Below are 57,671 nucleotides of genomic sequence, written 5' to 3'. Positions count from 1 at the left end.
GAAAGTCGGACCCTTCGGAGAATTGTTAATCAAACGTCGCATCTCGCGGATAAAAACTTCTCCTTTAGCGTTCGTTCTTTTGAACTGAAGAATGATTTTTTCCAACGATTGTCCGTCCGTTCCGGGATAAATATAAATTCTAGATTGATAGAGATAGGTTTTCGGATAATCCGCAAACGATTGACCCAAACCCAAATCGAGTTCGAGATATTGTTTATTCTCTTTATCTTGAAATAGGAACTTGCCGGCTTCGCGGGGTTCGTCCTCGATGTAACGAAGCGCTTTTTTATACGTCTCGTTACCCAGAAGATTATTGATTCTTAAAATGTTTCCTGCGATCGACGCGTGCAGGTTATCGACTTCGATATCCGTAAAACCGCCTTTACGCACGGCTTCAATCTGTTTCAATTCTTCCTTTTCTTCCAAAGTCAATACCTTGTTCGGTGCGGCATTCAAACCGACTAAGGAAAGAATTGTCAGAAATGATAAAATACGGATGTTCATAGATTTACCCTTATTCAGATTATCGAAATTCTGATCCCCTGTTCTTGATTTTACAAACTAAAATTTTTTAGGAGATTATGACTCGTTATTGCAGATTCAACGGATTTTTTGAGGAAGAACTCAAATCGTCTTCGATCGCTCCTCCGAGATTGGATTTAAAAAACAGATCTCTGGAGAATCTATTCTTTTTATTTCAATCCATCGCCAATCCGGAAACGACGATGCTTTTGAGCGAACGACCCGATCCAGGTTGGACGGCATTTTGGAAAACGAGAGGAACGGATTTTTGCAGCTTCGAACTCGTCGGGAGAAACTCCTCTCGAAATCTTCAGATAAATTCGAAAAATCCGGATCACTCTGCGGTCGATTCAAAATGCGTTTGGGAAGAATGGGGTTCGGTTTCCGATCTGAGCAATGCGGGAGAAATTCTCTTTTCAACGGCCAAAGCGGATCTTTCCAAAAGATTGAATTCAAAACTTCTTTTAACGCATTGGAAATCGGAATTCGACTTTCAGGATCTTCCGGCGCGGGTTTTGGAGAAGCCATCCCATCTTTCGTCGTTAGTCCAAGAATGGTCGGAATTCCGTGCGGATCGAATCGTCCTCAAACCGGAATTCAGTTTTTCAGGAAGACATAAAATTCTTAAGTTCTCTTCACTTTCAACGGAAAATGATCCGGATGGTCGGAATTCCGAAAAAGAATCCACTTGGTTTCCATGCGTCGCCGAACCCTGGGTGAAACGGACACAGGACTTTTCGTGCTTGTACGATTTTTCCGCCGGGGTTCCGACCTTTTTCGGAAGTACGATCCAAATCTGTGATGAAACCGGAAAATACTCCGGTGCCTATCTTCCTTCCGAAAAAGAATCCGAATTCTATTCTTCTCAACTCGATCCGATCGCAGAATCATTAGGAAAGACGTTTGCATCCGATTACATCGGTCCCGTTGCGATCGACGGTTTTGAGTTCTATTCTCAAAATTTAAAAAAAATCCGAAGATTGAGCGAAGCGAACTTTCGTTGGTCAATGGGAAGAATTCTACTCGAACTTTCCCGATCCGATCTCTTTCACAGATCGAAACAAAACGCCGATTTCGAACTTTGCATTCTCCCCTTGCCTTTACAAAAACCGATCGAAAACTATTGTGAATGGATTTTCAACTGGGGAAACACTCAAGGACTGGAAATTCTTCCGTTGACCCCGGACCGATTTTTTTCCGGAAAATCCTATGGAACTTCTTGGGTTCTTTTGCGTTTTCTAAGGAATTCTTCCGAGCCGATACGGGAAAGAATCCAGATGTTCTATTCCGAATGGCGGAAACGGATTCTCCATTGAAATGTACTTGAGGCTTTTTTAGACCTTGCCAGGATGTCCTACAGGTTGCGGTTTACCCGCCCGGAATACCATCCGCAGACACCTGCGGTCCAAATTCAGGATATAAAATGGAACTGTTTTTAAACTACGCTCTTTATGTAATCGTTAGCATCGGGTTCTTGATTCCCTTTACCGGGTTTGTAGTCGGAGCCGGAGCGATCGTCAATGCAACTCTCGCAGGATTTACCGTTAACTTTCTTTCGCAAGTTTTAGAAGAAAACAAACTGCAAGATTTTATCGCAAGAAACAAAGACAATAAACTCGGTAAAGCTCTTCAAGACGCTGTTTTAAGAGGGCAAGAAAAATTAAAAGGCGCTCCTGCAACTGCTCCGGCGCACGTCGAAGAAAGTCACGGTTCACACCATATTATTTCCGTTCAAACATACGCGATCATCTTTGCTACTTTGATTTTCTTCACATTTGTAACGGTTTGGGTTGCGGGAATCGACTTCGGCGCAATGAACGTAATTATCGCGATGGCGGTTGCAACCGCGAAAGCTTCCTTGGTTCTAGGATACTTTATGCACTTAAAGTATGACACCGTAATGAACCGAGTGATCTTCGGTTCCGGTTTCTTCTTCCTTCTTCTCCTCTTCGGATTTTCCGCAGCGGATATCTTTACAAGATTCAAGGTTTTGATCTCTTTCGCGTTCTAAGTTAGAAACGAATTCGCTCCTTGATCTGCAAAAGCCGGTTTTTCAACCGGCTTTTTATTTTTACGGCGGACAAAAAGCCGTTCCGATCGTATTAAGCTTTTCTCAATTCACGCACTTTTTCATTCCGAAATAAAACGGATTCAAACCGATTCCGCTTCAATTTCGATTTCCTGGTATAAATTGAGTCGCTTTTTTTATCGAAGAAGTTAATCTTTCCAATTCTTAGGAGCAATCGTCGTATGAAGAAAAATCCAATTCGAATTGTAACAACCCTTCTCGTATTCACTTTCGTGATCTTGAATTGTAAAAAGGAACACGCTTTGGACCCGAACGCAAAGGTGGTCCAAATTTCATCCCTAGGGCTCGGTCTTAACTATGATGGCTGGCATTTCAACGATAATCCCAATCTCATCAATCAAGCGAAAGAAGTCGCGTCTAACGCCGATAATACGGGTACGATTAAAAAGGCTTTGGATGTGGCGGGAATCAACTTCTTCCTTTTTGAATTTCCTCAGGGAAGCCCCGAAGCGGGAATGTTCAACACGAACGTCAATTATACGATGGAAGATCTTTCCAGACAACCGAGAGAAATCAGCCTGGACGACTATACTTCCGCGGTCACGGGTTTGTATCCTACCGTATTTCAAAAATACGAAATGATCAACCCTCCGCAAAAATCCAAGATCCACGGAATCGAATCCGTTCTTCTGGAAAGCAGATTCGAACAAGCGATCGCGGGTAAGAATTTCAAGGTCCACAACTATCAACGCGTTTTCATCGTGGATAAAAAGGCTCACGTATTTACGGGAACCTTTTTGGATAAGGACGCTAAAACGAAAGGACCGAAAGTTCTCGAATTGTTAGGAAAATTCGTAAAACTCTAATATTCAATCAATAGAATACGCTACTCTCTAAAAGGAATTCCCATTTTCCGGAGAATTCCTTTTGCGCGGTTCTGAAACTCGATTTCCTCTTCGGGCGTAAACGGACCGAAAATTCCTTTTTTAAATCTTTCGGAAAGAGCGATGTATTCCAAACATCCGGCGACGCTGAAAACCGGTTTAGCCTTCCCTTCGAAGATTTTTAATTCTCCGTTTTTCTGAATGACCATCGCTCCGGGCGGGATCTTTTTTCCTCCGCGAACCGTACAACCCGCCGTCACCATCGCGCCATCTCCGACTTCCGCTTCGTTAAGAATCACGCTTCCGATTCCAATCAGACATCCTCTCCCGATCGTACACCCATGCAACATCGCATTATGACCGACTAACGTATAATCTCCGATCGTGATTCCGCGACTTGAATCCGTATGAAGCGTGGAATTATCCTGTATGTTGACGCCTTCTCCCAACACGATCCGATTCATATCGGCCCGAATTACGGCTCCCGGCCAAAGGGAAGAATGCGGACCCATTTCTACGAGTCCGATCGTCGTTGCTTGCGGATGGATAAAGGCGGTTTCGTGGATTTTCATTTAAGTGGCCGTAGCTTCTTTAAAATAATTCTGGAAGACGAATCTCTGAATTTTTAAGAACCGTATGAGTTCCTACGGTTTATGTCTTTTTGAATCGTTTTCTATCCTTTGAATCAGCTTGATATCGATACATTTTTGCAGGAGTTCCCACATTTTAAAAGTTTAAATCGTTTGAAGCATTCCCAGAAATTCGAAACTTTTATCTCAACACGAATCCGCTCTTGCCCGCAAGCGCGACCAGTTGATCGGAGATTTCCTTGATTCTTTCCTGAGTAAACGTTTTCTCGTAGTTCACCAGTCGGAAGCGATAACTGACCGAACGTTTACCTTCGGGAACGTTCCCGCCGACAAACTGGGAATACACCCAGCTTTCTTGAAGTTCGGGGATGTTCTCCTTGGAAACGAGATCGGTAAATACGTTCGTGTTTTCCTTTTCTCCGACCAAAATCGAAAGATCGATCTCGGCTTCCGGAAACTGAGAAGGCGCGACAAAACGGGAAACCTTACGATTCGCGTTCCAGAATTCCACGAGCTTTTCAAATTCGAAAGAACCGTAGATCACGCGCTTTTTCAATTCGAACGAATCCAAAACAGCCGGATGAACGTAACCGAGGTTTCCGATTCTTTGCGAATTTACGATCAAGGATAAACTGGCGCCCGGATGAAAGATCGCTTCCTGTTTGATCTCCCAGGTATATTCGAAAATCTTCATGGAATCTAAAAGGGATTCGATTTCCCTTCTTACCTTTAAGAAGTCCTCTTCCAAAAGTTTCAGATCGGACTCGGTACTTTTACGATCAAAAGAAACGGCAAAGGATAAAAATTTCTTTTCGTTATCTGGTTCGGGAAGATTGAAATACGCTCTTCCGAATTCGAAAATTGGAACGTTCGCAAAACGATCCTGATTTGTCCGGATATTCTTCAACAAGGAAGGCAAAAGAGAATTTCGAAGCACCGATTGTTCCTCGGGCATTTCGTTTTTGATTTTAACGGAAAGTTTCGCGTCCCCGTCGAGCTCGTTCTCTTTTAAGGATTGAAACGAATAGTTATAAACTTCGTGATACCCGAGAGTTCCCGCAAAAAACGTCTTACACTTTCGTTCCAATTCCCGGCTGAGATTCCGGATGGGAGTTTTGACCTCAGCCAACAAAGGAGTCACTTGAATCGTATCGTATCCTCGGGTTCTTCCGATCTCTTCCACGAGGTCTTCTGGAATCGTTACGTCGTAGTTGTGACGAAACTTGGGAACCAATACTTCGAGGTGATCCCCTTTCCAGGAAACGACAAAATGCAATCTTTCTAATATATCGGTGATGTCTCCTTGGGACAAGGTCACTCCGAGTTTGGCGTTGATAAAATGAATGTTCGTATGAATGTGAACTTCCTTGTGAGGGGTGTGTAAAAATCCTACAGGCTCGGAAGCCTTCAACGAAGGGCAACCGTTTTCCTTTAAAAGATTTAGAGCGCGACGAATCACCGGAAGAGTCGTAGTGGGTTCAAGCCCCTTCTCGTAACGCACGGAGGAATCGGAGCGAATTCCCGTGGAACGAATGGACTTACGAACTCGTTCTCGCGCGAACACGGCGGATTCCATTACGACTTCGGTGGATGCGTTTGAAACGGCGGATTCTTTTCCTCCCATAACGCCCGCGATCGCGACCGGTTTGCCTTGATTGCGGATCAGAAGAATTTCCTCTTCCAACGAGGGGGAAGTATCGTCCAACAAGGCGAAACTTTCACCCTTCTTCGCATACGAAACTTCGAGAGAAACTCCACCCTGACTTTCCAGAAATTTCCGATCGAAAAAATGAGTCGGTTGACCCATCTCGAGCATCACGTAATTGGAAACGTCCACGACGTTGTTGATCGCTCGAATTCCGCATTTCTGAAGACGCGCTTGAAATTTGCGAGTCGAAGGAAGAATCGCAATTCCTTGAATCGACGAAGCATAGTAAGAATGAGCATTTTGATTTTCGATCACTTTCGGAAGCGGGATCGAAAGATCGAAGTTCCAAAGGGATTCGAACGGATTCAACTTGATCGGCAAACGAAGCTGCGAAGCGAGTTCTCTCGCAAAGCCGTAATGATTCCAAAGATCGGGCCGGTGCGTAATTGATTTATTATCAACATCGAATATTATATCATCATAATGTAATAAAGAACGGATCGTTTTTCCCGCTTCGGCTCCTTCGAGTCCGTTTAAAATCCAAACTCCGTTGCTTTCGTCCGCAAGAGAGAGTTCCTTTTCGGAACAGAGCATTCCCGAACTTTTTACGCCTCTGAGTTCCGATTCCAGAATTTCCTTATCGCCGAGTTTTGCGCCGGGAATTGCAAGCGGAACCAGATCACCCACTTTTACGTTGGTTGCGCCGGTTACGATCTGCGCTTTGGAAGATCCGGTGGAAACCTGAGCGATCTGAAGTTTATCGGCGGAAGGATGTTTTTCGAGCGATTCGATTTTAACGATCTTTACGAAGTCCAACTCGGGACGATACGGATCGGCTCCGTCGATCTCGCAAATAGAGATCGCGATCTTCTTTAAAATCGCGTCGAGTCCCACCTCCTTCAAAGGTGCAAAATCGTTCATCCAATCTAAGGAAAGTTTCACGTCGTCGAACTCCGTTCCAAGTACTAAGGTCCAGAAACTCCGATCAAAATCGGATGTCGAGCAGGAAAACTCCCGACGGTTCAGTTCGGAAGATATACTTGGAAAAGTTGAAAACGATGTTGGATCGTCTTGCCGTTTCTTACTTTGCGGAGTTCTCGATCGAAGTCTTCTTTCACCTTTTGAATCTCGTTTCGGGTACGGTTCATCGCGGATTTTTTCTCCGGCTTTCCTTCCCATTTGAACGCGGCTTCCTGACGCATGAGTTTTTCCTCAAGCTGTCTCAAAGTATTCTGATTGCTGGTTCGAATTTTGAATTCTTCCTTTTGAAAGAGGTCCAAGGTTTGATCTCCGAGTTCCTTTTTTCTGGATTCCACAATTTCATCCAAAACGAGAAAGGTTCGGATTAAATTTTCCTCCACGTTGGCGGGAAGAACGGAACCGGAAACTTCGGGCGATCCGGCTTTGTTCGTCGTTTGCGATTCGCGAAGCTCTTCGGGAAGTTCTTCGATTCGTTTTACCGTTCCGGTGCGCGGATTCGCTTCGAAATAAAACAACTCCGTGCGTTTCAGCGAGAATTGAAATTCCACAAGAAAAACGTAATATTCTTTGTTGGAAACGGAATGAAAGGAAGTGCTCCATCCTTTTTGATTTTGGATGAGATACGAAACCGTCTTATCGATCAAAGGATGACCGAACGCCAAAAATTCCAAACTGTCGTTTTGCAGCGCGAGTTCCGAATCGAAGGTTCCGAGTTTACCCTTGTATTGCGGAGAATCGATTTCATAGATCTGCGGTTTCTTTCGGACCAGTTTAAATCCCGCGGCCTCCGGAAATGTTCGAGTAAAACGAGAAACGAATTCTTCCAAGTGCGTATTGTTAAACGAACGCTCTTCCAAAGTGTGACTGTAATAATCCTGAAGATTGAAGTCGATGAGTTTCGGAGTCACGAGCGCGCCTAGTTTTTCAAACCCCTTCTTTGCGATCTTGATTCGATTGTCGATCTCGTCCTCCATTTCGGTCTTCGATTTATTACCCGTAACGAACTTCATAAACGAAGAATTAAAATCCAATTCGTCTTCGATCGCACCCAACAGTTCGTCCGAAGATCCGATCGATTCCTCGAAAAGACGAATCTTATTCGTAAGGACTTCCAGAATCCGTTCCGCAACCGTATCCTTGCTTGCAAAATTGAAGATGAACACGTTGTCCTTTTGTCCGAAACGGTGGATCCTTCCGATCCTTTGTTCGATCTTAAGCGGGCTCCAAGGAAGATCGTAATTGAAAAGAACGTTCGCGAACTGAAGATTTCGCCCTTCCCCTCCGGCTTCGGTACAGATCAAAATTTCGGTCTTCGTCTTAAATTCCACGATCGCCCTTTCTTTCGCGTCCGCGCTGAGAGAACCGTGAAACAAGGTCACTTGAAAATCGGCAAGAACGGAAGCCAAAAAATCCTGAGTCGTTCTAAACTGCGTAAATATGATGAATTTTGAATGTCCTTCTTTTTGAAGTTTCAAGATCGTTTCTTTCAGCTTGACGGACTTCTTGTCCTCTTTGATTTTTTTACCGAGCAAAATCAAACGATTCAGGGAAAGAAGCTCCCGCTTTAAACTCTGAAGATCGAGTTGGACCGATTCGTCCAAACCGGATACGAACTCTTCCACGTCTTCGGTTTCATCGAGATCCCATTCTTCCAACTTGGATTCCATTTGTTTGATATGATGGAATCGATTCTCCAAAAGGAACTTTCGTTTTGTCAGAGCGGACAAAAGAGCGAACACGGAAGAATCCAAGAGTTTCTGAAACACGATCATCACGAATCCGATCGCGCGGTTCTGCGTCCTCATCGCGAGATTGTATTCTCTTCGGACGTAGTTCGTGGTTTCTTCGTAAAATTCCCGTTCGACGGGAGAAAGTTCGATCCGAACCGTTTTGGCGAATCGTTTCGTAAAACCGCCGACTTCCACCTTTCTTCTCCGTAAAAGTACTTTCGAGATCTTATCCTTGAGGTCGGTTTTGTTCCCGAGAATATAATCGTTTACGAATGTATGATACGGACCCAGAATGTTCGGATCGATGAGATGTATAATATAATAGAGTTCTTCGAGTTTTCCGCGGAACGGAGTCGCCGTCAAAAGAAGAAGGCATTCGCACTTTTTGGAAATCTTTTCCGCAAAAAGATAGGCGCGCGTAATTTTGTGATAATCCCTTCTGAGCCTGTGAGCCTCGTCGAAAATGACAATGTCCCATTTCGTTTTGAGAATCTCTTCCGCGTATTTCGGATTTTTGATGAAGTCGACCGAAGTGATCGCGTGCTGAAAATTCTTCCAGTTCTTTTCCCCGTCGGTGTGGAAGTTCTTTCGTTTAACGATTTCAAAGTCCTCGTTGAACTTATTCTTCAGCTCCTGTTGCCATTGAACCAAAAGCGGAGAAGGCGCGACAATCAGAACTTTTTTGTAACCTCGACGAAAGATCAGCTCCTTCATCACGAGAGCGGCCTCGATGGTTTTCCCTAAGCCCACTTCGTCCGCGAGAATAAACCGCGGCCGCAAACTGTTCACGACGATATACGTGGATTCGATCTGATGCGGAAGAAGTCTCGTTCTCGAATTGGAAAGCGCCGAAAGTTTATCGAATGCGTGCGTGAGCTTGAGTTCGTACGCGGTAAGAGATAAATCCATCAAACCGGCTTGTTCGCCGACGTTTCTCAGAGGAGACGGATAACCCGGAAGAATTCTCAAGTAAGGAGAATTTTCAGACACCGTCTTTTTCGAAGCGGTGGAGGCGAATTCGATCGTAAACTTTCCTTCGTCCGAAGACGCGATCTTTCCGATTCCCGATTCGGGAGAATTGGTCAAATAACAAAAGTCCCCGCGATAACCGGAGCGCGGATTGGATTCGAAATCGAGGCTGAGCTGTAGAGTATCTTCCAACTAAACTCCCCTCTTATCGCCCCAAATGTATTTATGCGTTTGTAAAGAAAGACGAAGCCCCGAACCTAAGGAAGACTTCATCCATTCCGCGAGAAGCTCCGCGGACAATTCTCCCTGAACCGGAGAAGCTAAAAGATTTCCCGATAATTTCCGGTTTTCGATTACTTCCAAACATCTTTCAAAATCGATTCGATCCCGGATCACAAACTTAATCTCATCCAACTCATTCTTTCTTTCTTTATAGATTTCCAAATTCTTCAGATTCATCCGATCTTCCATACCGGAACCCGGAAGCTTATAATCCAAAGTAAAAACGAAGTGATCCAATCCTTCGATCGATTCTGCTCCGTTCGTTTCCACTCTCGGTCTTGGATAAGAACCGTTCGTGTTTCTTATTCTAAAAATTTCTTCGCCCAATGCGACGCTGAAATCTCTGTTTTTTCCTTCCAGCGGTTCGCCTCCGGTAAGAAGAATCTGCGTCTGCACGGGACTCAGTTCTTGAATCCGATTCAAGACTTGATTCAAACTCATCTCTTCTCCCGCGCTCGGCGACAAAGCATACGGAGTATCGCACCACAATCTTCTGCCGATCGTCATTCCGCATCGAAGAGAACAACCGGCCATACGAACGAACACGGTGGGAATGCCCGTGGAAATTCCTTCCCCGGAAAGAGAAAGATAGATTTCATGTACGGAGGTTTTCAGATTGTCCATGGGTTCTTTCGAGTACAAGATTTTTCTTTCAGCAAGCAAGGAGATCGTAAAAAAAATGGAAAGGTAAATTCCAGAATTTACGACCTGCCCTTTGCGGTCAACTCTCGGAGATTCCATTTTTAAAACAAAGAATGAAACCTTGCTTAGTTTGATTCTACAATAAAGGCGGTGAAAATCAGCCGTTCTTTTGCTTGTCAATCCGCACGGAAAACGGTCCCTTTGCATAAGAACCTGTCCTTTTCGACAGACCTTGCAGCTTGACCTTTTCGATCATAAGAGATTCGTTTTTAGAACACGCTGTAAAAACTAGTTCTTGGGGATACCTTGATTCGTTATATACCGTCTTTTATCTTTGTTTATCTTTTTTATCTTCCGTTTCGAATTTTACCGTATCGTTTGTGTCTTTTATACGGAAGATTTCTTGTCATTCTTTTGTATCCGTTTGCGAGAAAGCATAGAAAAATCGCGTATGATAATATATCACACGCATTTCCGGAATATACGGAAGCACAGAAAAAGGAACTCGTCTGGAAGAGTATTCTCCATATCGGAAATCTCGTAGCGGGAACCTTATTCGCGCCGCGCTTGAACCAAAAATGGATGGATCGTTATCTCGTATATGATCCTGAATCTTTAGCGATCGAAAAGAAAACCAACGAAGAAGGAATCGGGGTCGTTTTGATTTCGGGTCACTTTGGTACTTGGGAAATCCTCGTTCAGTTTATGGGAATCCGCATGAAAGGCGGAGGGATTTATAAAAAAGTAAGAAACCCGTTCGTAGATAAACTGATTTATAAACTCAGAACAAAGAACAACATCAGACTCGTTTCCACCGAAGAATCCAGCCAAGTCACGAAGATGTTGAAGCAGGGATATTGGGTAGGATTCGGTTCGGATCAAAACGCGGGCAAGGTGGGAATCTTCGTAAACTTTTTCAATCGTCCCGCTTCCACATATCAAGGCCCGGCATTGATGGCCTATCTCACCGGAGCCAAAATGCTTTTGTATTCGGTTCTTTGCGGTGAACACGGAAAGGTAATCGTTCGCGTAAAAGACCTAGGTTATGTGGATAAGAAGGCCTTTCCCGATCGCGAAACCGCGATCCGTCATTATACGGAAGTTTGGACAAAGGCTTTAGAAGAAGAAGTGAGATTGTATCCGGAACAATACTTTTGGGTTCACAGAAGATGGAGAACCAAACCCGGAGATTTTCCCGGACAAGTTTAAACGGAGAATTCTTCCGTTCAAAAAGCGTCCTCGTCGAACCCGGACGTTTTTTGAACGAAAAGAAAAATCATTTTTTCGGAAATGTTTTCTTATACAATTCCAAAGAATCCAAAACGATCTTTCTCGCCAATTCGGCGTTCTGAAATTCTTCAATGACGACCGTTTTGTTTTCGAGTTTTTTATAATCTTCAAAGAAATGTTTGAGTTCCAATGTGAAGTGCGGTGGAAGTTCGGAAATATCGTTGATATGATTTACGGACATATCGTTCGCCGCGACCGCGATAATCTTGTCGTCTTCTTCTCCCGAATCCAACATTCTCATCACTCCGACGACTTTCGCTTTTACTAAACACAAAGGCTCTAGTTCCACTTGCGATAAAACGAGAATGTCGAGAGGATCGTGATCCCCGCAATACGACTGAGGAATAAATCCGTAATTGGCCGGATAATAAAAAGAAGAGTATAAAACTCGGTCGAGTTTGAGAATCCCGTATTCTTTATCGACTTCGTATTTTGCACGGCTGCCGCGTTTGATTTCGATGACGCCGTTTACGATTTCCGGAACTTGATCGCCGGGGGAAATATCATGCCAAGGGTGTACCATATCTAAAACTTTTTTAGGGTAAGAAGGGAAGGCAAGTGTAAAAACTGCCGGTTTTCCGACCGGAATCGAATACGCTAAATTAAGGCGGATTTCTCGCTTTTCGGATTGGAATGCCGGCAATCCGCTTTCAACGGACCTTACCTATTCAATTAAAGCTCCCGATTTATAGAACGGAAATTATCGAATTTTTTTGATAAATTCTCGGAAACTAGTCAATAAATTTTATACCGACGGTTAAATTGAATGAGGAAATTCCTATGCGTAAACAAACCCTTTTTCTCATTCCTATTCTGATTCTTTTTCAATGCGCTCAAGCGGACAAGGTTCAGTTCGACGCTTCCAAAGGTTTAGGCGGCGTGATCCAAATTGTTGCCACGGAAGTCGTTAATACGCCCGTAAACGGCAATCAGCAAAGCGGCGGATCAAGCGGGAGCAACGGCATTTCTTACGGTGGACATATTTCCGGACTTGTGAGCGGAAGTATTACTCTTTCCAACGGAAGTTCCAATGTGATCCTCACCCCCACTTCTCCGGGGATTACGGGTGGTGCGGGGAGTTATCAATTCTCTTCTTCTCTGAGCAGCGGTTCCTCTTACGATGTTTCCATTTCTTCGTTTCCCGCAAATCTTTCCTGTAACATTTATAATTATTCCGGTACGGCCTCCGCCACAGTTACGGATATAGACGTTTATTGCTATTCGGTCGTGATTACTTCAACCCTTACAATCGTAGAAGGAACGTCCAATCCTTCGAATAATTTTTCTCTGAGTCTTTCCCATCCGCCGGGTCCGGTTGCGGGTTCGTCCGTAAGCGTGACTTATCCTAGTTTTCCTTCAAACCTAAGCGTCACTTCCGCATTACCGACAACTCTTTCCACGACGACCGTCAATCGCACGGTCAACGCTACGAACGAAACAGGCACTCCCGACTTTGCAAATGAGAGCGAGACGATCACGGCAAGAGTGGCTCAATCGATAGGAAGTGCGACTAACGTTTCCGTGACTTCGGACATTACGATCACCGATAATGATAAAAGAATGTATCTTGCTCCGATTGCGAGCGGAACCGGTAACACGGGCGGAAAGGCGGGAGCGGATACGATCTGCAACTCGAATAAACCCGGTTATATTACCGGATCCGTCGCGGCTATGATCGGAACGTCCACAAGAAAACCGTTACCGACTCCGAGCAGCGACTGGCCGTTGAAACCTCTTTATACATATTACAGAGACAACACAACCACGATTATCGCAAACTCCAATAGCGGAGCGATTCTTCCTTTTTCTTGGAGCAATAAAGTCAGCGGTAACGCGGGAGTTACCGCAGCGTTCGCTTGCCCTGCGATGGGAAGCCCTGCCTGCGGTTATATTACGGGAATGGACAATACTTGGACCGTTCTATTAGGTCAAAACTGCGGCAACTGGACGAGCAATTCTTCGTCTGCGAGTGGAATGACCGGTTGGGCCGGCAGCACAGATTCGAACGCACTATCTTACTTTGCTTCGGCCTGTGATACGATCGGTTCTTCCGCAAATATTATCTGCGTAGAACTTTAAAATTTCTGAATGTTTTTTAACGAGCGAAAAAGTTAAGAAATTTAAACTTTCCCCGAAGGCTTTTAGGCCTTCGGTTTCCAGCTCCAAGTAATCGCAAGCAGCGCAAGAGCGATCAAAGTCGAAGCAATAATCAAATACAAAGATTGTTCCCAATGAAAGCCCGGTTGTTTGCTCAGCCACCCGATCGCTTTCGAAAGCGCCGTTCTTCCCAAATATCCGAACAGACCGATAAATCCCGCAGCGGTTCCGACCGCCTTTTTGGAGGTAAAATCCAAACCGGCAACGCCTAACAACATCACAGGCGGATAAATAAAAAAGCCGACCACGCCGAACAACGTCAAATCCAACCAAAGATGACCGGGTGGGGTAAATAATAAGGCGATCAAAGCGGATAAAATGGGGAGCATACAAAGAAAACTCACCATTCCCCTTTTACCTCCGAGCTTATCCGAACCCCAACCCACCAATAACGTGGAACCGATTCCTGCGAATTCATAAATCAGGGTGCTGACCCCGCCTTTTTCCAACGTCGCTCCTTTTGCGAACTTGAGATATGTAGGACCGATATCCGTTAAACTATAGCGAACCACATAGACGAAAAAGTTTGCGAGGGCAAACGTCCAAATATAATAATTCTTTAATACGGAACCGACTATGATTTCCCGAAACGACAGTTCCCTTTCCTGTTCTTGCGCGGAAATTCTGGATTCTTTTTCCGGATCTTCTTGATATTCTTCGATCGGAGGAAGACCCACGGACTGCGGAGTATCCACTAATCGAAAAAGAAGATATACCGCGGTTACGATCGCAATCGACGCGGGAATATAGAACGCGTTTCTCCAACCCCACCAAGCCGCGCTGTAAGCGGCGACGACGCCGACTAAACCGCCGCCGACGTTGTGCGCAATATTCCAAATCGCGAATTTAGCGCCTCTTTCCGTCACTCCGAACCAATGTCCAAGAGAACGTCCGCAAGGAGGCCAGCCCATTCCTTGAACCAATCCGTTCAAAGCCCAGAGATAAAAATGAACCTCGTATGAACTGGAAGATCCGAAAATAAAATTACAAACCGCGGTTAAAATCAAACCCAAAGGCATAAAGTATTTCGGATTGCTTCGATCGGACAAAGCGCCCATCACAAATTTTCCAAGACCGTACGTGATCGCTGTAACCGCGAGAATATTCGTAATCTGCTCTTGGTTGTAATGAAGAGCCTCCCCCATTTCTTTGGAAACGACGGGGAAATTATTTCTGACAAGATAAAAAACCGCATAACCGATAAAGGTTGCCTCTAAAATTCTCCACCGAAATCGAGGATACTGCCGATCGATTTCATCTTTCGGTAAAAGAGGTTTCGGTTTTGCGGGAAGAAAGAAACGCAGAGCTGAAATCATTAGGGCACAATCTTAAGGATCTGCGCCGTCTTACAAGATCATTTTGCTCTGAAGTCGAACACGCGAAAGCGGATTTCGTTTTTTCGCGAAGTCGGATTAAAAAAATTGCAAGAGACTTTTGTCGAAAATAAAGAAACGAAAGCGAAGAACTTCCTAGTTTCCGAAAAAAAATGAAATCGACAACTAAGTACAAAGGGTTATAAAATAAATCGTTCACGAACAATCGCAAATCAGGAAAATACTTTCCCGAAATCGAAAAAATAAAATCGTCGAAATTAAATTGGAATTCTCATTCAAAATAGGAAAGTATCATTTTATAACTTACGATATATGATTCAAAATTTGCCGATTTCAGCCCCCGCTCGAATTTCTTTCTTATACTTGCTTCTTGCATCGGCTTGGATTTTTTTTTCCGATCAATTTATCAGTTTATTGTCGTTTGATCCTTTCATTCTTACAACTCTGCAAACATACAAAGGCTGGGCCTTCGTTACGACCACGACGGTCTTATTATTCTTCATATTGAATCGCTATTTTCTTCTTTTAAAAAAAGAAACCGAAGAACAGAAGGCGGCCGAAACGGCATTGATCGAATCCGAAAGACGATTCAGAGTCACTCTTGAAAATATAAATCTGATCGGATTGGGGCTTGATTCCGAGGCGAACATTACCTTTTGCAACGATTACCTTTTAAACCTAAGCGGATGGAAACGCGAAGAAATCATCGGTAAAAACTGGTTCGATTATTTTTTGCCGGAACAAGAGAAAGATCAAGTTCGCTCTATTTTTAAAGAAGCGGTCAAAACAAAAACTCTTCCCTTACATTACGATAATTATCTCCAGACGAGAAGCGGCGAGAAAAGATTGATTCAATGGGACAATACCCTTCTTCAAAACGCCGAGGGAGACGTAATCGGAACGATCAGCATCGGCACCGATATCACGGATCGAAAAAAGGCGGAATCCGATCGTCTCGAATTGGAACGAAGATTGCTGCATGCCCAAAAACTGGAAAGTCTGGGGGTACTTGCGGGGGGAATCGCTCACGACTTCAACAACCTACTCGGAGGAATTTTCGGTTATATAGATCTTGCGCGCGAAAAGGTCAGCGACGACGATCCGATCGCAAGGCATCTCGATAAGGCGATCAACGTGTTCAATCGTGCGAGAGATTTGACGCAACAACTTCTTACCTTTGCAAAAGGAGGAAAACCGATTCGTAAGACCGGTTCGTTGGCTCCTTTGTTAAACGACTGTGTTCTTTTCGCATTGAGCGGCTCGAACGTTTCCTGCCATTTCGATATCGATCCGAACCTTTGTCTTTGCGATTTCGACGAAAACCAAATCCATCAAGTCATCGAAAACATCATCATCAATTCCATTCAATCCATGCCGTTGGGAGGAACGATTCAAGTTACCGCAAAGAACGCGTATCTTCCGAAAGACAATGCGAAACACTTGCAAGAAGGTGAATATGCTCTCATCTCCGTGAAAGACAGCGGAATCGGAATTCCCAAGGATCTCCTTTCCCGAATTTTTGAACCGTTCTTTACGACGAAACAAAAAGGAACCGGACTCGGACTGGCAACTTCGTATTCCATCATTCAAAAACACGACGGAGGAATCGAAGTCATCTCCGAGCCGGGCTTAGGAAGCACGTTCAACATTTATCTCCCGATGTCCAAAAATAAAATCGAAGGCGTTCACAAACGCGATCCGAAATATCATCAAGGCCGGGGAAAAATTCTCATTATGGACGATGAAGAATTCATTCTCGAAATTTTTTCGGATATGCTGGAAAGAATGGGTTATACGACGGCACATGCAAAGAACGGAGCCGAAGCCATTCAACTTTTTACGAAAGCGAGGGATTCCCGCCGGCCGTTCGATGTTTTGATTTTCGATCTTACGATTCCAGGCGGCATGGGCGGCGAAAAAACGATTTCCGAAATCAGAAAGATCGATCCCGATGTGATTGCGATCGCTTCCAGCGGTTATTCGGAAGATCCGATCATCTCTTCCCCGAAGGAATACGGTTTTCATGCAAGTCTTAGAAAACCGTTTCGCAAAAGCGATCTCGCAGAGTTGTTGGAAAAGGTTTTCGACGGAAAACGGGTTCTTCGATCGTAAGCATAGCCGCAAATCTCGTTTCGTAAAACGGTTTCTCTTTTCTTTTTAGTACGTCGATCGACCGAATTCGTTTACCAAGGAAGAAAATCCAGAACGTCTCCGTCGTTGATTTCCGATCGGTCCGGTGGATGTAAGGCGATTCCGTCCGAAGACAATCCCGCTCGAATATCGCCGCTTCCGTTAAACGACTTTGCCGCAATACCGGTCAGTTCCTTCGTCTCGAAACAAACCGGAAAGTATTCCGGCAAAGAATTCTTCTTTTTACGCATTCCAAAAAATGAATATCTTTGGGCCGGTAGAATAGGCAAACCCAGGTAGGCTCGAATATAAGGATCCAAAAAAAGTCTCGCACAAACCTGGACGCTGAACGGATTTCCGGGCAAACCGAACACCGCGGTTTTTTCCTTGCGACCGAACCAAATCGGCTTACCGGGTTTGAGATGAACTTTGTGAAAAACTTCCTCGACTCCAAGTCGTTTTAACAAGGGCGGAACCAAATCCATACTTCCCATAGAAACACCGCCGGACAAAAGAAGAATGTCCGAATTTAATCCTTGTTCCAAGGCCCGGTCGATTTTCGATTCTTCATCCGGAACAAGAAGTGCGGCCTGAGGGATGATTTCGTATTTGCGCAACATCGCGAGCAACGAATAGGAATTGGAATCCCGAATCTGAACCGGATTCGGCTTTGCGTCGATCGGAATGACCTCGTTTCCGGTCGAGATGATCGTAACTTTCGGAAGAGAACTCACGGAAACCCGATCGATTCCTAACGAAGCCAGCAAAGAAATTTCCGGCATCAGGATCTTCGTTCCCGTTTTTAAAACGAAATCGCCCCGTTTTAAATCCTCTCCCTGAAGAGCTATATTCAAATATTGGAATACTTTTTTCGAGTTCAAACGCACTTGCGTTTCGGAAGAATTTTTGGAGACTTCTTCGCTTTCCTCGATTTTAATCACGGCGTCCAAACCCGCCGGAACGGCCGCACCGGTCATGATCTTAACGATTTCTTCTCCTGGATCGAGAACGGATTCCATTCCCGCAAAGACCTCTTTTTTACAGTGATAGACTTTGCCGGATTCATATCGATCGCTCCGAATCGCATAACCGTCCATAGTCGAACGAGGAAAAGGAGGATAATCCCGATCCGCGGAAATATCCTGCGCCAATACTCTTCCTAGGGTTTCCTTTAAGGGAAGAACTTCGATCTCCGACTTCGGAATCTGCGACAGAATTTTCGAAATCGCTTCTTCGATGGAGATCAATGCCCTTCTCCCCGCATCATTTTTTTTGCGTGAAAGATCGCCGGAAAAATCGCCTTGAGACTTTCTCTTGCACCGTTGGAGCTGCCCGGCACACATACGACCAAAGTCTTTTTGATTCTCCCCGCCAAGGAACGGGACAACATCGCATACGGAGTTCTATCTTGGCCAAAGGATCGCATCGCTTCCGCGATTCCCGGAATTTCCTGATCCAATAAAGCCCTTACCGTATCCGTCGTGTTGTCTCTCGGTCCAAGGCCCGTTCCACCCGTGGTCACGATGAGATCGATTCCGAGTTCGACCCAAGAAAGAACTTTCTTTCGGATCTCCTCCGGCTCATCGGGAACGATCCGGTAATCGGCCAATTGTACATTCGATTCTTTGAATATATCTTCGATGACTTTGCCTGAAGCATCCTCTCGTTTGCCCGCAAACGTGGAATCGGAACAAACCAGAATGGCGGCTTTTGCTCCATCCGCAAATTTGGAAATTTGCGTCTCGCTCTTACCGCCCTTCTTTTCCAAAAGACGAACGGAAGAAATCTCCAATTCCTTATCGATCGGTTTTAACAAATCGTAAATCGTCAGAGCGGCGACGCTCAAACCGGTCAACACTTCCATTTCGATTCCGGTCTTTCCGATCGATTTTCCGCTTGCGAGAATTCTTACGCCCCTCTCCACCAATTCGAACGTAAGATCGAATGAATCGATATTGACCGGATGACAATGGGGAATCAGGTCGGAAGTTTTTTTTGATGCGAGCAAACCGCTTGCCTTTGCGACTCCGAAAAGATCGCCTTTCGGCAGGGAATTCTCCTTAATTCTTTTCAGGGTTTCGGGCGTACAATATACGAACCCCTCAGCCGTCGCCGAACGAAGGCTGATTTTTTTTTCAGTAATATCGATCATTCTTTTGTCCTAACTGAAAGTATGAGGACGATGGATGAGCGTTCGAAGAGAATCCATTTTCAGATAATAATCGATGATGTCTCCGATAATCAGAAGCGCAGGTGAACTGACTTCGCTCTTTTCGGCCACAACACGAATGTTTCCCAAATTTCCCGTAACGATTCTTTGATGCGCGAGCGTCGCGTTTTCCACGATCCCGACGGGAAGACTTTCCGGATTTCCACTTTCGATCAGATCATCCACAATCTCTTTGAGTGAATTCAAACCCATATAAACGACGAGAGTTTTTCCTTCACAGGAAAGATTTTTGAAGCTCTGAGAATTTTTTCCATTCTTTCCATGACCCGAAAGATAAAGAATTTCTTTAGAATATTCGCGATGCGTAAGCGGAAAACCGAGACTCGCAACGGCGCCGGAAGCGGTCGTAATACCGGCCACGATCTCGCATTCGATTCCCAAATTCAGAAGGAATTCGTATTCCTCGCCTACTCGTCCGAAGACGGAAGGATCTCCTCCTTTGAGCCGAATCACGGTTTTATACTGCAGCGCGGCGTCGGCGATTTTTTGATTGAGGTCGATTTGCTGACAACTGTGTTGTCCCAACCGTTTCCCCACGTAGATAAGCTCCGTTTTTTTACGGCACAGTTTCAATATCTTAGAAGAGACCAAGTCGTCGTAAAGAACCACTTCCGCCATACGGAGAATCTTGACAGCCCTGCGTGTAAGAAGCTCCGGATCTCCAGGCCCCGCGCCGACCAAATAAACTTTTCCGTATTCCGCATTCATACGACGACCTCCGAAGAGATTCCGATTTCGTTCGGAGTATTATAATTGATGAATGCGTTTTCAAACGCGTCAGAAGAATCGAACTCGATCCATTTCGTTTCCGCTTCCTTTAAAATTCCGCTCGGCGAACCGATTTTAGAAGGAGAATTCCATTTTTTGAATGTGTTTTTCAATAGCTCGGACGTATAAATCGCAGGAAACGGTTCGATTTGATCTTGGCGTTTCCATGCGTACGCTGATTTTTCCGAGTCGTTCCGATATTCTTCCAAGAGCCGAACGAGAATCGTTGGATCCGGGATCGGCATATCGCAGGCGATAACCAAATAATCGGCGGTCGTATCGCCAAGGTGCGCGGCAAGAATTCCGGAAATCGGTCCTTGATCTTCAAAGATATCTTCCACTAATTCAAAGGAAGAGTTCTCTTTTTGATACGCGGCTCTTTGTTCTTTTCGGATCGAGATCAAACAACGATCGGTAAATTCTCGCAAAAGTTCGTACCGTTTGCGAACCCACGACTGACCCTCCGTGACAAGAAGTCCCTTGTCCCTTCCCATGCGCGAGGAATATCCTCCGCAAAGAATCAATCCGATGGGCGTTCGTTTTATCATCGATGCGCCCTCAAAGGCGTATAACGTTCATGTCCGGTCGTGCCCGCGGCGCAACCCGCGCAATTGAGAGTCCATTCCGAAGTTCCGTCTTCGTAAAATTCCTTTTTCCAAATCGGAACCTCGTGTTTGACTCGGTCGATAATATATCGATTCGCTTCGTACGCTTCCTTACGATGCGAAGAAGTCGTGATCACACAGACGGATGATTCTTCCGGTTGAACGGTTCCCGTTCTATGAACGCAGATCGCTTTTTTTAAATGAAAGATCGCTGTCGCTTCTTCCAAAATTTTTGCGATCATCGGTCCGGCCATCGGAGGATACGCTTCGTAAAAGAGATGAGTCACTTTCTTATGATCCGTGCCCGCGTTGTCTCTGGGTTCTCCGCTGAAAAGTACGACTGCGCCGCTGGAAGGATCGTGTCCTTGCGAAATTAAGAATGCGAGATCGATCGGTTCTTCTTGAAGATGCATATCAGCCTCCGCTCAAAGGAGGAAGTATCAATACGACTTCCCCTTCTTCCACGATTCGATCGGCTCCGACCATTTTATCCTGAACCGCCCAAAGGGATACGTCCAAAATTCCGCTCGTGGCCGGTTTCTTTTTGCGCATCTCCTCAACAACGTCCAGTACGCGAACCGGAGTTTCCAAGTTGAGAACGAAGTCGGATTGAAAATGATCCTTTAAAATTCCGAATGTTTTTACCGCTACGTTCATCTTTAACCTCCGATCGCCATCATGGTTAGGTCGCTTCCTTTAAACCGAACGTCCTGTTTTTGACGCAACGCCAACGTAAGAATCTGTTCCATCTCGATCCCCTGTTCCATCAACTTAGGAAGCGGAAACCCGGTCGAGGAACTCAAACAACCGTAAAGATTTCCCTTGCTGTCCAATCGTAGACGATCGCAATCGCGGCAGAACGGAGCCGATTCGTTTGCGATAATTCCGAAAGAACGTCCTTCCTTCGTCGTCCAATAATTTGCCGTGGAGGATTCTTTTCTGACCTGCGGAGTCAGAGTTCCGAATTCGCTTTCCACGCGGTCCAAAATCTCGTGTTGTTTAAAAATCGGAACCGTATCCGAATTCTGAAGATAACCCATTTTCATCAGTTCCAAAAACCGCGGAAGAATCCCCTTGCTCCAAGAATATTCAAGAATTGGAATAATCTGATCCTCGTTTTTTCCGCGAACCAACGTGCAGTTGATTCGTACCTTCATGCCGGTCGAAACGGCCGCGTCGATTCCGTTTAACGTCTGTTTGAACGCGGAACGGCGGCTCATCTTTTGAAACGATTCCTGCGTAACTCCGTCCAAAGAAACGTTTACCGAATCGAGCCCGGCTTCCTTCAATTCCTCGATTTGTTTGGATAAAACCGAACCGTTGGTCGTGATCGAAACTTCGGGAATATTCAGGTTTTTAATTTCTCGAACGAGAATTTTCAATCCGGGATAAAGAGTCGGTTCTCCTCCGGTGAGACGAACCTTCTTCAGATTTAAAGCGGAATGCAGACCTTTCACGACGCGAACCCATTCTTCCGTTTTTAGTAAATCCGTTTTTTTTAAACCGAACTCCGAGGTTTCGCGATCCACGCAGTAAGTGCAGGCGAAATTGCAACGATCCAAAAGGCTGATTCTAAGAGTTCGAAAACTCCTGCCGAAACCGTCGCTTATCATAACCTCACCCCGCGTTTTTCATTTCGCCACCACGGAGGAATCTACGGCAACGTACACCGTTCCACCTTCGACCTTAACGGGAAAAGTGCGGACGGAATACGATTCGCCCGAGATACATTCTCCCGATTTGAGAGAGAAGGATTTCTTATGCAGAGGACAAGCGACCTTAGGTTCGCCTTGGGAATCACCGGTAAGTCCTCTGGATAAAACCATATCTCCCGTATGAGGGCAGCGATTCTCACAAGCATACCATTCATCTTCTTGTTGGAAATGAAAAATTGCGATTTGCTCGTCCCCAATCTTTGCACAAGTCCCCCCGTTCCGGGAGAATTCCGAAATGGGAGCGACTTCAATCCAGACTTTTTCTTCGATCGTAGTTTGCATGTTAGCTCCTTAGGTCACCGATAGTTCTTTCTTTTGCCAATCCACCGGACGGATCTGGCCTCTTTCTTGGATGAATTTCACGTTCGTATCCGGTTGATCGCTGTTGACGAAGTGTTTAAACTTCTTCTGTTTTTCAGGATCGTCCACAACCGCCTTCCATTCGCAATGATAGCTGTCGACGAGCATCTGCATCTCGGCTTCAAGCTGTTCGTTGATTCCAAGACGATCGTTGACGATCACGTCCTTGAGATAATCGATTCCTCCTTCGAGCTGATTGAGCCAAGCCGCGGTTCTTGTAAGTTTATCCGCGGTTCGGATATAGAACATCAGGAATCGATCGATGTATTTCACACAAGTGTCTTCGTCGATGTCGGCCGCGAGGAGCATCGCGTGCTGCGGAGTCACTCCTCCGTTGCCTCCTACGTAAAGATTCCATCCTTTTTCGGTCGCGATTAAACCGAAGTCCTTGCTTTGCGCTTCCGCACATTCGCGGATACAACCGGAAACGGCGGCCTTCAATTTATGCGGAGAACGAATTCCACGATAACGTTCTTCGATGCGAATCGCAAACGAAGTACTATCCTGCACGCCGTATCTGCACCATGTCGAACCGACGCAGCTCTTTACGGTTCTCATCGCCTTACCGTATGCGTGACCGCTTTCAAAACCTTCGTCGACCAAATCCTTCCAAATATCCGGAAGGTCTTCCATTCTCGCGCCGAGAAGATCGATCCTTTGACCTCCGGTGATCTTGCAGTAAAGATTGTATTTCTTTGCAACGGCTCCGATCACGATGAGTTTTTCCGGAGTAATTTCACCGCCCGGAATCCTCGGCACGACAGAATACGTTCCGCCTCTTTGAATGTTTGCAAGATACTTGTCGTTCGTATCTTGAATTTCTCTGTGATGTTTATGAACGATCGTCTCGTTCCATAAACTCGCAAGAATCGAAGCGACCGCCGGTTTGCAGACTTCGCATCCTTTTCCTTTACCGCTTTCCGCGATCACATCGTCGAAAGTTTTGAGTTTTTTTACCTTGATGACTTGGAACAATTCCTGTCTGGAAAACGGAAAGTGTTCGCAAAGATGTTCCGTTACGACTTTACCGAGCAATTTTAATTCTCCCTTAAGAAGAGAATTCACCTGAGGAATACAACCGCCGCATCCCGTGCCGGCTTTCGTGCATTCCTTCAAACTGCCCATCTCGTAACAGTCTTTGTCGCGAATCGCGTTTAGGATGTCGCCTTTGGAAACGTTGTTGCACGAACAGATCTTCGCCGTGTCCGGAAGCGATCCGGCACCAAACGTCGATTCGGCAGAGACGGAACCTACGATCAGACTTTCCGGTTCGGAAGGAAGTTCGATCTTGTTTAAATACAACGCAAGAAGGTTTCCGTAAGCGCTCGCGTCTCCTACTAGAATTCCTCCGAGAAGCGTTTTACCGTCCTCGGATATTACCAATTTCTTATAAATCCCCGTAAGAGGATTTTTGAATGCGATGGGTATGTGTGGGCATTGTCCGAGAGCGTCTCCGAAAGAAGCGACGTCCACTCCGATCAATTTCAATTTCGTGGATAAGTCCGAACCCAAATACGACTTGGATTCTCTTTCCGAATAACAAAGATTATGTGCTACGGTTTCGGCCATTTCGTAACCGGGAGCCACGAGACCGTAGATCATTCCGTTATGAAGCGCACATTCACCGATGGAATAAATTCCGTCCGCGCTCGTTTCGAGAAGATCGTTTACCTGAATACCGCCCCTTTCTCCCACCGCGATTCCCGCATTCTTTGCAAGTTCGTCCCTCGGTCTGATTCCGGCGGAAACGACGAGCATTTCCGTCTCTAAAATCGAACCGTCTTGAAATTCAAGACCGGCGAATGCGGCTTCACCGATCGCTCGTTTGGTGTTCTTTTCCAAAAGAATCGAAACTCCCAGTTCTTCTATTTTCGATCTGAGAATGGAGGAACCCGCTTCGTCCAGCTGACGAGGCATCAATCGAGGAGCGAACTCCACGACGTCGGTTTTGAGATTCATATCGACGAGCGCCTTTGCGGCTTCCAATCCCAAAAGTCCTCCGCCTAACACGGCGGCGGTTTTTACGGACTTTCCGTATTCTAAAATTTCCTCTAAGTCTTCGATAGTTCTATAAACGAAAACCCCTTTCTTATCGATTCCTTCGAAGGTCGGAACGAAAGGAGCGGAACCGGTGGCAAACACGAGTTTGTCGAAGGAGTAAACCGCTCCGGAAGAAGTTTCCACTTTTTTCGAAACCGGATCCACCGAAGTCACTTTCTCCTTCAGGTGAAGATCGATCCCGTTCTGTGAATACCAGTCCTCTTTCGAAAGATACAAAGGATCCACGGAACGGTTTGCGAAATATTCGGAAAGATGAACCCGATCGTACGCTCTTCTGGGCTCCTCTCCGAATATTAGAATATCAAACTTTTCGATTCCGCCGAATTCAACCAATTTCTCGACCAATCTATGGCCGACCATCCCATTCCCGACTACGATCAACTGTTGCTTTGACATTTTTATTTTTCTCCCGATAACGTAACTGGATTAAGCCGTTTCGATCTCGAGTTGAGATTCTTCCATGCGATTCCAAACGTAAAAGTTCGTTCCGTATAAAACGGCCGCTGCGATCAAAACGATCACACCGAGAACCGTGAATCCCGCGGCATACGTTCCCCAGCCGGACTTCAAGGAACCGAGAAGATTCGGCACCATAAATCCGCCTAACCCGCCGAAGGCGCCCACGAAACCGGTGACGATTCCGATATCCTTTTTGAAACGGGAAGGAACCAACTGAAACACGGAACCGTTTCCGAGTCCCAAACACAACATCAGGAAGATAAATAAGGGAAGAACAAGACCCAAACTCGGAAGAGTGGAGATTCCGAAAAAGATCATCGACACCAAAAGAAGAACGATACAAAGAACGGTCGCTCCTCCGAATTTATCGGAGAGATAGCCGCCGAACGGACGGATCATACTTGCTCCGATGATGCAATAGGTCGTATATAAACCGGTAGTAACCTTATCCGCGCCGTATTGATCGTAAAAGAAGATCGGTAAAAAACTCGCGAGCCCTACGAACCCTCCGAACGTAATGCTGTATAAAAAGCTGAAGATCATCGCGTCTCTGGATTTAATCGGAGCGAGATATTCCAAAATCGTTTTACCGGACGAAGGAACGGCTTCTTCTTTCGCAAAAAAGTAGAAGAAGATAAACACCAAAGACATCGGAATCAAAGCGAATCCGAAAACCGCATGCCATCCGAAGCTGCGTGCAAGATCCGGCGCGAACAAGGTTGCGATCACGGAACCGCTGTTTCCGGCCCCCGCGATTCCCAATACCAAACCTTGGTATCTTGCAGGATAACTTTTACTCGCAAGAGGGAGCGCAACCGCAAAGCTGGAACCCGCAACTCCGAGAAGAAGACCGATCGCGAAGATTTCGGCCATAGAATTTCCGAACTGCCATCCTAAAAAGAGAGGAAACATCGTGAGCAACATTCCGGAAAGGGCAACCTTTCTCGATCCGAATCGATCGGATAACAAACCCATCGGAATTCTTAGAAGAGTTCCTCCGAGCAAAGGAATCGATACCATCAAACCCTTCTGAGCGGGGTTTAAGCCGAATTCTTCGGAGAGAAAAACTCCGAGAGCCGCTAAGAGCATCCATACCATGAAGCTGAAATCAAAGTATAAGAATGAACTTAAAAGCGTAGGGAAGTGACCGGCAGATAAAAATTCTTTAATCTTTTTCATTTTTAATTTTTTTCCTTATTCCTAAGGCTCCTCTGAGACTCCTTAAGAAAGAGAGCAAGAACCGTACCAGTTTCGGTTTATTTTTTGAGCGGAAAGTCGAGAAGAGCCGTTTCCAGAGAGAATTGTCGTCTTATAACTTGAAAATTTTATTCGAGGGCCTATTCCAAATTCGTACGAATCGAAATTCTCTCCGGCGTTTCGAGGGTTGATGCGGAAAAAATCAGCAATTAGTCTAAAATTCTACACAAAGTCATCAACACTTTAGATATATTATAATTTACTAATATATTTCATTTCGATTACGCATTCATAAACCGACCTTTGAGGATTGCGATACCGATCGGATTCGGGAGAAACTTAAGATTCGATTTCAGCATTCCGAACCTGGTACCATTCTTGCATAAACTTATTCTGTGAACATTAGCGAAACGTTTAAAACTACCTGCTCTTATTGCGGCGTAGGATGCGGAGTTCTTATACAAAAACATTCCGAAAAGGAACTGAAAGTGGAAGGAGATCCCACCCATCCGGCAAACAAAGGTCTTCTTTGTTCCAAAGGAATGAATCTCAACTATTCTCTGTTAAACCGTTCCGATCGTTTATTCCATCCGACGATACGAAAAGATCGAAATTCTCCCCCTATTAAAACCGATTGGGAGACGGCTCTTCAAAAAGTCGCGCAGGAGTTTAAGAGAATCATCCAAGAACACGGACCGGACTCCGTCGGATTCTACGTTTCCGGTCAGTTGTTAACGGAAGAATACTATGTGGTGAATAAAATCGCGAAAGGTTTTATCGGAACCAACAACATCGATACGAACTCAAGACTTTGTATGAGTTCCGCGGTCGTGGGTTACAAAATGGCCTTGGGGGAAGACAGTGTTCCCATCAGCTACGAGGATATAGAACTCGCGGATTGTTTTTTGGTCGCAGGCGCCAATCCCGCTTGGTGCCATCCCATTCTATTTCGAAGAATCGAAGCGAGAAAACAATCGAATCCGAACGTAAAACTGATCGTCGTCGATCCGAGAAAAACCGAAAGCTGCGAGGACGCCGATCTTCATCTGCAGATTCGTCCGGGAAGCGACATTCATCTTTTTCACGCAATTGCAAGAATTCTAATAGAACACGGTCGAATCGATTCCGAGTTTTTAAAAAATCATACCGAAGGTTTCGAGGAACTCAAAGAAAAAGTATTTCAACGATCCGTTGAGGATTGCGCAAACGCTTGCGACATTCCTTCCGAGCAAATTTATACCGCGGCGGAATGGATCGGAAATTCGAACGGATTTCTTTCTCTTTGGGCGATGGGCCTCAATCAAAGCGTGATCGGGGTCAATAAGAACCTCGCCCTTCTCAATTTATCCTTATTAACCGGAAAGATCGGCAAACCCGGATCGGGTCCGTTCTCTCTTACCGGACAACCGAACGCAATGGGAGGCCGGGAAGTCGGCGGTCTTTGCAATCTTTTACCCGCTCATAGAAACTTGGCAAATCCGGAACATAGAGCGGAAGTCGCCGAGTTTTGGGGAGTCGATTCCATTCAAGAGAAACCTGGATACAGCGCGACGGAGATGTTCGATCATCTTCGCACGGGAAAAATGAAGGCGATTTGGATCATCTGCACCAATCCTACCGTGAGTCTTCCAGACGCGCGTCTCGTCGAATCCGGTCTTCGCTCCGCGGAATTTGTGGTCGTTCAAGATATTTCCAAGGATTCTTCGGCGATTCCGTTCGCGGACGTCGTGTTACCCGCAGCCGGTTGGGCGGAAAAACAGGGGACGATGACGAACTCCGACCGACGAATTACCTATCTTCCGAAAGTGATCGACCCTCCGGGAGAAGCGAAAGCGGACACTTGGATCTTAAACGAGTTCGCCAAAAAGATGGGATGGAATTCTTCCTTTGCGTTTCAAAACGAGGGAGAAGTCTTTCAAGAACATTGTCGCTTAACAAAAGGGACGAACATCGACATTGCCGGATTGGATTATTCGATCCTGATGGAAAAGAGATCGGTTCAATGGCCGTATCCCGCGAAAGACCACGGCGGAACCGAACGCCTTTTTACCGATCGCAAGTTTTACAGACCGAACGGCAAAGCGAAGATTCACGCGGTCGAACCCGAGGACAGTTCCGAAAACGCGACCGAGCATTTTCCATTAATTCTTACCACGGGAAGAATCCGCGACCAGTGGCATACGATGACTCGTACCGGCAAAGTACGCAAACTCAACGAACACAAACGCGAACCGTATTTGGAAATTCATCCGAACGATGCAAGAGTCAGAAACATCGAGGAAGGAACGATCGTTGAAATCTTCAACGAAAGAGGAAAAACAAGAGTCAAAGCGACGATCACCCAATCGATCAAAGAAGGCGTCGTGTTCCTTCCGATGCATTGGGGAAAACGATTGGGCAGAGACGATTCGCGCGCGAACAATCTTACGAGCGGAGCTTACGATCCGTTTTCTAAACAACCCGGTTTTAAAATCTCCGCCGTTCAAGTGAAGGTTTATCAAAAACGGAAAGAAAAGATTCTCATCATAGGCGGAGGAAACGGGACTCTTGCCTTCCTGCGTTCTTACAGAGCTTTGGACTCCGAAAGCGAAATCACCGTTCTTTGCAAAGAAAAGAATCCGTTTTACAACCGCATCCTTCTTCCGGATTACATCAGCGGGGAAAAAATCTTCGGAGATTTGACGGGAGTCAGCGAAGAGGAAATTCTTTCCTGGAACTTCGATATCTTTTCGGACACGGCCGTCACTCAGGTTCATCCCGAAGGGAAAATCGTCCGAGACGACAAAGGCAACACACATTCTTACGATAAGCTCATCTTCGCAACGGGAAGTTCTCCGTTTATCCCGAATATGATTCCCAAAGAAATGGACGGGATCTTTGCGCTTCGTTCCAAAGAAGACGCGGAACGAATCAAAGGTTTTTTCGTGAGGGACACCCACGTTTTGATCGTGGGCGGAGGGCTTCTCGGCTTGGAACTTGCGGCCGCATTAAAATCTTTGCATGTTCGCGTCAGCGTTTTGATCCGAACGGACAGACTCATGTCCAAACAACTCGACGCAGTAGCCGGTGAAATTCTTAATGAAGAAATCGAAGCGAGAGGAATCGAAATCATCCGCAATGCCGAGATCGTCAAGATAAAGGGAACTTCCCGCGTTCAAAACATCAAACTCAGCGACGGAACCGTCATTCAACCCGATGGAATCGTGTTCGCGACGGGAACAAGCGCCAATCTTCAATTGGCAAAACTCGCCGGCATCGAATGCAAAAACGGAATCTTAGTCGATCCGTTCCTGCGCTCCTCCGATCCGGATATTTATGCGATCGGAGAAGTCGCCGAACATTCTTCCGGCATGTACGGGACGGTCTCCGCTACGGAGGAACAATCCAAAATCGCGGCCAATCATATATACGGATACGCATTCGATTTTTATAATGGATCGATTCATTCCAATCTGTTAAAAATTCCGGAACTCGATCTCGTTTCTTTACGACTTGCGGATACTCCTATGGATCTTTCCGAAGATAAATCCGGCGAATACGAAGAGATCGTCTTTCTCGATCGAAAGCGCAGGAAGTATAAGAAGTGCATCATCAAAGGAGATAAACTCGTCGGGGCGATTCTCATCGGTGATAAATCGAACTTTCAAGAATTCAAAGAACTGATCTCCAGCGGAATCGAACTCGGAGAAAGAAGGGAACAGCTTCTTTCGGGAGGAGGTGCGCAAAGAAAACCGGTCGTAGGCAAGTTAGTCTGTTCCTGCAACGGAGTCGGCGAAGGTAATCTCTGCGAAGAAATCAAAAACGGAATCAAGTCCGTGGAAGAACTCGGTAAGACGACCGGAGCCGGAACCGGATGCGGAAGCTGCCGTCCCGAGATTTCCAAAATCCTAAAAGCGAATGTAACTCCGGTTTAGATGCGAAACACGAATCTTAAAAAAATACAAATGAAAGGGTCCCCAATTGAAAGCTTGCAAAATGAGAGTTTCCGTACTCTCCTTTATCTTATGTACGTTCCTGAACGTAGAAATCAACGCTCAGGAAAAAAAGGAAACGGCCGCTCCGGAAAACTCACCTAACACGAGTCAGTCGATCACCGAACCGTCCTTCAAAGAACAACCGGTCGTCGCTCCCAAACAGGACGCCGCGATTCTTCCTAAGGAAACGAAAAAAGAAGTTCCCTGGTACGAAACCGTCAAGTTCGGCGGCTTGATCCGAATCCGTCCGGAAGCGAAGTACAATTACGATTTTGATCGATTCAAAAACGACAATGCTTCGTTCGTCGGGGCCAAGGCCCAAATCTGGATCGAAAAGGAACTCACCGAAAAAACGAAAGTCAGAATCACGTTGCAGGATTCCGTTCTTTGGGGCGGCGAAAAAGGTTCTTCCAGCGGACTCGATACCGCAAACGAAAACACCAGACAATCGGTGGGAATTCGGGAAGCCTGGATCGAATCCAAGGATTTGATCGGTCCGATAGCCCTTCAAGCGGGAAGACAGATTCTCAAATATGGAGATGAAAGACTTGTCGGCGCGTTGGAATGGACGAACGTCGGCCGCAGCTTCAACGGTTTTCGTTTGAAGTTGGATAAGGAATTTTTTTCCTCGCATGCGTGGGCGATGATCGTCGGTGAACAAGATTCCGATATTGCGGGCAATACGACGTACCTCGGAAAAAGAAATTCGTTTCCGGTTCAATACAATTGCCCGGCAAACTCTCCGTCGACTCCCGCCTGCGCGCTGTCAGCCGATCTCACCAAACAACAGCAAGGGGATGCGACCTTTACGGGTTTTTACAACACGTTCAAACCTTCTAAGTTCCTGCACATAGACGGCTATTACATCGGGCTTTATCGTAAATGGCTTCCTCAAAACAATTCCACGATTTTACTTTTGGCAAATCCGGAAACCGTTCCGAGAGATTCAAGATACGATCAACTTCATACGTTCGGATTCAGACTTACCAACAGAACGACCAAGGAAAAGAAATCAGAAATTCCGTTCGACTTTTCCATAGAGTACGCGATGCAAACGGGAAAAACGGGAATCAACGTAACTCCCGGTTGGGATTCGTTGAACACGAACGTTTCCACGATCGATCCGCTTACGGGAAAAACCGTATCAAAAAATCTTTATAAAGAAAGACAAGGATACGATGCGTTCGCTTTCGCGCTCGACATAGGATATACGATCGGTTCGTTTCGACTCGGTGCAGAATACGACGTCGCCAGCGGAGATCCGAATCGCAAGGACGGAAAGGTCGCGACATTCTCCAATTTATTCCACTCCAATCACGTATTTTACGGAGAAGCGGATCAAGTCAGTTGGGTCAACATGGTAGGCAAGTCCGCAAACTTGACTTGGGACGGAGGAGAATTCGGAAAATTAAGAATCGCCTATTGGATCGTGGACAAACAGAAGATGCAAGACGGTTGGTATGACATCACCGGAAATCTGAAAGACGGCGCGAGCACCGAATCCTATACAAACGATCGCTACAAAAATCCGTATCCGCAAAGCGAAAAGGGAGTTCTGGATCAAAGAGGAGTCGGAACGCTCGGAAAGAATTTATTCAGAGAAATCGATATGGTTTATTCGGTGAAATACAAGGATATTCTGTGGGCGCTCGGTGCGAGTTGGATCTATGCGGGCGACGCCGTCCGGGGAAAACTCAACGACGATTCGATTTCTCCAGAATTTCGAAAAACGAGTTTTCTTCCACAGGCTCAGTTCGCTTATCTTTCGATGACGGCTCAGTTCTGAGAGAAACGATCCGTACAACTTAATAAATTTAGAATATAGTTTATATAGGATCGCCTTATGATCTTTTAAATCGAAGCCGAAGCCGTCGAGAATCCAATCAATTCTCGACGGCGTTCGATTCTTTTATACTTGTGTAAATAGCCTCTTCTAAAATCGTAGTAAATACAAGACGTCTTATCAAACGAAGACGTAAAACATCTCCCGATTCCAACTTTCCTCTCTTTCGTCGGTTTTGTGATCTTCCGGATTCTTATCTTGAAAATTCAAAGTATTAGAGGTTCCCGGAATACGGTCGATTTATTGCTTTGAAAGGAAACTCTATGAAGAAACTCAAGTTTAGCGAACTAAACTTATCCACCGAAATCCAAAACGCGATCGCAGAAATGGGTTTTGAAGAAGCCTCTCCGATTCAATCGGAAGCCATCCCCGTCATTTTAAAAGGAAAAGACATCATCGGTCACGCGCAAACCGGAACCGGTAAAACGGCCGCATTCGCGATCCCAACGATCGAACTTCTCGAAGTCGAAAGCAAACATCTGCAAGCGCTGATTCTTTGTCCCACCCGCGAACTCGTGATCCAAGTCAGCGAACAATTCCGCAAACTCATGAAATACAAAGGGAACTTCGAAGTAGTTCCGGTTTACGGCGGCCAAGAAATCGACAGACAGCTTCGCGCTCTTCGCAAAAATCCTCAGATCGTCATCGCCACTCCCGGAAGAATGATGGATCACATGAGAAGAGGTTCGATCCGTCTCGAAGACATTAAGATCGTCGTTCTGGACGAAGCGGATGAAATGTTGGACATGGGCTTCCGCGAGGACATGGAATTTATTCTCAAAGACACTCCTGCGGATCGTCAGACGATCATGTTCTCGGCGACGATGACCGACGAAATTCTCACGCTGATGAAACGTTTTCAAAAACATCCGCAAATCATCGACGTAACGCATCAAAAACTCAGCGCTCCTAAAATCGAGCAGATCTATTATGAGATTCAGGAAAACGCGAAGGGAGAAGCCCTCGCGAGATTGATCGAATACAGAAACGTAAAACTCGCATTAGTATTCTGTAATACAAAAGCGCAAGTCGACACGGTTGTGGAACTTCTGAAATCCAGGGGTTATTTCGCGGAAGCTCTTCACGGAGATCTCAATCAAAAACAAAGAGACAAGGTGATGAACGGATTCCGGAACGGAAGCATCGAGATTCTCGTCGCGACCGACGTCGCCGGAAGAGGAATCGACGTGAACAACGTAGAAGCGGTGTTCAATTACGACCTCCCGAGAGACGGAGAGGATTACGTCCACCGTATCGGTAGAACGGGAAGAGCGGGTAAAAAGGGAATCGCATTCTCCTTTATCGTCGGGAAACAAATCTACAACCTCAAAAAGATCGAACGGATCAACGGAATCAAAATCGAATTGGGAAAAATTCCCACGTTAGACGATCTCGAAGAAACGAAAATTCATTCTTATACTTCTAAGGTAAGATCGATCGTGGATGCGGGTCATCTTGCGAAATACGTCAACCAAGTCGAAAAACTGATGGGCGATGACTATACGGCGCTCGATATCGCGGCGGCTCTTTTCAAGATGACGATCACCAAAGACAGCATTACCTTCGACGATTCCGTTCAATTCGAATCCAATTTTAAATTCGATGAAAGGGATTCTTCCAAAAAGAAATCCGGCGGTGGCGGAAGATATAGAGATCGTAACTTCGGAAGATCGGGCGGCGGCGGTTCAAAACCTAAATCCAATTCAAGCGGTGGAGGCGGCCGCTCTTATGGATCTCACGGAGGCGGCTCGGGCTCCGGTGGCGGTTCAAAATTCTCCAAAGGCGATCGAAATCCGAAATCCGGAGGCGGCTCTTCTTCTTCCTTTAAGAAAAAGAAGAAATAAGCCCGTTCGGAAAGGGAAAGAATCCCTTTAAAATTCGTTTCCAGATCGGAAATTTCTGCCGAAGATAAAACCAGACGACCGTCTCTCACCAACGAGAGGCGGATGAAACGGTATGATTTCCTACTTGCTTCCAAAATCGAAACGATTCATTGCCTTCTTTTCCATTCTTCTTTTGGGATGGACCTTTGCCGCATTATTTTCCCAAGAACAAGAAGATCCTTCTCTCAATTTAAGAACGGTTCCTTTTTGGAGAGGGGAAGTAGAAGCCGTCTATAGAGGCAAGGGCAAGGTAAAAATCCGTATTCGAAGGGGATCGGTTTTTTACGGAAAAGAAGAGGAAGAAATCAAGGCAGTTCTCGAAAGAAAACCGAGCTATTCGGTTATACAAACCGCGCCTGAAAAAGAAATCGGTTCGTTCAGCATTCGTCAAATCTCAATCTCCTATCAGACAAATCCGAAAGGAAAGAAAGCCTCCGAAATCGAACTCTTTGGAACGTTTACTGCAAATGCGGGAATTCCCGAAAGTCTATTGACTGCGGGCACGTTTATCCAAGACTACAAACAAGAAGTAGCCTACGTCGAACCCGGCGCCTTCTTCACCGAAGATAGAAGAAGAACCCGACCAGCGAAACAGATCAGACATCCGCGCGACGGAAAAGAAATGGTTTTTGTCTCCGGCGGTTATGAACAAAACGGAGAACTGTTTTACGAATCGATGGGATTTTTTCTTCACGGACAAGGCAACGAACCGGCGGAAGACAGCTACAATCCGTTTTACTTCAAACCGGAACGGGGAAATCTACAAGACATCTCCTCGTTCTACATCGATAAATACGAAGTTACCAATCAAGAATATTCAAAATTTCTAAAGGAAACGAATACGCCCGCGCCTCCCCATTGGAAAAACGGAACGATTCCGGTCGGCAAAGAACACCATCCTGTGAACGGAGTGACGTATCGCGAGGCCGAAGCCTACGCGCGTTGGTCCGGCAAACGTCTTCCCACCGAAATGGAATGGGAAAAGGCGGCGCGCGGAACGGGAATCACTTGGATGATCAACCGGGACGAATCGTATTCTTTCTTTCCGAACCCGATCGAATATCCGTTCGGCAACGATTTCGATTCTTCCCTTTGCAATACGTTGGAAAGTAAGAAGATGGATACGATTTCCGTTTACGAACTCGCTAAAAAGTCCGCGAGTCCTTACGGTGCGATCGGAATGTGCGGAAACGTTGCGGAATGGACGAGCTCGGATTATCTTCCGTATCGGGGACATTCACTCAAACGAAACGCATTCGGAAAATTGCATAAAGTCATTCGCGGCGGTTCCTTCGCCTCTACCAAAGAAGAATCCACGACGTATTTTCGGTCCTTCGGTGGAATTCCGAATTTGAAAACGGATCGCAGAGCGGGAATCCGTCTGGCCTGGGATCTGCCGGGTAAGTGATCGATTAACGGAAAGATTTTGTGGGAGTTCCGACAATCGCCCGTAAAACGAAACGGCCCCACCCTTGTTTGGGCGGAGGTGGCGGGTTTGCGGGAAGAACTCGGGAAATTTTCCTTATCACAGAACGACATTCATTTCAAGACAAATTCCTCGTCCTGAAATGTTCCGACAAACTTTCTCAAGTGACCCTTGCTCTTCTCAAAAGCCGATCCAACAGCGACGGTGAAAATCGGCTGATCCAATACGCCAACATCTCCCGAAACTGCGAAGGGTAAACGTCCCTCTTTTTCGATTCGATCGCTTTCAAAATAATCGAAGCGACTTTCTCGGTAGACATTCCGTTCTTAATTCCTTCGTCCATGATTCCGTAGGCGGAACCGTCCGAAGACAAAGCTTTTACGGAAATATCCGTCTTAACGTAACCGGGAGAAACGGTCATAACGTGCATTCCGCTATCTGACGTTTCAAGCCGAACGCTGTCCATAAAAGCCTGCACAGCGTGTTTACTCGCCGCATAACCGGATCTATATTGGGTCGCGAATCTTCCCTGCAAAGAAGAAACGGCTACAAAATGTCCCTGATTCTGTCTGAGTTCCGATTCCAAAAACCGAAACAAATGAATCAAAGGATAGAAATTTACGTTCATTAGACTTTCGTAAACTTTAAAATCGGTTTCACGCGCAAGTCCGCGCATGCTGATCCCCGCGCTGTGAATCAGTCCGTCGATACGACGCACCTTCTTACGAAATTCTTCCGTGATCTTTTTGAGTTGGGAAGAATCCGAAACGTCGCACGGAAGAGCGATGACCTTATCGGGAAAAGGCGCTTCACCTTTTACTTCTTTTAACAATTCTTTTCTCCGCGCAACCGCCCCGACTACGGCTCCGTTTCGATTGAGTTCCAATACCAAAGCTTTTCCGATTCCGGAACTCGCGCCTGTGACCAAAAACGATTTTTCCAAAAAGAACGAGGTTAACATAAAACCGAAACGACGATAACAGAAATTCCGCGAAAAGCAAATGAAAATAGCCGGAAAAATTCTTTAGCGAATCGCCTACCTTTAAAAGATGATCTTATCGAACGCCGATAAAAACGGGATACCGAGTCGGAAAACAAAATCGTTGCGTTTTCTTTTTTCCGAACAAATCCATATAAAAGCGTTTTTCAGATAAGAGGTTGTCATGAGCGCGTTGCAGGAAATCAAAGATCGGATCCGTTTTCGAAACACGGACTTTCAAAGAAATTACGAAAGCAGATATTACTGGTTTCCCGAAGAATCTCCCCCTTTCTGCATCATCGAAGTCAATCAATACGATCCGTACCACGATATGACTCTGTATCTGGAAGTGGATCTCACTACGATGAAAATCGTAAAGTCGGGAGTGGAGGAAAAACGGGTTCCGTATGAAAGTTGCCCCGCGGCGATCAAAACATACGAATATCTCGTCGGCGAGGAAATGTCCTATTCCAAACTGATGAATCGTTTTCCGGCGGATAAAACGTTAGGTTGTCTTCATATCAACGAATTGATTCAAAACGCGGCGATGAATTTCCATTCCGCCTATGCGTTTTATCTTAAAGAGAGAAATTTCCCCGCACCGCTGGACGAATACAAAATGTACGAAGGCGACCTTCCCGCAAAAGAAAGAAGGGAAATCGGAAGACATTGGTGGATGAAGGACAGAGGAGTCAAAAATTCCTGTTATTCTTTTTCCTATCGTCACGAAAAACCGGAACTCAAAGATCAAGTGAAACATCTTGACAGCATCACCGCAATGATGGTAAAAGAATTTAAGAAATCGAAAAAAGATGGATCAAAACAATCCAAAGTTCCCTGATCGTTTTGTTTGTCCGGTTTGTAACCTACCTTCGCACGTTGTGTACGTTCATGGACATGGACAATGCAGTCTTTGCAAAACGAACATAGAACCCTGTTGTTCAGGAGATTGCAGCGAAGTCTTTTTCGATTTCCGATCCGCACACGCCCGCTTAGCTCAGGGGTAGAGCATTTCCCTCGTAATGAAAAGGTCGCCGGTTCAATTCCGGCAGCGGGCTAAACCTTAAAACTCTTGCCGTTTCGCTTTCGCTTTAGACTCTGTCCATCGTGTCCCAACTCATTCTCATTCCGGTTTGTTTAATTGCCGGTTGGATACTCAAACGCGGGAGAATTTTTCCGGAAAATTCCGGAGTCGCACTCGGAAGTTTCGTCATCTATATTTCCTTACCGGCTTTGATTTTGGCCAACGTTCCCTCGATGAAACTCGAAACTTCTTTGATCTTTTTAGCCTCGATGCCCTGGCTGATCTTCGGCCTATCCGTCGCCTTCTTTTACGGCGCGACGAAATTCTTCGATTGGGATTCGGAAACGAGAATCGCACTCACGCTTTGCTGCGGACTCGGCAACACTTCCTTTTTAGGACTTCCCGTTTTGCGAATGTTTTACGGAGAGCAAATCACCAATGCGGTTTTGATCATCGATCAATTCGGAACCTTTCTTTGTCTTGCGATTCCCGGATTTATCTTAGCATTGCGCTTTCTTTCCAAAAACGAACGGGAAAAAAGCGGAAGTCCGTTGCGATCCATTTTGAAAAAGCTCTTCACTTTCCCTCCGTTTCTTGCTTTACTTTTTTCGTTTTTCCTAAGACTTTTCACCATTCCGGAATCGATCCATTCCGCATTGAAAACTTTGGGAGAAACGTTGGTGCCGATCGCCTTATTTACCGTCGGATTTCAAATGGAACTTCCGTTCATGGGTTCATCCTCAAACGAATCCAAAGACATCTCCCAACCCTTGATTGTCGGCCTGATTTATAAATTGATCTTTGCCCCAATCGTGGTATTTCTAATCTATCGTTTTTTGAATCTGAATCCGAAACACATAAAAGCGGCCGTATTGGAAGCGGGAATGGCGCCGATGATTACGGCTTCCATCGTTTCCATTCAGATGGGATTTAAACCGACGCTTTCCGCGGCTCTTCCGGGTGTCGGAATTTTATGTTCGATCCCTACTTTGGTTTCGCTCTATTTCATACTGGAGAATTTTTTCTGACTGATTTTTCCGACTCACTGATCGATCTCTTTTCCGCGGTAAAAACGGGAAAGAACGATGAAATCCAAAGACTTCTTTCTTTGATGGAAGGAGCGGTTCTCATCGATTGGCTGAAAGAATACCGGGACAATTACGGATCGGGCGTATTATCCTGGGCGGTGAAAAATTCCGACCGGGAAGCGATCGAACTTCTACTCGAGGCCGGTGCGGACCCGGACGAAACCAACGCAAGAGGAGAAACTCCGTTGCTGACCTCGCTCGATCAAGGCAACGAAGAATTGATCCGAATCTTTTTGGAAGCGGGAGCCGATTCCGGGAAAAAAGATTTTTCCGGAAATACTCCGTTGGCGAAAGCCGTAAGCACCGGAAGTCTGCAAATCGTGGAGATGATTTTCGAAAATCTTCATTCCACGCCGGATCTTGAAGAAAGAAACGGAGAAGGATATACACCTCTTCTTTTAGCCGTCGATCTAGGACATTTTACGATCGTGGAATATCTTCTCGATAAGGACGCGGACTTCTTAAAAAAGAATTCCGAAGGAAGAACGATTCTTCATCTCACGGCTCTCCACAACGATTACGAAATTCTGGACCTGTTTTTGGAAAAAGAAGAAATTAAAACGATTCTGGAAAACAGGGACGCGGACGGAAATACCGCGCTTTTACTGGCAGCATCGCACGACAGCGTCGAATGTCTAGAACGACTTCTGAAAATCGGAGCCGACTTTTTAAAGATGAACGCGTCCGGAAAGACGGGATTGGAAGAGGCGGAACGGCAAAAATATCATCACGTTTCCAAGATTCTCAAAAAGGCTCTGACCGATCGGTTATTCACTGCCGCAGAACACGGAGAAGACGATATTTGCAGAACCATTTTACATCTCGGGATTTCTCCGAACTCGATCGATCAAAATGGAAATACGCCTCTTCACATCGCAGTCATCCATGATCGAGTTTCAACGGCGACTCTTTTGCTCACCTCGAGCGCTTCACAATTCTTAAAGAACTTAGAAGGCAAATCGGCTTTGGAACTTGCTAAAGAAGGCGAAAAAGAGGAATTGATTCAACTCCTGGAACCGGAACCCGAAAAAGAGTGATCGGGTTTTAGTCCGGTTCGTCAAAGAATGTCGTATTAAACGAAACGTTTGCTAAGAAGATCAAGCAATTCCTCCGGATCTTCCGAAACGATCAGACCTTCTTTCGTTTCGCGATCTAAAAATCCGTCGTCCACCATTCTCCCCAGCTGCATCAATAGATAATCGAAGTAGCCGTTTACGTTCAAAAGACCGAGAGGTTTCGAGATCAGCTTCAATTGATTCCAAGTCGTGATTTCGACGAGTTCATCCAAGGTTCCAATTCCGCCCGGTAACGCGATAAAACCGGAAGACTTCTCGTACATCCGAAACTTTCTTTCGTGCATGGAGGAAACGATCATCAGATCCTTCACCCGATCGTGTTTGACTTCTTTGATGGAAAGAAAATCGGGAATGATACCGGAAACGGAACCGCCCTTCTCCATCACAGCGTCAGCGATCGTTCCCATGATTCCGCAGGAAGCGCCTCCGAATACTAAATCGAATTTTTTTTTCACGAGCAAATGACCCAGATCCTGAGCCGCCTTTGTATAGATAGGATTGGTTCCGGAACGCGAACCGCAAAAAACGCAAACTGCCGACTTGGTTAAATTCATAATCTCTCTAATTTCGTTATTTTCAGCGAAGAGAATTCTGTAATGTTTTTCTTTTTCAGCACTCGGGAAAAAAATGTTTGAATTTCGAATTCTTTCGTCTTATCTATTCTCTCACTCTTTAGAACCTATGAAAAAGCAAATTCAAAAAACCGTTCCCCTCCTTCTGACGATCTTTTTTCTTCTGTTTCAAACGAACGTGTCCGGACAACAGATCCGAAACGCACAATCCGATCCCGACGCTCTGGAAAGAGAAGCCAACGAACTCGAACTCAAAGCGGGCAAGGCGCAAGATCCCGTAACGAGACAACGGATGATTCTCGAAGTTCAAAGAAAAAGAGCGGAGGCTTCCGAATTAAGGGATAAACTTCACGAACAGGAACTCACGAAAGCTCCGAAAGGCGCCACGTTCGAGATCTCGGTGTTGTTCAATCAAGCGACTTGGGTTCCCGAACCTTTGGCAAGAAGACAAAACGTTTCCACGAACGAATTGAATTCCTTTCTTTATACGAGCGGCTTTTACCAAAGCGTAAATACGATTGCGCGCACCGGCGGTTTCGACGCACATCTCATCAACGATACGGGAAGTTTTTATTCCGAACCGCAAGGGAACACAAAAACGGCGTATCCGATCCGAATGCTGTTCTTAACCGAATCCAAAAAATTCGGAGTGGAAGCGACCTTCTTGGATTTTAGAATCAATCCGTCTTATACTTCTCTGAATGTCAACCCCACCGCGGGCAACTTCAACCAGACTTACAGCGTTTACGGACCTCAACTCAGAAGAACGGACATTCAACTCAACCTTCTCTATTTTTTCGAAACCGGATCGGGAACGAGACTCGGACCTTCCATCGGAGTTCGCAATTTGGACATTTATTCGAAAGAATACGGAAATCTTCCGGGCGGACTCGGATTCGGTAATTTGGAGGAAAAAGCGGGAGGAATCGGACCACAAATCGGATTCCGGATCGTAAAGAAGCTCAACAACTTCTTTCAATTCCACGTGAACGCGGATTACTTTAGAACATTAGGAAAATATCATCTAAAAACCAGCAGCACGACTTTGTACAACGGCGCTCAAAACTTTCTGGTCGCCGAAACCGCAGGTTCCGCGGGAGAAAACCTTGTCAAACGCGGCGGTTATCAAATCGATACGGGCCTTTCTTTTTCAAGAACGAGCTGGCTCAAGTTTATGGTGGGATTTCAATATACGGAGATGAGATCTTCCGTGAGCGGATACAATTACAATGCGAATCTGCTGTTTCCGGATGCAGTAAGCACAACCGCGCTCAATACGATCACTAAGCCAGTGGACTTATCGACTACAAGACCTGCCTTGGAAAAAGAAGTGATCGATACGTATTACGGATTTTATCTCGGGATAGGAATCGTACTTTAAAGGAAGAGAGGAAGACTACCCTTCGAGAACCGTTTCGGGTCATCGAAGGGATCGTTTTTAGAGAAGAGAATTACTTTACTGAAACGGGAGCCGGTTCCATCCAACCCACTCTTTCGATCAGAGCGAATCCTCCGAAAAGAACGGTCGTATAAAATAGATCTCCTAAAAGCGCATTCTTAAAAAACGGAATCGCCATCAGATAACACTGAACAAGACCGTTCATATCGTACGTGTAATAACCCATAAGCCAGACGTAAAAGTTCGTAACGATAAAGAAAAGAACCGAACCGCCTAACGTCCAAAACGCGATTTTTTTCACGGAAGCAGATTCTCTTAGCTGCCAACCGGCCACGACCAAAAGAAGGGTCATTCCGTAGACGACGAAAACCTGATCGTGAAAACCGAGAAACAGATTGCTGATCGTAAGTGCAAGGATCGGAAGAAACAACGAAAGTTTCTTAGAAGCGAAATACGCTCCTGCGAAAAGAGAGATCGCAAGAATCGGCGTAAAATTGGCCGGGTGCGGCAGTAAACGACTCGCAACCGCGATCAGAACGAGTGAAAGAACGATAAAACTTTTTGAACGTATCATTTTTGGTAGCATACTTCGATTTTACGGTCCACGTCAATCGAATCCCGATTCAAAATCGGACGAAAAGGGGTGCAGAGTCCGCTTGGTTTTAAAAAATTGGAACAAATCTCCCTTTGGAGGCCCTCCATGCAGGCAAACTCACTCACGGAAGAAATCGGTAAACTGCAAGAGGTAACGGCCACGCTGCGTGGGGAAAACGGTTGTCCTTGGGACAAGGAACAGGACCACCAGACCTTGGTTCCCTATCTCATTGAAGAATCGCAGGAAGTCATCGAAGCCATTCTCAAAAAAGACGACGAACTTCTCAAAGAAGAATTGGGAGACCTCCTCTTTCAAGTCGTGTTTCACGCAAGGCTCGCAGAAGAAAGAAACGCATTCAATTTAGGAGACATAGCCAAAGGTGTGTCCGATAAGTTGATTTTTAGACATCCGCACGTATTTCGCCCGGAAGAACTCACGTTATCCTCTTCTCAGGAAGTGATCGAAAACTGGGAAAAAATCAAAGACAAAGAAAAGAAGAAACCGAGTTACTCGTCTATTTTTTCAAACGTCCCGGAAAATTTCTCCTCCCTTTTAAAAGCGGAGAAATATCAAAAGAAAGCGGCCAAGGTCGGATTCGATTGGAAAGAAGTCGTGGACGTGCAGGGAAAAGTAAGAGAAGAGATGGAAGAATTCTTAGCGGAGTTCGGAACGACGAAATCGGACGGAACCAATCAAGTAAGAATCGAAGAAGAATTCGGAGATTTACTTTTTAGTTTAGTCAATCTTGGAAGACATCTCGGAATCTCCGCCGAGTCCGCGCTCACGAGAACCAACGCGAAATTTAAAAATCGATTTCAATACATTGAAGAATCCTTACAAAAAGAAGGAAGAACCCCGAACGATTCCAACTTGGACGAAATGGATCGTTTATGGAATCAAGCGAAAGAGCTCGAAAAATGAGCGAACCGAATTCATTTGAAACTAGAATCGAAAAAACGAACGACTTGATTTCGTTTCTTTCCGGTCTCTTTCCGATGAATTTAAAATCCGGTGAGGAAGAATGGCCTCGCACCTATGAATTCGTTCATCTCGAAAAAAAATACAAAGCGGTCTTTTCTCTGTTCGGTTCTTTTACGCTTCTGCCTATCGAGACGCAACAAGTTGCCGGAACATCCCCGATTTTTTATCTTAGTTTAGATACGAATCCATCCCAACAATTCATTTGGGCAAAACCCGATCGAGAATCGATGAACGATCCGAACCGAATCGCAGATGAATTGCAAAATCAAATTCGTATTTACGAAGCGGGGATTTCGGAAATCAATTCCGGAGAAAAATAGATTTGAAAGTGCTCGTTTTAGATTCCGGAGCCACGGTAAGAAGAATCATATCTTCTTTTTTTCCTGCGGAAGATTTTCAAATCGTAGAAGCCGGATCGGCCAAAGAAGGTTTGGATCTTGCGTTTAAGGAACATTTCGATCTGATCACGATCGGCATGATTCTCCCGGACGCGGACGGTTTTACAGTCTGTAAAATCATCCGCAATAGCCAACGGGAAAAAAAAGACAGCGCATGCAAGAATTCTAAAATATATCTGATTACATCCGGCGATATCGAAGCGAACCGCGCCAAGTCCGCGGAATTCGGTTTTGACGGAATCTTTCCGAAACCTTCCGGAATTGACGAGTTCAAGATCGTCATCAAAGAAATCATCGAGTTGGCTTACGGATCGGAAACGAACCATCACGCGGAAACGCATACGATCGGAAAAATTCTGATCATCGACGATTCGGAACTGAATCTGCTTTTATTGGGAAAAATTCTGAAAAAGAACGGATATACGTTTCAGGCGTTTTCGGAAGGTAAGAAGGCTTACGAATATCTGGAGTCGAGCAACGAGCCGGTTTCCACCATTCTAACGGATTGGATCATGCCTAATTTTTCGGGAGAAGAGCTCGTGGAAACGATTCGGAAACAGGAAAAGTTCGACAAAATTCCGATCGCGGTAATCACGGGTTTGGAAGAAAACGCGGGAACGAACATAACCGTTCTTCACAAAAACGTACATGTTCTTCAGAAACCGTACTCCGAAAGAAAAATCCTGGAATATATTCGAAAAATATAATTTAGTTCGATGCGGGGAATTGAATTTCTCGGACGACGTCGGGGTGACAGTCCGTTCTGAATTCTCCCGAAAAAGATTTTAAACCCGAATACCACTGCCCGTTTTCATATTGCAAGTCGTTCCAATATAAAAACAGGGTCGCATCTCCGAACTGATTGTTGATTTGGATTTGCTGGATTTCTCCGGTAGGGGAAGGTTCTTTGACGAACGTTTCTCCCGAAAAGGAAACTATCTGAATCTGAAACGGTTCGACCCGATAGGGAGTCCCCTCTTTCCGTTTCTGAGAGGATTTTAATTTCCAGCCGGTAATCTTGATCTTGGAAACCTCTTCGAGCTTTAAAGATTTGGAATACGTGATGTTGCTTTTTTTGTGTTGGAACTTGAATTCGAGAGGAGGATTTTTCCAATATCCTTCCACATCGCGCCCATCGCAAAGAATGGCTTTGATTTTCTTTTCTCCCTTTTCGTCCACGCCGGAACCCGTTTGTTTGCTCGGTTCTCCTCTTTGATTGCGTGAATCGGAGTTTACGGTGGGTTCCGTTGGTAGCGTAGGTTCTTTCGGTCCTTTTTGAGAGAAAAGAGAAAGATTGAAAGATAAGACTAAAAGTAAGAATGTAAATGCAAATCGTGCAAATGAGGGCTTTGCTGAAATTCGGAAATCGCGTACGCTTAAACAGAAAGAAAGAATTCGGTTTGAAATCGAAATCTTGAAGTTCATAATCGAGATATAATCGACAACTCTGAAATTCCCGACCGTCGGACGCGGAAGCCGGTTCCGATCCTTTAGTCGGGAACTTTCAGTGACGATTAAAGTTTTTTCTGAATCGCTTCCATAAACTGGAATGTGTCCAGAGACTTCGCTTTCGGATCCGTGCAGAGAAGAGTTAAGTCTTTCGTCATTTCTCCGCCTTCGATGGTATCGATGACTGCTTTTTCGAGTTTTTGACCGAACGCGACAACATCCGGAGTTCCGTCCAATTCTCCCCTTTTGATCAATGCTCCGGTCCACGCAAAGATGGATGCAACGGAGTTCGTAGAAGTGGTTTCACCTTGTTGATACTTACGATAGTGTCTGGTCACGGTTCCATGAGCCGCTTCGTATTCGTATTTTCCATCCGGAGAAACGAGCACGGAAGTCATCAATCCCAAAGATCCGAATCCGGATGCGACCATGTCGCTCATCACGTCCCCGTCGTAGTTCATGAGAGCCCAGAGCATACCGCCCTCGTTTTTCATGATCTGCGCAACAGCGTCGTCGATTAAATAATACTGATATTCGATTCCCGCTTTTTTAAGATCGTCCGCTTTCGCTTTTGCGAGTTCGTCGAAGATCGCGCGGAATCTCGCGTGATACTTTTTAGAAATGGTATCTTTCGTTGCAAACCAAATGTTGATCTTTTCGGAAAGCGCGTAATTGAAACAAGCCTGTGCAAAACTAAGAATCGATTTATCCAAGTTATGCTGACCCATGATTACGCCGGCTCCATCGAAGTCGTGGATCAAAGCTCTTTGTTTTTCTTTTCCGTCTTTTCCGGTATAAACCAGTTCCACTTTTCCGGCTTCCGGAATGTAGAGTTCGGTGTCCTTATAAAGATCTCCGTAAGCGTGACGACCGACTGTGATCGGTTTTACCCAAGAACGAACCGCAGCCGGAATATTTTTTACGATGATCGGCTTACGAAAAACGGTTCCGTCGAGAATCGAACGAATCGTTCCGTTCGGAGATTTCCATTCTTGTTTGAGATTGTATTCTTTAACTCTGTCTTGGTTCGGAGTGATGGTCGCGCATTTTACGCCCACTCCGTATTTTTGAATCGCGTGAGCGGAATCAACCGTAACCTTATCGTCGGTTTTATCGCGGTATTCCACGCCTAAATCATAGTAGTCCAGTTCGATATCGAGATACGGATGAATGAATCGATCCTTGATCTCCTTCCAGATGATCCTGGTCATTTCGTCCCCGTCAAGTTCTACGAGCGGGGTTTTTACCTTGATCTTTGCCATTGAGTTCTCCTTTAAAAATCTGCGATGATATAATAATAGAATATTATTCTGTTCTAAAGTCCTTTCGGTTATTGGGAAGGAAAATTCGGACTCTCCGTGATTTTCATAATCCCGTTTCTCAGCCAGGAGAGATTCTGCATTTCGAAATAATTGATTGCGACCGGAAGAGATACGATTCCGATCACAGAAAAATAACGGTATTTGAGAGAATCCTTCGTACCGAATCCCTGAATGGTTTTTTCAAGGCGAACAAGAATTCGTTTCCAGCGAAGAAAGAGAGGTTTCAATTCGGGATTACAATCTTCGAAAAAAAGTTCTTCAGCGCTTTGCGTAATGATCTCTTTCAAGCCGATCGGCAATGCGGGAGAGCCGAACTGATCCCGAAAACGGACCAAATCTTTTTCGATTTCTTCTTCGGATTGTCTTGCGATAGGAAGAATGGAACTGATTCCGATCGAGATCGGAAGCGAAACCCGGAGAAAAAAATCTCCGGCTACCATAGCTTGCAAAAAGGAACGGATCGATTCCCGAGGGGTTGTCGAATAATCAAGCTGCTTGGAACTAAGATTCTTAGTAGTCTGAATGATAAATTGGGTCAGCTTGATTTTCTCTGTCCAAAATATAGCCAGCAGGTCCGATTCCATGGTTCTGAATGATACTATTTAGATTTTCGCTTTTTTAGCAAGATTTATTAAAAGGAAGTATTTCAATGCGAACGGCTAAAATCCCTTGAAAAATACCCCTTCCGTTTAACCCAAAACGGGGCTTTCCGTCTTTTTCTTTTTCCGTTCGAAAAAAAATCCGCCTCGCGTCGCCGCAACGTTGAATCCTCGGAACCGCTTCCATCGAGGTGACCGATGGCGCAGACGATCGATTTGAATCAGGGAGAATGGATGAAGCTCGTTTCCAACCGGAGAGATTTCTTAAAAATCGTATCTACGCTGAACGACTTCTATATTCCGAAAGTTCCCCTTAAACAATTGAACGAGGGGCAAAAGTTACGGGTAAAACTCGTAAGGGAAGAATCCGAAAATTTCGACGTTTTCTTAAAGCGTAGAAAGGAACATGAATTCGTAATTTTTTTACGGGTCGGAAAACGATTCGAATCCTGGATTCATCAAGACGGGATTCGTGAAGCAAAGGATTATTTTTTGGAACAGGGAAAAACGGATCACCCGATCTTTCAATGTCCGTGCGTTTCCGACCTTTATGAGGAGAATTGCGTTTTTGCTGAGGAGAAGGAAACGAAAACCTTCGACCGCAAAGATTCTGCTTGATCAATTCCTTGTAAGACCGAAGGATCTTCGGAATGTTTGGAAGAATTCGCTTTCACAAAAGAATCCATTCGGCCCGGTCTTTTTGTAACGTTAGAAACTTCGGTTCCGTGTTTACGCTGTTTGCAGAATTTTGTCTTTTCTTTGCATTGAGCGGTATTGTTTCTCTTTATGCCGACGATTCGACGGTTTTAAAAAGGGCCGGAATCAAGGATTATTCGTTTCAACCCTATTTACAGGAAGGTTACTTTCAAGCCTGGAATTATTCGTATCGAGACGAAAAAACGTTTATCTACGCGACATTCTTAGTCAGCAATCTCGGACCGGGAACGAAGAACTGCGGTATCAGTTTGGTCATTCATACGCTTGGAGAAGGAACTCGGTTCATCACGAAAGAATTCTCCGCAAAAGAATTAACCGCGGAAAAAGGAAAGTTCGATCTCAAAATAGAAAACAACCGGATGGCCCTCAATGGAGAAGGCATTGAAATCCAGCAAGATGCGGAGAATATTAAATTATTCTTATCCTTCAAATCGGATTTGAAACAGGGAATTTCTCTTTCGGGCGGAAAACATCCCGTCAAAGATCCGAGTGGATTCGTGCAGGCCGATTTGGCGTATTCTTTCCAATCAGCGTGGGGATATTTGATACAAGACGGAAAAAAGAAAGAACTATTAGGAACCGGCGGGCTTGAACATCTTCTGACAAACTACGAGGTTTATAAATACAGTCGCCGTTGGGAATTGTTTCGCTCTATCAACGGAAAGGAATTCCGTTTTTATACGGGGGGGTTTTTAGGGAACGATTCTTTTCCAGGAGGTTACTTTAGAACAGCTGCGATTCTAAGTCCGGAAGGAAAGACGGTGGTTTCCGGTAAAGTTACGAAATTTGAAGTCTTAGAATCGGAAAAGGAACCGTTTTCGGGTTACGATCTTCCCCTTCGGGAGAAGTTCCATTTTGAAGACGGTTGTTCCGCCGAAATTGTTCGGAAACAATCCGTGGGAAGCATCAATGTTCTATCGAATATTTCTTCCGTCCTTCGTTTTTTTATTCGTTTGTTTTTTGCCAAACCATATCAGATTTATTCATTAGCGGATTTGAATGTATCCTGTCCCGGTAAACATTTACCCGCCGGTTCTACGGAAACGTTCAACGGGATTCTTTCTTATTATCTGATCAATCCGTGAGTGCGAATTAGTTGTAATTTGTGTTTTTGTCGTGACTTTATTTTACGCGATTTGGATTGCTTTCGGCTCATTTTGATAAAGTGCCGGAACATTTAAATTTTTGTTCGGAACCTTTTTCGAACGAGGAAAACCGATCATCCACTTTTTCAATTTTCGTGGCTTTGCGACCTTAATGGAGAAAGAGTTTGTAAATAAAGGAATACAGACATTTTCTTTTTTAAGAATCGTACCAGTCCCGATAATCTAATGTGTAGAATATTCCATTGGGTTCGGTTTGTAAGCTTCGAGTCACTCGGTTATTGAGCAAATCGAGGTGGAGGATGTATCTGTAATTTCGGTGAAATGTTGGACCTCCTTCATTCATCGTATTCACGATAGAATCCCCCACTCCGGCCTCATCCAACTCCAAGAGATAATTAAAAAGATAACACTTCGAAACTCCATGAATCTGGGCCAGCATTCCCAAAAACGTCCAGCTGCCCGTACTCAATCGAACATTCATCCGCCGCATTTTCGCTTTTCCAGGACTGGGCTGATATAACGTTTTCCTAGCGTTCTTTCCTAAACGACCGATGGAAGTTAAATACTTTCCGTATTTCTGTAAAAGAAGAGGAATTCTTTTAGGGAGATCTTTACGAGACTCCAAGCGGAAACGAAGCAAAGTCGATTCCGGAATCAAAAGCGTAACGACATCCGTATTCGGTTCTTGCAGAATCGAACTCAGTTCTCGATCCACATTCAAAAGCAATATTCCCATAACGAAAGCGGTTCCTGGAAACGCGCCAAGGGAACATACTATAAAAAAAGATCGGAAAATTTTACCGCTTATTTGCCGACACAATCACGAAACCGTTACTTAGACTTCGATATCTTTCCTTTACGAATTCCAATCAAGAGGTTCACGTAATAAAGTCCGGTTAAAAACAACATCAACCACGGAATCAAATTTCCGTACTTCGTATAGAACGTAGGCGGAGAATCGATCACGTCTACCGTTTCGGAAAGCGCTTCCGCAGTCATCAGATCCGTTTTTTTACCGCCGACAAATCTTCCCAAGTGATCGATATTCGCGGAAATACCGGAATTCGTGGAACGCACCATCCATCTTCTCAATTCGATCGAACGAAGTCTTCCCAGCTCCATGTGCTGATCGCTTTCCGTCGTCGTGCCGTACCACTTGTCGTTGGTGAGGTTCACGATAAATTCAGGATTTCCCGCGGTTCTAAATTCTCTCACGAATTCAGGCAGAATCACTTCGTAACAAATCAACGGAAGAAATTTGCCTTCTTCCTGAACTTCCGTTTTCGCGGGTTCATAGTAAGAGCGAACTGCCTCGTGATTGAGATTCTCCGTATCGATCCAACCCAAATGCAAACCTTTCGGCGCCTTCTCCTTTTCTGCCGGAGTGTAATAGCGGATTAAATTATGATTCAAACCCGGTTCGAATCTCCCGGTCTGCTGACTCAACTCATAAAGAAAATCGAACGGCATATATTCCCCGAACATCAGAAGAAATTTTTTCTGATACGAATCCCTTCTATCCCCGTTCGGATCATATAATACGTTATTATTATAATATCTTAAATTACGAGCGCCCGGCTCGCCTTTATAACCGGCGTCGATCTCGTTGAAGAAAACGTTCGCCTTATACCGATTGGCAAGAAGAAACATCAGTGAATCGAAACGATGCCAATACAGTCTTCGCGCAACGGTGGTCACAGCCGTATTGTGTGCGGAAAAGAACGGGACCCCCGCTTCAGGAAGCACGATCAGATCGGGCTTCTTTCCCATTCTCGCGACGCCCTCGTCGGTCAGCCTTTCGATGCGGGCCATCAAAGCTTCGATGGATTCTTTTACTTCTCTTCCGTCCCTAAAACTCAAAGGTGCGTCGGGTTGGATGATCAGAACGTTCAAAGACTTAACGGGTTTTACATTCTCCCATTTTTTATAAAGAATCGCACCGGAAACGACAAAGGCCAAAAGTAAAAGAGCGGGCAACGCTGCAAAACGAAGATATTGTTTTCTCTTTTCTTTAGAATGAAAAATTTCTTTCCAATACCACGGATTCGATTGAAAGAGAGTATAAGAAACGACAAAGACCAGAAAGCTGATTCCGTAAACTCCCGTAATTTCCACGTTCTGCGCGAGAATCAAATTCCCCGCGGCGAGATTCCCCCAGTACCAAGGAAACAATTGCGGCCCGATCAACTCCGATAAAAGTCCGCAGAAACCCGCCACCCAAACCGAATGACGTCCTATCTTTCCCGAAAGATAGGAAAAACTCATCATAAAAATCGGGAACTTCAAACTGAATAAAAGCCCCGCAAATAAAAGAATGAGAATCGCGACCACATACGGAAAATTTCCGAATGTAATCGACATGTGAATGATCCAGTGGAACGAGATCGCGTAGAAAACGACTCCGATAATCAATCCCTGATAAAATAATTTTTTATACTTTCCATGGTATTTCAAACTCAGCCAAAAAAGTCCGAAAGGCGCGATCCAAACGAAATGACTCAGGGAAACGGGCGCAAAAGCTAAGAAGGAAAAAAGACCCGTCCAAAGATAACAGAATAGATTGAACCAGACTGTTTTTTGGAATTCTTGAAAACGATGATGTAAATTGTCCATGGATAAAACGTTCATCTCCTGATCGGAACGGGAAGTCAACAGAATTCGTCAAGAACGGTCGTTCCGATTCGAGGCGATCGATTACAATTCGATTTGCCAGAAAGAACCGATCCTACAACCTATCATTATGAGTTCTTCGTATTTTAAGATCATTGGAAAGACCCCTCTTCATGGAACCGTGGTTCCACAGGGAAATAAAAACGAGGCCTTGCCCTTACTCGGAGCCGTTTGTATGGTTCCCGGAACGGTCCGCATCAGCAACATTCCGGTCATTGCCGACGTTTTGATGTTAATGGAAGTTCTACGTCATTTGGGCATGGAGATCACCGAAGAAGAACCGGGAACTTATATCTTTAAACACGACGGAAATCTGAAAAACCAACTTCCCGAAGAACTCTGCTCCCGAATCCGCGGAGCCGTTACGTTGGCCGGTCCGATTCTCGCGATGACGGGAAGAGTGTTTCTTCCCAAACCCGGAGGGGATAAAATCGGAAGAAGAAGATTGGATACCCACCTTCTCGCATTACAAGCGTTAGGCGCAACGATAGAAGTTTTCCCGGACGGTTACGAAATCAAAGCGGATCGCTTGCGTGGAACGGACATTCTCATGGATGAAGCTTCCGTTACCGGAACCGAAAACGCGGTAATGGCCGCCGTATTCGCCGAAGGTACGACCATTCTCCGTCATGCGGCGAGCGAACCGCACGTTCAAAGACTTTGTCATTTTTTAAATGCCGCGGGAGCTAAGATCTCCGGAATCGGTTCCAACATTCTTACGATTGAAGGCGTTTCTTCTTTAAAACCTCCCGCCAAAGATCATAAGATCGGATCGGATTATCTAGAAGTGGGTTCGTTTATCAGTTTGGCCGCCGTAACCGGCGGAGAACTCATGATCCGCGACGTGGAGCTCGAAGATATACGTATGATTCGCATGGTCTATTCCCGTTTAGGAATCGAAGTGCGTCCTCATGAAAACGGAATTCTCGTTCCATCGGATCAGAAGATGGAGATCATCCCCGATTATCACGGAGCCACTCCGAAGATAGACGATTCTCCGTGGCCGGGTTTTCCTGCGGACATGACTTCCGTCGCGCTTGTGACCGCGACCCAATGCAAAGGAACCGTTTTGATCCACGAGAAAATGTTTGAGTCGAGACTCTTCTTCGTGGATAATATCATAGCGATGGGAGCGCAGATCATTCTTTGCGATCCGCATCGAGCGATCGTCATCGGACATTCCCGTTTGTATGGACAAAAGGTCGCAAGTCCCGATATACGCGCGGGTATGGCGATGATCATCGCCGCACTTTGCGCGGAAGGGACGAGTTATATTCATAACATCGGACAGATCGATCGAGGATTCGAAAACATCGATACGCGTTTAAGAGCCTTAGGCGCGAGAATCGAAAGAGTTAGGGAAGATTGAATCGGAAGGATTTTTTTAAAAAGGGCCTCGCGAGAATGTTCGACCTCGCTCAAGAAAGCGCGGCGGATCTCGCTTCCGGTTTTAAAGAAATCATTTCCGAAGAACAAGTTTCCGCCTCGAAATCGGCGCGGCCAGGATCCAATCCAACCGAAACGACTTCTAAAAAAACAAAAACGAAGAAGTCGTCCCAAGAAACCGAGTTTCTTCTTCCGCAACAAGTCAAACCGAATCGAAAACGTAAAATCCGAAACATTCAATCTCCGCCCGGTGCGTTAGCCGAAACCGAATTCTTAAAAAAATGCACCGGATGCGGTGATTGTATTTATGCCTGTCCTTACAGCGTTTTGTTTCCGGTCTTTGACGAGAAATCGGAAAAACATATTCCGAGAATGGACGTCAACCTCAACGCTTGTATGCTTTGTAAGGATTGGCCTTGTATCAACGCTTGCAAAGACGAAGTGCTTTTACCTTTGGACGCTCCGCCTAAGTTCGGTCAGGCGAAAGGAATTTTCGAATTTTGCATCAATTCCAAAACGGGAGAATCGACTTGTTCGAACTGCAAAGCCGCTTGTCCCGTGGATGGAGTCGTGAGTTTTAAAGGGAACAAACCTTCTTTTTCAAAGGCTTGTACGGGCTGCGGTCAATGTGTTACCGCTTGTCCAACGTTTCCAAGGGCGATTCGAGTTCAGTGAATCCGACGAACGGGTCGATTTCTCATCCATCAATAACCTAAATTCTTTCGGATCTTTTCGGGGATGTCTTCGAAATGTTTGTATTTATGTTTTTTGCCGTCCGGAAAGATCACGTAGTAGACTCCGTTTAAAATCTCCATGTAATATTTTCCCGCTTTCTTTTCGCCGGTGGCTCGGTGATCCATTTCTTTCACCATTCTTTGATAACGCGAAGGAAGAGTTTGCCAAGAACCGTAGACTTCGATTTCACCGCCGGTATTCACGGTGTAAATTCCGTTCTCATGCATGATCTTGATTCCGTTGTAATCGAACACTTCGAGGACGTTCGTCTTTTGAGTTTTGTTTTCTTTCGGTTCGATTCGATTGAGAGAAGAATTTAAATCGTCTTTCGGCAAAGAATATTTAACGATCGAGTTGTGAGCCGTTTTTTCTTTTCTTCGTACCAGAAGCAGAAACAGATAAATCAAACCCGCAAGCAAAAGACTGATGACAAAAAACCATTCCGCGGGTTTCATTTTCTTTCCTCACATCCTCAATAACGAAACTCGATCGCCTTACAAGTCGCGGGCGTTGAATCCGTGTTTGTGGAAGCCCAGGATTGACAGCTGACAGCGAGAACCGCGTTTACGCAAAGATCGATGTCCTTTTTACGAGAACGCCCAGGCACAAAGGCGGTGATTCTACGGTTCGTGTTGCAGGTCACGTCCTTGGATTCGTATGCAAAGATGAGTTTCGTGTTGGCTTCTTCGAACGTATAAAAATCCGCGTCCGTATTCTTTTGATAACATCCGATGAAAAAAATGAAACCGAAAAGAAAAAATCCGAACCGGCAATTTTTTAAAAACCGGTTTTGTATCGATGGGAAACGGGTCATAATTGCCATTCTTAGCAAAGGGAGAATCAAATCAAACCTCAAAGAATTCCTCAGATTCCCAACCCGCCTTTCTTACCCGTCTTCAAGGGAATTCTTTCGTTCACGGGGATTTGAACCGGTCCGAACATCGTCTCGTATTCGAAACTACCGCGGATCGAAATGTCGAGTTCCTTTCCGGAAAGACCGGCCCGCAGAATTCCTAAGGCGATTTGTAAAAGATCCCGATCCATCTTTTTTTCAAACAACGTTTCGACTTGAAGATCGACCGTCTTTTTCTGAAGCGCGGGAATCACGAATTTTTCGTTGGAAAGAACCCGAGCCAGCTCGGATTCTTTTCCGGTTTGATCGGGAACGTAAAAGGAAAGATCAAATTTGTGAAGCGTCACATCCGTTTCGTTCGGATTTTCGATTTCAACCTTCGCCAAAAAAATGATTTTCGGAACGGGTGGAAACGAAATCAGTTCGGCCCTTAGGATTTCCATCGACAAAACTTGGAACCTGCATTTCTGCAGGGCTTTGTAATTGTCTTTTAAAGCAGAACAGGAATGGAACCAAATCGTAAACCCGAATAGAAGTACGAATCCGATCCGAAGTCCGGAGAAGCGCAGCATCTTCAAAGGATCACTTGCCTTCCGCATACGGAGTTTGGATCAAAACTTTTCCCTTGGTCATATTGACCGCGTAGTGATCGATCGCCTCCGCCGCTTTTTCCAACGGAAATCTGGCAGCGATATCGGTCTTCAATTCCTTCTTTGCAAGCGCACGAAGTTCTCTCGAAAGTTTCCAGATCTTAAACGGACTTTGTTGCGGAACCCAAGTGGATAGCCAAAAACCTTCCAACTTCTTATCCTGAAATATCATCAATCCTGCATGTAACGGAATTTCTTTTTCGGACAAAGCTCCGTATACGATTACTCTGCTTCCGTAAGGCATCGCTCCTAAAACCCGGGCAGTCAATTCTCCCGCAACTGCATCCAGACAAACCGTGGCCTTGAGTTCGTTGGAAAGAACTCTGAGTTGTCTTTCGAAGTTGGAAGTTTCCGAATTGAGAATGTGTTCGGCTCCGACAGCCTTCAACGCAGCTTCCTGTTCCGGTTTGCGGACGACGTTGATCACTTTCATTCCTTTACGAGCGGCGATTCCGACGACCATCTTTCCCAGCGCGCTCGCGGCCGCCGTTTGAACCAACGCTTTCGCTCCCGCTCTTTGCGCCTGCTCCACCATTGCGATCGCGGTGATCGGATTCACATACAGACAGGCTCCTTGTTCCAAGGAAAGGTCGTTGCCGATCGCAAGACAACTGAACGCGTCCGTGATCATATATTCCGCGTAGACGCCGTCCCCTCTTCCCGGCGCGGTGCATGCGACATTCTTCCCTTTCAGATACGAGCCGTACCAACCTCCTCCCGAAGCGACGACCGTTCCGCTTCCTTCGAAACCGGGAACGACGGGAAGTTTCTTTTTGATTCCGTAAAGACCTCTTAAAAACATCAAGTCGGAAGGATTGATCGAAGCGGAATGCATTCGAATCAGCACTTCTCCTTTTTTCAAAGGGCGGATCGTTTTTTCCACGATCACCGCTCTGCTCTTGTTCTCGCTGTATTCTTTTAACTCTAACGCCTTGTATGTTTTTGGGAGGTTCATTGGTTTTCCTTTAAGATTAAATGTTGGATCTTTTCGAGTTCTTCGGATTGAATATAATACTTTAAGAATATATCAATGTCTTCTTCGGTTCTTAAGGAGAACCATCTTCCTTCGGGATAACTCACTTGAACGGGACCGAGTTCGCATCGATCCAAACATCCCGCCCTTTGAATTCTGATTTTGCCTTCCACGGACAGGTCTTTCATCTTTTTTTTGAGAGAAGCTAACAGCTGAATCGAACCCGAGCGGCCGCAGGAAACCCGTTCCCCTTCCGCTCTTACGTTCTCGCATACAAAAACGTGTTTCGTGTAAAAGTTCGACATGGATGAGAAACCTCGATTTTCTTTTTCAGTAGAATCCAACGCCCGGTCGATTGTGCAACCGTTAATACGGATCGCTTTAACCAAAAAGGGGTATGATATCTTGTCATTCTGGTCGGTTTCGAAACGAATTGTTCGCTTTCAAAGCTTGGAGCTAACGTTGAATACGAGCATTTTTTAAATTTTAAACGATTCCTTACTTTACACCAAGGTTTTTTCTTAAATCATAGACTTAAACTTTGTACACATTTTTCGGAGATTCGTAAAATGCGGAAAATTCTAATCTTATCCGTCGGTATCCTCGTTTTTTTATCCGTTTGTAAAAAACCGCAACCTGTTATTACCGAACCGGAAAAAGACGCACTACAACAAATCCTCGTAGAAAACGAAACCGTTCACGGTTTTCTAATGAAGGAAGAAAATAAAATTCCGAACACGGAAAAGTTAGTCGCTCGTATACTCGACTTAATCGCGTTAAACGGAGGTCTAAAAGATTCCGCGGAAAAGATGGCAAATTCTTTGAAGAACAAGGACTCGAAAGACGTCGAAAAATTCTTCCAAGCATATTCTTCCTTTTCCGAAAACCTCGCGGAGAGTCTAAAACTTGCCGGCGGAACCGGCGTTTTCAATAAGTTCTATTGTCCGATGGTGAACAAAACCTGGGTCAGTCACGGAACTAAAATCGAAAATCCGTACGCGCCCGAAATGAGAGACTGTGGGGACTTAGTTCCCTAACAATAAGTGGAAGTAATCCTGGATAAAGAAGTAAAGACCCGCTGCAAAATCGGTATCTCGCTGGGAGAACCGTGTCCTGCCAATTGCAGACAAAATCTGATCCCGAATGATTGGAGCCGCGAAATCAGGGAATCCTGTATCGCAGGCGAGAAGATGAACGCGTTCGCGGAAGGAAAGGCGGGAATTAACGTCGGCGCGTCCGCGTTCTTACAAGCGCACCCTCTCGTATTGGAGGAATTCATCTCCAAGGGAGAAGTTTATTTCGAAGTACTTCGATATTTTCTCGCGATCATCGAACCGCAAAAAATCAAAGAAGTCATCGAAGCGTTCAGCAACAAACTTCTTTATAAAAT

The 57,671-nt window shown here is 45.4% G+C and carries 52 protein-coding genes, 1 tRNA gene and 1 pseudogene (2 of these 54 running past the window's edge); 24 read left to right on the top strand and 30 right to left on the bottom strand.

The features are described 5' to 3' along the window. Positions 1–504: the 5' portion of an LIC13212 family protein gene (locus LFX25_RS01370; protein WP_238728535.1), read on the bottom strand. 291 nt of this gene lie to the left of the window's left edge; the window shows 504 of its 795 coding nt (coding positions 1–504); it begins with the start codon at positions 502–504; the stop codon falls past the left edge of the window. 77 nt (positions 505–581) lie between these two features. Between LFX25_RS01370 and LFX25_RS01365 the strand changes: the two genes are divergently transcribed. From LFX25_RS01365 to LFX25_RS01355, 3 genes are all read left to right on the top strand, one after another. Continuing rightward, positions 582–1,838 (top strand): hypothetical protein, encoded by a 1,257-nt coding sequence (locus tag LFX25_RS01365; RefSeq protein ID WP_238728534.1) that lies wholly within the window; start codon positions 582–584, stop codon positions 1,836–1,838. 107 nt (positions 1,839–1,945) lie between these two features. After that, positions 1,946–2,533 carry a cytochrome C oxidase subunit IV family protein gene (locus LFX25_RS01360; protein WP_238728533.1) on the top strand — a complete coding sequence of 196 codons (588 nt, stop codon included), beginning with the start codon at positions 1,946–1,948 and terminating at the stop codon, positions 2,531–2,533. Positions 2,534–2,772: 239 nt separating this feature from the next. Next, positions 2,773–3,417, top strand: coding sequence for an LIC_13215 family putative lipoprotein (locus LFX25_RS01355; RefSeq protein ID WP_238728531.1), 645 nt, complete (start codon positions 2,773–2,775; stop codon positions 3,415–3,417). A 20-nt stretch (positions 3,418–3,437) separates the two neighbouring features. Here LFX25_RS01355 and LFX25_RS01350 read toward each other — a convergent pair whose 3' ends face one another. The 4 genes from LFX25_RS01350 to LFX25_RS01335 form a co-directional block, all read right to left on the bottom strand. Beyond that, positions 3,438–4,007 carry a gamma carbonic anhydrase family protein gene (locus LFX25_RS01350; RefSeq protein WP_238728528.1) on the bottom strand — a complete coding sequence of 190 codons (570 nt, stop codon included), beginning with the start codon at positions 4,005–4,007 and terminating at the stop codon, positions 3,438–3,440. Between the two features lie 199 nt (positions 4,008–4,206). Then, positions 4,207–6,615: a phenylalanine--tRNA ligase subunit beta gene (pheT, locus tag LFX25_RS01345; protein ID WP_238728522.1), complete on the bottom strand. Its 2,409-nt coding sequence runs from the start codon at positions 6,613–6,615 to the stop codon at positions 4,207–4,209. An 80-nt stretch (positions 6,616–6,695) separates the two neighbouring features. Further along, on the bottom strand, positions 6,696–9,545 hold the full coding sequence (locus LFX25_RS01340; RefSeq protein ID WP_238728521.1) for a DEAD/DEAH box helicase: 2,850 nt from the start codon (positions 9,543–9,545) through the stop codon (positions 6,696–6,698). Beyond that, the gene (locus LFX25_RS01335) at positions 9,546–10,259 is read right to left on the bottom strand and encodes a 7-carboxy-7-deazaguanine synthase QueE (protein WP_238728519.1); all 714 of its coding nucleotides are present in this window, start codon (positions 10,257–10,259) and stop codon (positions 9,546–9,548) included. 324 nt (positions 10,260–10,583) lie between these two features. On the opposite strand from LFX25_RS01335, the gene LFX25_RS01330 reads away from it, so the two are divergent. Then, complete coding sequence (locus LFX25_RS01330) at positions 10,584–11,486, top strand: lysophospholipid acyltransferase family protein (RefSeq protein ID WP_238728517.1); 903 nt, start codon at positions 10,584–10,586, stop codon at positions 11,484–11,486. A gap of 67 nt (positions 11,487–11,553) precedes the next feature. Here LFX25_RS01330 and LFX25_RS01325 read toward each other — a convergent pair whose 3' ends face one another. Next, on the bottom strand, positions 11,554–12,090 hold the full coding sequence (locus LFX25_RS01325) for an inorganic diphosphatase (protein ID WP_118954257.1): 537 nt from the start codon (positions 12,088–12,090) through the stop codon (positions 11,554–11,556). Positions 12,091–12,347: 257 nt separating this feature from the next. Between LFX25_RS01325 and LFX25_RS01320 the strand changes: the two genes are divergently transcribed. Next, positions 12,348–13,646: a DUF1554 domain-containing protein gene (locus LFX25_RS01320; protein ID WP_238728515.1), complete on the top strand. Its 1,299-nt coding sequence runs from the start codon at positions 12,348–12,350 to the stop codon at positions 13,644–13,646. Positions 13,647–13,708: 62 nt separating this feature from the next. Here LFX25_RS01320 and LFX25_RS01315 read toward each other — a convergent pair whose 3' ends face one another. After that, positions 13,709–15,040: an MFS transporter gene (locus LFX25_RS01315; protein WP_238728512.1), complete on the bottom strand. Its 1,332-nt coding sequence runs from the start codon at positions 15,038–15,040 to the stop codon at positions 13,709–13,711. Positions 15,041–15,370: 330 nt separating this feature from the next. On the opposite strand from LFX25_RS01315, the gene LFX25_RS01310 reads away from it, so the two are divergent. Beyond that, positions 15,371–17,170: a hybrid sensor histidine kinase/response regulator gene (locus tag LFX25_RS01310; RefSeq protein WP_238728510.1), complete on the top strand. Its 1,800-nt coding sequence runs from the start codon at positions 15,371–15,373 to the stop codon at positions 17,168–17,170. A 71-nt stretch (positions 17,171–17,241) separates the two neighbouring features. Here LFX25_RS01310 and LFX25_RS01305 read toward each other — a convergent pair whose 3' ends face one another. From LFX25_RS01305 to LFX25_RS01260, 10 genes are read right to left on the bottom strand one after another with little or no spacing between them, the layout of a single operon-like run. Beyond that, on the bottom strand, positions 17,242–18,435 hold the full coding sequence (locus tag LFX25_RS01305; RefSeq protein WP_238728509.1) for a molybdopterin molybdotransferase MoeA: 1,194 nt from the start codon (positions 18,433–18,435) through the stop codon (positions 17,242–17,244). Beyond that, positions 18,432–19,340 carry a bifunctional molybdenum cofactor biosynthesis protein MoaC/MoaB gene (gene moaCB / locus LFX25_RS01300; RefSeq protein ID WP_238728508.1) on the bottom strand — a complete coding sequence of 303 codons (909 nt, stop codon included), beginning with the start codon at positions 19,338–19,340 and terminating at the stop codon, positions 18,432–18,434. Before moaCB ends, LFX25_RS01305 begins: the two co-directional genes overlap by 4 nt. A gap of 9 nt (positions 19,341–19,349) precedes the next feature. Next, positions 19,350–20,126 carry a uroporphyrinogen-III C-methyltransferase gene (cobA, locus tag LFX25_RS01295; RefSeq protein ID WP_238728507.1) on the bottom strand — a complete coding sequence of 259 codons (777 nt, stop codon included), beginning with the start codon at positions 20,124–20,126 and terminating at the stop codon, positions 19,350–19,352. Further along, entirely contained in the window at positions 20,123–20,734 is a 612-nt protein-coding gene (locus tag LFX25_RS01290; protein WP_238728505.1) for a molybdenum cofactor guanylyltransferase, read from the bottom strand. Before LFX25_RS01290 ends, cobA begins: the two co-directional genes overlap by 4 nt. After that, positions 20,731–21,204 carry a molybdenum cofactor biosynthesis protein MoaE gene (locus LFX25_RS01285; protein ID WP_238728504.1) on the bottom strand — a complete coding sequence of 158 codons (474 nt, stop codon included), beginning with the start codon at positions 21,202–21,204 and terminating at the stop codon, positions 20,731–20,733. The genes LFX25_RS01290 and LFX25_RS01285 overlap by 4 nt, the downstream gene beginning before the upstream one ends. Before the next feature lies 1 nt (position 21,205). After that, positions 21,206–21,448, bottom strand: a complete 243-nt coding sequence (locus tag LFX25_RS01280) for a MoaD/ThiS family protein (protein ID WP_238728503.1) — start codon at positions 21,446–21,448, stop codon at positions 21,206–21,208. A gap of 2 nt (positions 21,449–21,450) precedes the next feature. Continuing rightward, a complete protein-coding gene (locus tag LFX25_RS01275) occupies positions 21,451–22,404 on the bottom strand; it encodes a GTP 3',8-cyclase MoaA (protein ID WP_238728501.1) in 954 nt (317 codons plus the stop codon). Positions 22,405–22,422: 18 nt separating this feature from the next. Continuing rightward, positions 22,423–22,788, bottom strand: coding sequence for a nitrite reductase small subunit NirD (gene nirD, locus LFX25_RS01270; protein ID WP_238728499.1), 366 nt, complete (start codon positions 22,786–22,788; stop codon positions 22,423–22,425). Between the two features lie 9 nt (positions 22,789–22,797). After that, positions 22,798–25,323, bottom strand: a complete 2,526-nt coding sequence (nirB, locus tag LFX25_RS01265) for a nitrite reductase large subunit NirB (protein ID WP_238728497.1) — start codon at positions 25,321–25,323, stop codon at positions 22,798–22,800. Positions 25,324–25,353: 30 nt separating this feature from the next. After that, on the bottom strand, positions 25,354–26,565 hold the full coding sequence (locus LFX25_RS01260) for a nitrate/nitrite transporter (RefSeq protein ID WP_238728496.1): 1,212 nt from the start codon (positions 26,563–26,565) through the stop codon (positions 25,354–25,356). Between the two features lie 413 nt (positions 26,566–26,978). On the opposite strand from LFX25_RS01260, the gene LFX25_RS01255 reads away from it, so the two are divergent. The 4 genes and pseudogenes from LFX25_RS01255 (at position 26,979) to LFX25_RS01240 (ending at position 35,691) form a co-directional block, all read left to right on the top strand. After that, positions 26,979–30,497 (top strand): molybdopterin-dependent oxidoreductase, encoded by a 3,519-nt coding sequence (locus LFX25_RS01255; protein ID WP_238728494.1) that lies wholly within the window; start codon positions 26,979–26,981, stop codon positions 30,495–30,497. A 238-nt stretch (positions 30,498–30,735) separates the two neighbouring features. Next, a pseudogene (locus LFX25_RS01250) lies at positions 30,736–32,343 on the top strand (alginate export family protein); the annotation flags it as partial. Between the two features lie 320 nt (positions 32,344–32,663). Next, positions 32,664–34,244, top strand: a complete 1,581-nt coding sequence (locus LFX25_RS01245) for a DEAD/DEAH box helicase (RefSeq protein ID WP_238728491.1) — start codon at positions 32,664–32,666, stop codon at positions 34,242–34,244. Between the two features lie 112 nt (positions 34,245–34,356). Further along, positions 34,357–35,691 carry a formylglycine-generating enzyme family protein gene (locus LFX25_RS01240; RefSeq protein WP_238728490.1) on the top strand — a complete coding sequence of 445 codons (1,335 nt, stop codon included), beginning with the start codon at positions 34,357–34,359 and terminating at the stop codon, positions 35,689–35,691. A gap of 178 nt (positions 35,692–35,869) precedes the next feature. Here the strand turns inward: LFX25_RS01240 and LFX25_RS01235 are convergent, their stop codons facing one another. Next, the gene (locus LFX25_RS01235) at positions 35,870–36,670 is read right to left on the bottom strand and encodes an SDR family NAD(P)-dependent oxidoreductase (protein ID WP_238728488.1); all 801 of its coding nucleotides are present in this window, start codon (positions 36,668–36,670) and stop codon (positions 35,870–35,872) included. 202 nt (positions 36,671–36,872) lie between these two features. Between LFX25_RS01235 and LFX25_RS01230 the strand changes: the two genes are divergently transcribed. The 4 genes from LFX25_RS01230 to LFX25_RS01215 all read left to right on the top strand — a co-directional run bounded on the left by LFX25_RS01230 (position 36,873) and on the right by LFX25_RS01215 (position 39,837). Then, positions 36,873–37,529 (top strand): DUF2889 domain-containing protein, encoded by a 657-nt coding sequence (locus LFX25_RS01230; protein ID WP_238728484.1) that lies wholly within the window; start codon positions 36,873–36,875, stop codon positions 37,527–37,529. Positions 37,530–37,674: 145 nt separating this feature from the next. Continuing rightward, positions 37,675–37,746: transfer RNA gene (locus LFX25_RS01225), tRNA-Thr, on the top strand. A gap of 49 nt (positions 37,747–37,795) precedes the next feature. Beyond that, positions 37,796–38,740: an AEC family transporter gene (locus tag LFX25_RS01220; RefSeq protein ID WP_319936817.1), complete on the top strand. Its 945-nt coding sequence runs from the start codon at positions 37,796–37,798 to the stop codon at positions 38,738–38,740. Next, complete coding sequence (locus tag LFX25_RS01215; RefSeq protein WP_238728482.1) at positions 38,686–39,837, top strand: ankyrin repeat domain-containing protein; 1,152 nt, start codon at positions 38,686–38,688, stop codon at positions 39,835–39,837. Before LFX25_RS01220 ends, LFX25_RS01215 begins: the two co-directional genes overlap by 55 nt. A gap of 35 nt (positions 39,838–39,872) precedes the next feature. Here the strand turns inward: LFX25_RS01215 and LFX25_RS01210 are convergent, their stop codons facing one another. Continuing rightward, positions 39,873–40,430, bottom strand: coding sequence for an LOG family protein (locus LFX25_RS01210; RefSeq protein WP_238728481.1), 558 nt, complete (start codon positions 40,428–40,430; stop codon positions 39,873–39,875). A gap of 127 nt (positions 40,431–40,557) precedes the next feature. Here LFX25_RS01210 and LFX25_RS01205 point away from each other — a divergent pair, with 127 nt between their 5' ends. Continuing rightward, a complete protein-coding gene (locus LFX25_RS01205) occupies positions 40,558–41,829 on the top strand; it encodes an LA_2444/LA_4059 family outer membrane protein (RefSeq protein ID WP_238728479.1) in 1,272 nt (423 codons plus the stop codon). Positions 41,830–41,899: 70 nt separating this feature from the next. Here the strand turns inward: LFX25_RS01205 and LFX25_RS01200 are convergent, their stop codons facing one another. Beyond that, positions 41,900–42,421 (bottom strand): DUF6580 family putative transport protein, encoded by a 522-nt coding sequence (locus LFX25_RS01200; RefSeq protein ID WP_238728477.1) that lies wholly within the window; start codon positions 42,419–42,421, stop codon positions 41,900–41,902. Between the two features lie 126 nt (positions 42,422–42,547). On the opposite strand from LFX25_RS01200, the gene mazG reads away from it, so the two are divergent. The 3 genes from mazG to LFX25_RS01185 are packed head-to-tail and all read left to right on the top strand — an operon-like array spanning position 42,548 to position 44,528. Further along, complete coding sequence (gene mazG / locus LFX25_RS01195; protein WP_238728475.1) at positions 42,548–43,363, top strand: nucleoside triphosphate pyrophosphohydrolase; 816 nt, start codon at positions 42,548–42,550, stop codon at positions 43,361–43,363. Further along, a complete protein-coding gene (locus LFX25_RS01190; RefSeq protein WP_238728474.1) occupies positions 43,360–43,743 on the top strand; it encodes an LIC_13241 domain-containing protein in 384 nt (127 codons plus the stop codon). Before mazG ends, LFX25_RS01190 begins: the two co-directional genes overlap by 4 nt. Positions 43,744–43,745: 2 nt before the next feature. Continuing rightward, positions 43,746–44,528: a response regulator gene (locus LFX25_RS01185; RefSeq protein WP_238728473.1), complete on the top strand. Its 783-nt coding sequence runs from the start codon at positions 43,746–43,748 to the stop codon at positions 44,526–44,528. 1 nt (position 44,529) lies between these two features. On the opposite strand, the gene LFX25_RS01180 is transcribed toward LFX25_RS01185, so the two are convergent. The 3 genes from LFX25_RS01180 to LFX25_RS01170 form a co-directional block, all read right to left on the bottom strand. Further along, positions 44,530–45,246 carry a hypothetical protein gene (locus LFX25_RS01180; protein WP_238728472.1) on the bottom strand — a complete coding sequence of 239 codons (717 nt, stop codon included), beginning with the start codon at positions 45,244–45,246 and terminating at the stop codon, positions 44,530–44,532. A gap of 89 nt (positions 45,247–45,335) precedes the next feature. Further along, on the bottom strand, positions 45,336–46,532 hold the full coding sequence (locus LFX25_RS01175) for an NADP-dependent isocitrate dehydrogenase (RefSeq protein ID WP_238728471.1): 1,197 nt from the start codon (positions 46,530–46,532) through the stop codon (positions 45,336–45,338). Positions 46,533–46,600: 68 nt separating this feature from the next. Further along, positions 46,601–47,176, bottom strand: a complete 576-nt coding sequence (locus LFX25_RS01170; protein WP_238728470.1) for a hypothetical protein — start codon at positions 47,174–47,176, stop codon at positions 46,601–46,603. Between the two features lie 213 nt (positions 47,177–47,389). Here LFX25_RS01170 and LFX25_RS01165 point away from each other — a divergent pair, with 213 nt between their 5' ends. Continuing rightward, positions 47,390–47,809, top strand: coding sequence for an LIC_13246 family protein (locus LFX25_RS01165; protein WP_238728469.1), 420 nt, complete (start codon positions 47,390–47,392; stop codon positions 47,807–47,809). A 32-nt stretch (positions 47,810–47,841) separates the two neighbouring features. Next, positions 47,842–48,993 (top strand): hypothetical protein, encoded by a 1,152-nt coding sequence (locus LFX25_RS01160; protein ID WP_238728468.1) that lies wholly within the window; start codon positions 47,842–47,844, stop codon positions 48,991–48,993. 217 nt (positions 48,994–49,210) lie between these two features. Here the strand turns inward: LFX25_RS01160 and LFX25_RS01155 are convergent, their stop codons facing one another. Then, on the bottom strand, positions 49,211–49,750 hold the full coding sequence (locus LFX25_RS01155) for a DUF1564 domain-containing protein (RefSeq protein ID WP_238728467.1): 540 nt from the start codon (positions 49,748–49,750) through the stop codon (positions 49,211–49,213). A gap of 95 nt (positions 49,751–49,845) precedes the next feature. After that, positions 49,846–51,627, bottom strand: coding sequence for an apolipoprotein N-acyltransferase (locus LFX25_RS01150; RefSeq protein WP_238731464.1), 1,782 nt, complete (start codon positions 51,625–51,627; stop codon positions 49,846–49,848). Between the two features lie 127 nt (positions 51,628–51,754). On the opposite strand from LFX25_RS01150, the gene murA reads away from it, so the two are divergent. Next, entirely contained in the window at positions 51,755–53,053 is a 1,299-nt protein-coding gene (gene murA, locus LFX25_RS01145) for a UDP-N-acetylglucosamine 1-carboxyvinyltransferase (protein WP_238728466.1), read from the top strand. Next, positions 53,050–53,745, top strand: a complete 696-nt coding sequence (locus LFX25_RS01140) for a 4Fe-4S dicluster domain-containing protein (RefSeq protein ID WP_238728465.1) — start codon at positions 53,050–53,052, stop codon at positions 53,743–53,745. The genes murA and LFX25_RS01140 overlap by 4 nt, the downstream gene beginning before the upstream one ends. A gap of 29 nt (positions 53,746–53,774) precedes the next feature. On the opposite strand, the gene LFX25_RS01135 is transcribed toward LFX25_RS01140, so the two are convergent. From LFX25_RS01135 to LFX25_RS01115, 5 genes are read right to left on the bottom strand one after another with little or no spacing between them, the layout of a single operon-like run. Continuing rightward, on the bottom strand, positions 53,775–54,260 hold the full coding sequence (locus tag LFX25_RS01135; RefSeq protein WP_238728464.1) for a hypothetical protein: 486 nt from the start codon (positions 54,258–54,260) through the stop codon (positions 53,775–53,777). Positions 54,261–54,277: 17 nt separating this feature from the next. Beyond that, on the bottom strand, positions 54,278–54,619 hold the full coding sequence (locus LFX25_RS01130; RefSeq protein WP_238728463.1) for an LIC13255 family lipoprotein: 342 nt from the start codon (positions 54,617–54,619) through the stop codon (positions 54,278–54,280). Between the two features lie 50 nt (positions 54,620–54,669). Beyond that, a complete protein-coding gene (locus tag LFX25_RS01125) occupies positions 54,670–55,257 on the bottom strand; it encodes an NDR1/HIN1-like protein (RefSeq protein ID WP_238728462.1) in 588 nt (195 codons plus the stop codon). Beyond that, on the bottom strand, positions 55,241–56,263 hold the full coding sequence (locus LFX25_RS01120; RefSeq protein ID WP_238728461.1) for a zinc-binding dehydrogenase: 1,023 nt from the start codon (positions 56,261–56,263) through the stop codon (positions 55,241–55,243). The genes LFX25_RS01125 and LFX25_RS01120 overlap by 17 nt, the downstream gene beginning before the upstream one ends. Next, a complete protein-coding gene (locus tag LFX25_RS01115) occupies positions 56,260–56,586 on the bottom strand; it encodes a (2Fe-2S) ferredoxin domain-containing protein (RefSeq protein ID WP_135572588.1) in 327 nt (108 codons plus the stop codon). Before LFX25_RS01115 ends, LFX25_RS01120 begins: the two co-directional genes overlap by 4 nt. A 264-nt stretch (positions 56,587–56,850) precedes the next feature. On the opposite strand from LFX25_RS01115, the gene LFX25_RS01110 reads away from it, so the two are divergent. Together LFX25_RS01110 and LFX25_RS01105 are read left to right on the top strand one after the other, a co-directional pair. Next, positions 56,851–57,318, top strand: coding sequence for an LIC13259/LIC11441 family protein (locus LFX25_RS01110; protein WP_238728460.1), 468 nt, complete (start codon positions 56,851–56,853; stop codon positions 57,316–57,318). Between the two features lie 6 nt (positions 57,319–57,324). Beyond that, positions 57,325–57,671: the 5' end (the start) of a hypothetical protein gene (locus LFX25_RS01105; RefSeq protein WP_238728459.1), read on the top strand. 610 nt of this gene lie beyond the right edge of the window; 347 of the gene's 957 nt are visible here — the first part of the coding sequence; its start codon is at positions 57,325–57,327; its stop codon lies beyond the right edge, outside the window.

Source organism: Leptospira sanjuanensis (assembly GCF_022267325.1).
Lineage (GTDB): Bacteria > Spirochaetota > Leptospiria > Leptospirales > Leptospiraceae > Leptospira > Leptospira sanjuanensis.
The sequence above is the reverse complement of the archived record's forward strand: the minus strand, read 5'-3'. Positions and strand labels throughout refer to the sequence as shown.

Excerpts from the sequence above, each read along its gene's own strand:
- LFX25_RS01200 (WP_238728477.1), bottom strand. The coding sequence starts at position 42,421 with ATGATACGTTCAAAAAGTTTTATCGTTCTTTCACTCGTTCTGATCGCG.
- LFX25_RS01335 (WP_238728519.1), bottom strand. The coding sequence starts at position 10,259 with ATGGACAATCTGAAAACCTCCGTACATGAAATCTATCTTTCTCTTTCC.
- LFX25_RS01230 (WP_238728484.1), top strand. The coding sequence starts at position 36,873 with ATGAGCGCGTTGCAGGAAATCAAAGATCGGATCCGTTTTCGAAACACG.
- LFX25_RS01275 (WP_238728501.1), bottom strand. The coding sequence starts at position 22,404 with ATGATAAGCGACGGTTTCGGCAGGAGTTTTCGAACTCTTAGAATCAGC.
- LFX25_RS01115 (WP_135572588.1), bottom strand. The coding sequence starts at position 56,586 with ATGTCGAACTTTTACACGAAACACGTTTTTGTATGCGAGAACGTAAGA.
- LFX25_RS01160 (WP_238728468.1), top strand. The coding sequence starts at position 47,842 with ATGTTTGGAAGAATTCGCTTTCACAAAAGAATCCATTCGGCCCGGTCT.
- LFX25_RS01310 (WP_238728510.1), top strand. The coding sequence starts at position 15,371 with ATGATTCAAAATTTGCCGATTTCAGCCCCCGCTCGAATTTCTTTCTTA.
- LFX25_RS01260 (WP_238728496.1), bottom strand. The coding sequence starts at position 26,565 with ATGAAAAAGATTAAAGAATTTTTATCTGCCGGTCACTTCCCTACGCTT.
- mazG (WP_238728475.1), top strand. The coding sequence starts at position 42,548 with ATGCAGGCAAACTCACTCACGGAAGAAATCGGTAAACTGCAAGAGGTA.
- LFX25_RS01205 (WP_238728479.1), top strand. The coding sequence starts at position 40,558 with ATGAAAAAGCAAATTCAAAAAACCGTTCCCCTCCTTCTGACGATCTTT.
- LFX25_RS01170 (WP_238728470.1), bottom strand. The coding sequence starts at position 47,176 with ATGGAATCGGACCTGCTGGCTATATTTTGGACAGAGAAAATCAAGCTG.
- LFX25_RS01155 (WP_238728467.1), bottom strand. The coding sequence starts at position 49,750 with ATGGGAATATTGCTTTTGAATGTGGATCGAGAACTGAGTTCGATTCTG.
- LFX25_RS01365 (WP_238728534.1), top strand. The coding sequence starts at position 582 with ATGACTCGTTATTGCAGATTCAACGGATTTTTTGAGGAAGAACTCAAA.
- LFX25_RS01215 (WP_238728482.1), top strand. The coding sequence starts at position 38,686 with ATGTTCGATCCCTACTTTGGTTTCGCTCTATTTCATACTGGAGAATTT.
- LFX25_RS01290 (WP_238728505.1), bottom strand. The coding sequence starts at position 20,734 with ATGATAAAACGAACGCCCATCGGATTGATTCTTTGCGGAGGATATTCC.
- LFX25_RS01315 (WP_238728512.1), bottom strand. The coding sequence starts at position 15,040 with ATGATTTCAGCTCTGCGTTTCTTTCTTCCCGCAAAACCGAAACCTCTT.
- LFX25_RS01130 (WP_238728463.1), bottom strand. The coding sequence starts at position 54,619 with ATGACCCGTTTCCCATCGATACAAAACCGGTTTTTAAAAAATTGCCGG.
- LFX25_RS01355 (WP_238728531.1), top strand. The coding sequence starts at position 2,773 with ATGAAGAAAAATCCAATTCGAATTGTAACAACCCTTCTCGTATTCACT.
- LFX25_RS01180 (WP_238728472.1), bottom strand. The coding sequence starts at position 45,246 with ATGAACTTCAAGATTTCGATTTCAAACCGAATTCTTTCTTTCTGTTTA.
- LFX25_RS01325 (WP_118954257.1), bottom strand. The coding sequence starts at position 12,090 with ATGGTACACCCTTGGCATGATATTTCCCCCGGCGATCAAGTTCCGGAA.
- LFX25_RS01320 (WP_238728515.1), top strand. The coding sequence starts at position 12,348 with ATGCGTAAACAAACCCTTTTTCTCATTCCTATTCTGATTCTTTTTCAA.
- LFX25_RS01285 (WP_238728504.1), bottom strand. The coding sequence starts at position 21,204 with ATGCATCTTCAAGAAGAACCGATCGATCTCGCATTCTTAATTTCGCAA.
- LFX25_RS01360 (WP_238728533.1), top strand. The coding sequence starts at position 1,946 with ATGGAACTGTTTTTAAACTACGCTCTTTATGTAATCGTTAGCATCGGG.
- nirD (WP_238728499.1), bottom strand. The coding sequence starts at position 22,788 with ATGCAAACTACGATCGAAGAAAAAGTCTGGATTGAAGTCGCTCCCATT.
- LFX25_RS01165 (WP_238728469.1), top strand. The coding sequence starts at position 47,390 with ATGGCGCAGACGATCGATTTGAATCAGGGAGAATGGATGAAGCTCGTT.
- nirB (WP_238728497.1), bottom strand. The coding sequence starts at position 25,323 with ATGTCAAAGCAACAGTTGATCGTAGTCGGGAATGGGATGGTCGGCCAT.
- LFX25_RS01240 (WP_238728490.1), top strand. The coding sequence starts at position 34,357 with ATGATTTCCTACTTGCTTCCAAAATCGAAACGATTCATTGCCTTCTTT.
- LFX25_RS01175 (WP_238728471.1), bottom strand. The coding sequence starts at position 46,532 with ATGGCAAAGATCAAGGTAAAAACCCCGCTCGTAGAACTTGACGGGGAC.
- LFX25_RS01350 (WP_238728528.1), bottom strand. The coding sequence starts at position 4,007 with ATGAAAATCCACGAAACCGCCTTTATCCATCCGCAAGCAACGACGATC.
- LFX25_RS01190 (WP_238728474.1), top strand. The coding sequence starts at position 43,360 with ATGAGCGAACCGAATTCATTTGAAACTAGAATCGAAAAAACGAACGAC.
- LFX25_RS01120 (WP_238728461.1), bottom strand. The coding sequence starts at position 56,263 with ATGAACCTCCCAAAAACATACAAGGCGTTAGAGTTAAAAGAATACAGC.
- cobA (WP_238728507.1), bottom strand. The coding sequence starts at position 20,126 with ATGAATGCGGAATACGGAAAAGTTTATTTGGTCGGCGCGGGGCCTGGA.
- LFX25_RS01135 (WP_238728464.1), bottom strand. The coding sequence starts at position 54,260 with ATGAAACCCGCGGAATGGTTTTTTGTCATCAGTCTTTTGCTTGCGGGT.
- murA (WP_238728466.1), top strand. The coding sequence starts at position 51,755 with ATGAGTTCTTCGTATTTTAAGATCATTGGAAAGACCCCTCTTCATGGA.
- moaCB (WP_238728508.1), bottom strand. The coding sequence starts at position 19,340 with ATGATCGATATTACTGAAAAAAAAATCAGCCTTCGTTCGGCGACGGCT.
- LFX25_RS01110 (WP_238728460.1), top strand. The coding sequence starts at position 56,851 with ATGCGGAAAATTCTAATCTTATCCGTCGGTATCCTCGTTTTTTTATCC.
- LFX25_RS01125 (WP_238728462.1), bottom strand. The coding sequence starts at position 55,257 with ATGCGGAAGGCAAGTGATCCTTTGAAGATGCTGCGCTTCTCCGGACTT.
- LFX25_RS01245 (WP_238728491.1), top strand. The coding sequence starts at position 32,664 with ATGAAGAAACTCAAGTTTAGCGAACTAAACTTATCCACCGAAATCCAA.
- LFX25_RS01280 (WP_238728503.1), bottom strand. The coding sequence starts at position 21,448 with ATGAACGTAGCGGTAAAAACATTCGGAATTTTAAAGGATCATTTTCAA.
- LFX25_RS01210 (WP_238728481.1), bottom strand. The coding sequence starts at position 40,430 with ATGAATTTAACCAAGTCGGCAGTTTGCGTTTTTTGCGGTTCGCGTTCC.
- LFX25_RS01150 (WP_238731464.1), bottom strand. The coding sequence starts at position 51,627 with ATGGACAATTTACATCATCGTTTTCAAGAATTCCAAAAAACAGTCTGG.
- LFX25_RS01235 (WP_238728488.1), bottom strand. The coding sequence starts at position 36,670 with ATGTTAACCTCGTTCTTTTTGGAAAAATCGTTTTTGGTCACAGGCGCG.